Source organism: Nocardioides pini, assembly GCF_026712185.1.
Taxonomy (GTDB): domain Bacteria; phylum Actinomycetota; class Actinomycetes; order Propionibacteriales; family Nocardioidaceae; genus Nocardioides; species Nocardioides pini.
The window spans coordinates 565520-623190 of record NZ_JAPPUX010000004.1; the positions used below are offsets into that span (position 1 = coordinate 565520).

Annotated in this window: 51 protein-coding genes and 1 pseudogene (2 of these 52 running past the window's edge); 18 read left to right on the plus strand and 34 right to left on the minus strand. The window is 71.8% G+C overall.

Translation table 11 applies throughout. The annotated features are described in order from the left end of the window. Nucleotides 1-820: the 5' end (the start) of an NAD-dependent DNA ligase LigA gene (ligA, locus tag NYO98_RS16025; RefSeq protein ID WP_268112734.1), read on the minus strand. It extends 1304 nt beyond the left edge of the window; 820 of the gene's 2124 nt are visible here — the first part of the coding sequence; its start codon is at nt 818-820; the stop codon falls past the left edge of the window. Between the two features lie 161 nt (nt 821-981). Here ligA and NYO98_RS16030 point away from each other — a divergent pair, with 161 nt between their 5' ends. From NYO98_RS16030 to NYO98_RS16040, 3 genes are all read left to right on the plus strand, one after another. Further along, nucleotides 982-1587 carry a TetR/AcrR family transcriptional regulator gene (locus NYO98_RS16030; RefSeq protein WP_268112735.1) on the plus strand — a complete coding sequence of 202 codons (606 nt, stop codon included), beginning with the start codon at nt 982-984 and terminating at the stop codon, nt 1585-1587. A gap of 98 nt (nt 1588-1685) precedes the next feature. After that, entirely contained in the window at nt 1686-3305 is a 1620-nt protein-coding gene (locus NYO98_RS16035; RefSeq protein ID WP_268112736.1) for an MFS transporter, read from the plus strand. A 43-nt stretch (nt 3306-3348) separates the two neighbouring features. Further along, nucleotides 3349-3987 (plus strand): alpha/beta fold hydrolase, encoded by a 639-nt coding sequence (locus tag NYO98_RS16040; RefSeq protein WP_268112737.1) that lies wholly within the window; start codon nt 3349-3351, stop codon nt 3985-3987. 35 nt (nt 3988-4022) lie between these two features. Here NYO98_RS16040 and NYO98_RS16045 read toward each other — a convergent pair whose 3' ends face one another. The 3 genes from NYO98_RS16045 to NYO98_RS16055 are packed head-to-tail and all read right to left on the minus strand — an operon-like array spanning nt 4023 to nt 7311. Further along, on the minus strand, nt 4023-5012 hold the full coding sequence (locus tag NYO98_RS16045) for a uroporphyrinogen decarboxylase/cobalamine-independent methonine synthase family protein (protein WP_268112738.1): 990 nt from the start codon (nt 5010-5012) through the stop codon (nt 4023-4025). Continuing rightward, a complete protein-coding gene (mnmA, locus tag NYO98_RS16050; RefSeq protein ID WP_268112739.1) occupies nt 5009-6112 on the minus strand; it encodes a tRNA 2-thiouridine(34) synthase MnmA in 1104 nt (367 codons plus the stop codon). The genes NYO98_RS16045 and mnmA overlap by 4 nt, the downstream gene beginning before the upstream one ends. Nucleotides 6113-6129: 17 nt before the next feature. Continuing rightward, nucleotides 6130-7311, minus strand: a complete 1182-nt coding sequence (locus NYO98_RS16055; protein WP_268112740.1) for a cysteine desulfurase family protein — start codon at nt 7309-7311, stop codon at nt 6130-6132. A 73-nt stretch (nt 7312-7384) separates the two neighbouring features. On the opposite strand from NYO98_RS16055, the gene NYO98_RS16060 reads away from it, so the two are divergent. Then, complete coding sequence (locus NYO98_RS16060) at nt 7385-8629, plus strand: hypothetical protein (RefSeq protein WP_268112741.1); 1245 nt, start codon at nt 7385-7387, stop codon at nt 8627-8629. A 265-nt stretch (nt 8630-8894) separates the two neighbouring features. Further along, entirely contained in the window at nt 8895-10109 is a 1215-nt protein-coding gene (locus NYO98_RS16065; protein ID WP_268112742.1) for an IS110 family RNA-guided transposase, read from the plus strand. Nucleotides 10110-10119: 10 nt separating this feature from the next. On the opposite strand, the gene NYO98_RS16070 is transcribed toward NYO98_RS16065, so the two are convergent. Continuing rightward, the gene (locus tag NYO98_RS16070; RefSeq protein ID WP_268112743.1) at nt 10120-10764 is read right to left on the minus strand and encodes a nucleotidyltransferase domain-containing protein; all 645 of its coding nucleotides are present in this window, start codon (nt 10762-10764) and stop codon (nt 10120-10122) included. A gap of 23 nt (nt 10765-10787) precedes the next feature. On the opposite strand from NYO98_RS16070, the gene NYO98_RS16075 reads away from it, so the two are divergent. Beyond that, the gene (locus NYO98_RS16075) at nt 10788-11264 is read left to right on the plus strand and encodes an HIT family protein (protein ID WP_268112744.1); all 477 of its coding nucleotides are present in this window, start codon (nt 10788-10790) and stop codon (nt 11262-11264) included. 14 nt (nt 11265-11278) lie between these two features. After that, nucleotides 11279-11596, plus strand: coding sequence for a nucleoside triphosphate pyrophosphohydrolase family protein (locus tag NYO98_RS16080; RefSeq protein ID WP_268112745.1), 318 nt, complete (start codon nt 11279-11281; stop codon nt 11594-11596). 3 nt (nt 11597-11599) lie between these two features. Here the strand turns inward: NYO98_RS16080 and proB are convergent, their stop codons facing one another. The 11 genes and pseudogenes from proB to NYO98_RS16135 form a co-directional block, all read right to left on the minus strand. After that, nucleotides 11600-12721 (minus strand): glutamate 5-kinase, encoded by a 1122-nt coding sequence (proB, locus tag NYO98_RS16085; RefSeq protein WP_268112746.1) that lies wholly within the window; start codon nt 12719-12721, stop codon nt 11600-11602. Beyond that, nucleotides 12711-14276, minus strand: a complete 1566-nt coding sequence (gene obgE, locus NYO98_RS16090; protein WP_268112747.1) for a GTPase ObgE — start codon at nt 14274-14276, stop codon at nt 12711-12713. The genes proB and obgE overlap by 11 nt, the downstream gene beginning before the upstream one ends. Nucleotides 14277-14387: 111 nt before the next feature. Beyond that, nucleotides 14388-14642, minus strand: a complete 255-nt coding sequence (gene rpmA, locus NYO98_RS16095; protein ID WP_268112748.1) for a 50S ribosomal protein L27 — start codon at nt 14640-14642, stop codon at nt 14388-14390. Between the two features lie 43 nt (nt 14643-14685). Further along, complete coding sequence (gene rplU / locus NYO98_RS16100) at nt 14686-14985, minus strand: 50S ribosomal protein L21 (protein WP_236400058.1); 300 nt, start codon at nt 14983-14985, stop codon at nt 14686-14688. 169 nt (nt 14986-15154) lie between these two features. After that, nucleotides 15155-17218, minus strand: coding sequence for a hypothetical protein (locus NYO98_RS16105; protein WP_268112749.1), 2064 nt, complete (start codon nt 17216-17218; stop codon nt 15155-15157). 926 nt (nt 17219-18144) lie between these two features. Then, nucleotides 18145-19977, minus strand: a pseudogene (locus NYO98_RS21925) (Rne/Rng family ribonuclease); the annotation flags it as partial. A gap of 1188 nt (nt 19978-21165) precedes the next feature. After that, nucleotides 21166-21894, minus strand: a complete 729-nt coding sequence (locus NYO98_RS16115; RefSeq protein ID WP_268112751.1) for a TIGR03936 family radical SAM-associated protein — start codon at nt 21892-21894, stop codon at nt 21166-21168. A gap of 28 nt (nt 21895-21922) precedes the next feature. Beyond that, on the minus strand, nt 21923-22360 hold the full coding sequence (locus NYO98_RS16120) for a DUF2304 domain-containing protein (protein ID WP_268112752.1): 438 nt from the start codon (nt 22358-22360) through the stop codon (nt 21923-21925). Then, nucleotides 22357-23103 (minus strand): glycosyltransferase family 2 protein, encoded by a 747-nt coding sequence (locus NYO98_RS16125; RefSeq protein ID WP_268112753.1) that lies wholly within the window; start codon nt 23101-23103, stop codon nt 22357-22359. The genes NYO98_RS16120 and NYO98_RS16125 overlap by 4 nt, the downstream gene beginning before the upstream one ends. A gap of 10 nt (nt 23104-23113) precedes the next feature. After that, complete coding sequence (locus tag NYO98_RS16130; RefSeq protein ID WP_268112754.1) at nt 23114-24370, minus strand: polysaccharide biosynthesis protein; 1257 nt, start codon at nt 24368-24370, stop codon at nt 23114-23116. Beyond that, complete coding sequence (locus tag NYO98_RS16135) at nt 24367-25329, minus strand: glycosyltransferase family 2 protein (RefSeq protein WP_407673932.1); 963 nt, start codon at nt 25327-25329, stop codon at nt 24367-24369. Before NYO98_RS16135 ends, NYO98_RS16130 begins: the two co-directional genes overlap by 4 nt. A 184-nt stretch (nt 25330-25513) precedes the next feature. Here NYO98_RS16135 and NYO98_RS16140 point away from each other — a divergent pair, with 184 nt between their 5' ends. Next, complete coding sequence (locus NYO98_RS16140) at nt 25514-26623, plus strand: UDP-N-acetylglucosamine 2-epimerase (RefSeq protein WP_268112755.1); 1110 nt, start codon at nt 25514-25516, stop codon at nt 26621-26623. Here the strand turns inward: NYO98_RS16140 and NYO98_RS16145 are convergent. The 4 genes from NYO98_RS16145 to NYO98_RS16160 all read right to left on the minus strand — a co-directional run bounded on the left by NYO98_RS16145 (nt 26613) and on the right by NYO98_RS16160 (nt 30913). Continuing rightward, nucleotides 26613-27623, minus strand: a complete 1011-nt coding sequence (locus NYO98_RS16145; protein WP_268112756.1) for a Gfo/Idh/MocA family protein — start codon at nt 27621-27623, stop codon at nt 26613-26615. The two genes, NYO98_RS16140 and NYO98_RS16145, sit on opposite strands and share 11 nt — an antisense overlap. After that, the gene (locus tag NYO98_RS16150; RefSeq protein WP_268112757.1) at nt 27623-28726 is read right to left on the minus strand and encodes a DegT/DnrJ/EryC1/StrS family aminotransferase; all 1104 of its coding nucleotides are present in this window, start codon (nt 28724-28726) and stop codon (nt 27623-27625) included. Before NYO98_RS16150 ends, NYO98_RS16145 begins: the two co-directional genes overlap by 1 nt. Beyond that, nucleotides 28723-29319 carry an acyltransferase gene (locus tag NYO98_RS16155; RefSeq protein WP_326494449.1) on the minus strand — a complete coding sequence of 199 codons (597 nt, stop codon included), beginning with the start codon at nt 29317-29319 and terminating at the stop codon, nt 28723-28725. The genes NYO98_RS16150 and NYO98_RS16155 overlap by 4 nt, the downstream gene beginning before the upstream one ends. Before the next feature lie 82 nt (nt 29320-29401). Beyond that, nucleotides 29402-30913, minus strand: a complete 1512-nt coding sequence (locus tag NYO98_RS16160; protein ID WP_268112758.1) for a DUF2142 domain-containing protein — start codon at nt 30911-30913, stop codon at nt 29402-29404. A 193-nt stretch (nt 30914-31106) separates the two neighbouring features. Between NYO98_RS16160 and NYO98_RS16165 the strand changes: the two genes are divergently transcribed. The 5 genes from NYO98_RS16165 (at nt 31107) to NYO98_RS16185 (ending at nt 35033) form a co-directional block, all read left to right on the plus strand. Then, complete coding sequence (locus tag NYO98_RS16165; protein WP_268112759.1) at nt 31107-32474, plus strand: hypothetical protein; 1368 nt, start codon at nt 31107-31109, stop codon at nt 32472-32474. Beyond that, nucleotides 32468-32968: a hypothetical protein gene (locus NYO98_RS16170; protein WP_268112760.1), complete on the plus strand. Its 501-nt coding sequence runs from the start codon at nt 32468-32470 to the stop codon at nt 32966-32968. The genes NYO98_RS16165 and NYO98_RS16170 overlap by 7 nt, the downstream gene beginning before the upstream one ends. A 79-nt stretch (nt 32969-33047) precedes the next feature. After that, nucleotides 33048-33728, plus strand: a complete 681-nt coding sequence (locus tag NYO98_RS16175) for a glycosyltransferase family 2 protein (protein WP_268112761.1) — start codon at nt 33048-33050, stop codon at nt 33726-33728. Then, nucleotides 33725-34150, plus strand: a complete 426-nt coding sequence (locus NYO98_RS16180; protein WP_268112762.1) for a DUF2304 domain-containing protein — start codon at nt 33725-33727, stop codon at nt 34148-34150. Before NYO98_RS16175 ends, NYO98_RS16180 begins: the two co-directional genes overlap by 4 nt. A gap of 1 nt (nt 34151) precedes the next feature. Next, a complete protein-coding gene (locus NYO98_RS16185; protein WP_268112763.1) occupies nt 34152-35033 on the plus strand; it encodes a glycosyltransferase family 2 protein in 882 nt (293 codons plus the stop codon). Between the two features lie 9 nt (nt 35034-35042). Here NYO98_RS16185 and NYO98_RS16190 read toward each other — a convergent pair whose 3' ends face one another. Beyond that, entirely contained in the window at nt 35043-36143 is a 1101-nt protein-coding gene (locus NYO98_RS16190; RefSeq protein WP_268112764.1) for a glycosyltransferase family 4 protein, read from the minus strand. Then, nucleotides 36140-37396, minus strand: a complete 1257-nt coding sequence (locus NYO98_RS16195) for a hypothetical protein (protein ID WP_268112765.1) — start codon at nt 37394-37396, stop codon at nt 36140-36142. Before NYO98_RS16195 ends, NYO98_RS16190 begins: the two co-directional genes overlap by 4 nt. A gap of 62 nt (nt 37397-37458) precedes the next feature. Here NYO98_RS16195 and NYO98_RS16200 point away from each other — a divergent pair, with 62 nt between their 5' ends. Next, the gene (locus NYO98_RS16200; RefSeq protein WP_268112766.1) at nt 37459-38559 is read left to right on the plus strand and encodes an acyltransferase family protein; all 1101 of its coding nucleotides are present in this window, start codon (nt 37459-37461) and stop codon (nt 38557-38559) included. Here the strand turns inward: NYO98_RS16200 and NYO98_RS16205 are convergent. Next, a complete protein-coding gene (locus NYO98_RS16205) occupies nt 38556-39359 on the minus strand; it encodes a class I SAM-dependent methyltransferase (protein WP_268112767.1) in 804 nt (267 codons plus the stop codon). The genes NYO98_RS16200 and NYO98_RS16205 overlap by 4 nt on opposite strands. A gap of 178 nt (nt 39360-39537) precedes the next feature. Between NYO98_RS16205 and NYO98_RS16210 the strand changes: the two genes are divergently transcribed. The 3 genes from NYO98_RS16210 to NYO98_RS16220 all read left to right on the plus strand — a co-directional run bounded on the left by NYO98_RS16210 (nt 39538) and on the right by NYO98_RS16220 (nt 43901). Then, nucleotides 39538-40851: a hypothetical protein gene (locus tag NYO98_RS16210; RefSeq protein WP_268112768.1), complete on the plus strand. Its 1314-nt coding sequence runs from the start codon at nt 39538-39540 to the stop codon at nt 40849-40851. An 82-nt stretch (nt 40852-40933) separates the two neighbouring features. Then, nucleotides 40934-42721, plus strand: coding sequence for a rhamnosyltransferase WsaF family glycosyltransferase (locus NYO98_RS16215; protein WP_268112769.1), 1788 nt, complete (start codon nt 40934-40936; stop codon nt 42719-42721). Continuing rightward, the gene (locus NYO98_RS16220; protein ID WP_268112770.1) at nt 42711-43901 is read left to right on the plus strand and encodes a glycosyltransferase; all 1191 of its coding nucleotides are present in this window, start codon (nt 42711-42713) and stop codon (nt 43899-43901) included. Before NYO98_RS16215 ends, NYO98_RS16220 begins: the two co-directional genes overlap by 11 nt. Before the next feature lie 7 nt (nt 43902-43908). On the opposite strand, the gene NYO98_RS16225 is transcribed toward NYO98_RS16220, so the two are convergent. Beyond that, complete coding sequence (locus NYO98_RS16225) at nt 43909-45537, minus strand: glycosyltransferase family 2 protein (protein WP_268112771.1); 1629 nt, start codon at nt 45535-45537, stop codon at nt 43909-43911. Continuing rightward, nucleotides 45534-46679, minus strand: a complete 1146-nt coding sequence (locus NYO98_RS16230) for a class I SAM-dependent methyltransferase (RefSeq protein ID WP_268112772.1) — start codon at nt 46677-46679, stop codon at nt 45534-45536. The genes NYO98_RS16225 and NYO98_RS16230 overlap by 4 nt, the downstream gene beginning before the upstream one ends. A gap of 118 nt (nt 46680-46797) precedes the next feature. Between NYO98_RS16230 and NYO98_RS16235 the strand changes: the two genes are divergently transcribed. Further along, complete coding sequence (locus NYO98_RS16235; protein ID WP_268112773.1) at nt 46798-47505, plus strand: class I SAM-dependent methyltransferase; 708 nt, start codon at nt 46798-46800, stop codon at nt 47503-47505. Between the two features lie 8 nt (nt 47506-47513). Here the strand turns inward: NYO98_RS16235 and NYO98_RS16240 are convergent, their stop codons facing one another. From NYO98_RS16240 to ndk, 9 genes are all read right to left on the minus strand, one after another. Then, complete coding sequence (locus NYO98_RS16240; protein ID WP_268112774.1) at nt 47514-48218, minus strand: hypothetical protein; 705 nt, start codon at nt 48216-48218, stop codon at nt 47514-47516. Continuing rightward, nucleotides 48215-48466 carry a hypothetical protein gene (locus NYO98_RS16245; protein WP_268112775.1) on the minus strand — a complete coding sequence of 84 codons (252 nt, stop codon included), beginning with the start codon at nt 48464-48466 and terminating at the stop codon, nt 48215-48217. The genes NYO98_RS16240 and NYO98_RS16245 overlap by 4 nt, the downstream gene beginning before the upstream one ends. 608 nt (nt 48467-49074) lie before the next feature. Continuing rightward, nucleotides 49075-51048, minus strand: a complete 1974-nt coding sequence (locus NYO98_RS16250; protein WP_268112776.1) for a TIGR03960 family B12-binding radical SAM protein — start codon at nt 51046-51048, stop codon at nt 49075-49077. A gap of 130 nt (nt 51049-51178) precedes the next feature. Next, nucleotides 51179-52378, minus strand: a complete 1200-nt coding sequence (gene rodA / locus NYO98_RS16255; RefSeq protein ID WP_268112777.1) for a rod shape-determining protein RodA — start codon at nt 52376-52378, stop codon at nt 51179-51181. A gap of 3 nt (nt 52379-52381) precedes the next feature. Beyond that, nucleotides 52382-54514 carry a penicillin-binding protein 2 gene (mrdA, locus tag NYO98_RS16260; RefSeq protein WP_268112778.1) on the minus strand — a complete coding sequence of 711 codons (2133 nt, stop codon included), beginning with the start codon at nt 54512-54514 and terminating at the stop codon, nt 52382-52384. Beyond that, nucleotides 54511-55023, minus strand: a complete 513-nt coding sequence (mreD, locus tag NYO98_RS16265) for a rod shape-determining protein MreD (RefSeq protein ID WP_268112779.1) — start codon at nt 55021-55023, stop codon at nt 54511-54513. The genes mrdA and mreD overlap by 4 nt, the downstream gene beginning before the upstream one ends. Then, a complete protein-coding gene (mreC, locus tag NYO98_RS16270) occupies nt 55020-55958 on the minus strand; it encodes a rod shape-determining protein MreC (protein ID WP_268112780.1) in 939 nt (312 codons plus the stop codon). The genes mreD and mreC overlap by 4 nt, the downstream gene beginning before the upstream one ends. Beyond that, complete coding sequence (locus NYO98_RS16275) at nt 55958-56986, minus strand: rod shape-determining protein (protein WP_268112781.1); 1029 nt, start codon at nt 56984-56986, stop codon at nt 55958-55960. Before NYO98_RS16275 ends, mreC begins: the two co-directional genes overlap by 1 nt. A 326-nt stretch (nt 56987-57312) precedes the next feature. Beyond that, nucleotides 57313-57671: the 3' portion of a nucleoside-diphosphate kinase gene (gene ndk, locus NYO98_RS16280; RefSeq protein ID WP_268112782.1), read on the minus strand. The gene runs 73 nt beyond the window's last position; the window shows 359 of its 432 coding nt (coding positions 74-432); the start codon falls outside the window, past its right edge; it ends in the stop codon at nt 57313-57315.

Here is a 57671-nt window from a genome sequence, read left to right on the forward strand (position 1 = left end):
CGGACGTCGGCAGGCCCCAGGCCGCGAGCGCCTCGTAGGCGTGCGACTGCGCCACCGGCTCGAAGCCGCGGCGCTCGCCGATGCCGTGGCACACCATGCCGAGGGCCCGGCTCGCCGTCACGCGCGGGTCCTTCTGCCGCAGCGAGCCCGCCGCGGCGTTGCGCGGGTTGGCGAAGGCGGGACGACCCGCCTCGGTCATCGACACGTTGAGCCGCTCGAAGGCCTCGACCGGCAAGAACACCTCGCCGCGCACCTCGAGCAGCCCGGGCACCTCGAACCCGTCCGCGGCCGTCAGCCGGTGGGGCACGGAGCCGATCGTCTTGACGTTGGGCGTGACGTCCTCGCCGGTGCGACCGTCACCGCGGGTGAGGGCGCGCACGAGCCGGCCGTCCTCGTAGAGGAGGTTGATCGCGAGGCCGTCGACCTTGAGCTCGCACAGGAGGTCGGGTGACTCGAGTCCCTCACGCTGCAGCCGGGCGTACCATCCCTCGAGCTCGTCGTAGCTGAATGCGTTGTCGAGGCTCTCCATGCGCTGCAGGTGGTCGACCGCCGTGAACTCCGTCGACACCGCGCCGCCCACCTTCTGGGTCGGCGAGTCGGGCGTGCGGAGCTCGGGGAACCGGTCCTCCAGCGACTGGAGCTCGCGCAGGCGCACGTCGAAGTCGGCGTCCGACAGCGTCGGGTCGTCGAGGACGTAGTAGCGCCAGCGCGCGTCGTCCACCTGCTCGCTGAGCTCACGGTGACGCTCGCGCGCCTCGGGTGGGGCGGACGCCACCGTGGCGTCGGTGGCCGCGAGGCGGGGCTGCTCGGACGTGCTCATGGGCCCAGTCTGCCGGTCGGGTCCGACACCTGCTCGGCACGGCGCGCGACCACCGGTCTGGACCGGATGAAACTCATTTGTTCCATCGGAATGGATCCGCCTATCGTCGTGTTGTAGAACGAAACCGTTCCGTTTCATCACTGGCAGCCCGAGGAGCATCCGTGACCCCGACCGAGACCGGCACCCGTCCCCGCGTGGCGGGCGAGCGGGAGCTGGAGATCCTCGACGCGACGCTCGAGGTGCTCGACGAGGTGGGTTACGACCTGTTGACGATGGACGCCGTGGCGAGCCGCGCCAAGGCGTCCAAGGCCACGCTCTACCGCCGCTGGAAGGGCAAGCCCGAGCTCGTGGTCGCCGCGATCATGGCGCACAAGGGCGAGGCCGTCGTGCCCGACACCGGCACCCTGCGAGGCGACCTGCTCGCGGCCTACTGCGGAGCCGGCGGCCTCAACGACCCGATGGCGCAGACCGTCCTGACGGCCGTCGTCACCGCGATGGGTCGGGACCCGGAGTTCGCGGAGGTCTACCGTCGCGACTTCATCGCGCCCAAGGTCGCCACCTCGCGCGCCATCTACGAGAGGGCCCGGGAGCGGGGTGAGGTCCACCCCGACGTGGACCTCGCGATCCTCGCTCCCTCCCTCGCCGGCATCGTCCTGCACCGGGCGTTCCTGCTCGGCGACGCCGTCACGCCGGAGCTCGTCGGCCGCGTGCTCGACGAGGTGATCCTCCCCGCCGCGCTCCACGGTCCCGCGCCCACCACCGACTGACCACCCGACCGACCACCCCGAACGATCCACCACGTCCGCACCCGTTGTCGGACCCCTCTGCTCGACTCGACCTGCACCACCATCACGAAGGACGTTCCATGACCGACAGCACCCTGGTTGCCGACGAGGTGACCCCGGAGCAGCACAAGCGGCTGCGCTGGGCACTCGTGCTCATCTCGCTCGCGCAGCTGATGGTGGTGCTCGACAGCACCATCGCCAACATCGCCCTCCCCTACATCGGCACCGACCTGTCCATCGACCAGGCCAACCTGCAGTGGATCGTCACCGGCTACGCCCTCACCTTCGGCGGCTTCCTGCTGCTCGGAGGTCGTCTCGCCGACCTCTACGGTCGCCGGCTGATCTTCATGGTCGGCGTGCTGGTCTTCGCGACCGCCTCCCTCATCGGCGGCTTCGCCCAGAACGAGGCCATGCTGCTGTCAGCCCGCGCCTTCCAGGGGCTCGGTGCCGCCATGGCCTCGCCCGCGGCCCTCGCCCTGATCACGACCACGTTCCCCGCCGGCAAGGAGCGCAACCGCGCCTTCGCCGTGTACGCCGCGATGGCCGGTGTGGGCGCGGCCGTGGGCCTGATCCTCGGTGGCTGGCTCACCGGCCTCGACCCGATCCTCGGTCTCGAGGGATGGCGCTACACCTTCCTGATCGTCGTCCCCATCGGCCTCGGCGCCGCAGTGTTCGCGCCGCGCTTCTTCGACGAGTCCGAGCGCCACAGCGGCTGGCTCGACGTCCCCGGCGCCATCACCGGCACGGGCGCACTGCTGGCGATCGTGTTCGGTCTCTCCCGGGCCGGCCAGCAGGAGTACGGCTGGGACGCCACCAGCACCGTGGTCAGCCTGGTCGTCGGCGTGGCGCTGCTCGGCATCTTCCTGCTGGTCGAGTCGAGGGTCGAGCACCCCCTGATGCCCTTCCGGATCTTCAGGAGCAAGAACCGCGCCGCCGCCTTCGCCGTGATGATGATCGTCCCCGCTGCGATGTTCGCGATGTTCTTCTTCCTCTCGCTCTTCATCCAGCTCGTGGTGGGCTACTCCCCGCTCCACACCGGCGTGGCCTTCCTGCCGTTCTCCATCGCGATGATCATCTCCGCGACGGCGGCCTCCAAGCTGATCGCCTTCGTCGACCCGCGCTACCTGTCGGGTGTCGGCACGCTGCTCTCGGCTGCCGCACTCTACGGCTTCAGCCGCATCACCGTCCCCGAGGACCCGACGTCCATCCTCGCCTCGCTCCCGGCCTCCATGGGCGGTCAGGGTGCCGCGCTCGGCGCCGACGTCAGCTACTGGACCCAGGTGCTGCCCTTCGTGGTCCTGATGGCCTTCGGCATGGGACTCAACTTCGTGCCCCTCACCCTCGTCGCGGTGCACCACCTCCGTGCGCAGGACACCGGCATCGGCTCCGGCGTGCTCAACACGATGCAGCAGGTGGGTGGCGCGCTCGGCCTGGCCACGCTCAGCACCGTGTCGCTGCACTTCGCCCAGACCCGGGCCGACGAGATCGCGCCGGCCATCGCGGCCGCCGCACCGCAGCTCGACGAGTCGGCGCTGGGCCAGCTCGCGTCGCTGGGCTCGTTCACCGAGGGCGCCACGATGGCGTTCCTGGTGGGCTCGCTGATGATGCTCGCGGCCTCCGCGATCGTGTGGCTCTTCCTCGACGTCAAGCACGAGGAGCTGGCCACCGAGGCCGCGCCGGAGGGGGTCGGCGTCCACTGATGCATCCGCCCATCCGACGTCGTCGCGGCCCCGAAGCACACACGTGAGCCATCCCCTCCTGACGACCGACAGCGTCCCGGGCGACCCACGGGCGATGGTCCTGGTCCTCCACGGCGGCAAGCCGCGGTCGGACCGGGCCATCGGCTCGACCAGTGCCTCGTGGCGCCGGGCCGCGTGGCTGCGGCGGGCGATCGTGCCGCAGGCCCACGCGGCCGGCCTCGGCATCTGGCTCGCTCGCTACCGCGTGCGCGGGTGGAACGGCGGCTCCGGCCCCGTGGCCGACGCCCGGTGGGCCCTCGACGAGATGCGGGCCGCCCACGGCGACGTGCCCGTGGTGCTCCTCGGCCACTCGATGGGCGCCCGGGTGGCGGTCCACGCCGCCGACGACCCCTCGGTCGTCGGCGTGGTCGGGCTCGCCCCGTGGTGGTCGGCGGACGATCCCGTCGCCACCCTCGCGGGGCGCGCCCTCCGGGCCGCCCACGGACGGCGAGACCGCATCACGTCCTTCCGCGAGACCAGCCGCTACGTCGACCGGGCGCGCACGGTCGCGAGCAGTGCCGAGCTCCTCGACATGGGGCCGCTCGGCCACTACATGCTGGCGGGCTCGGGCCGGTGGCACGACGTGGCGCTCACCTCGGTGCTCGACGTGCTGGCCACGCAGGTGCCGCGCGCGGGTCGCTGACCCGGGTGCAGAGCGGGCCGGCCGCCCGCCGCCGGTCAGAGGTTCCTGGCGACCGTCGCGGAGAGCCGCACGGCCCGGCCGGCCCACGACGCCGACGCCCCGGCGAGGCCGCAGGTCGGCGTGACGACCAGGTGCTCGCCGACGCCGTCGGGGTCCAGGCCGAGCATGTCGAGCCACCGCTGCACGCGCTCGGTGGTGCGCGCCTCCGACGGCTCGGTGGCCGGCTCCGTGGACGGTACGACCCCGAGGGCCGCGGTGCGGCCCGACTCCAGCGCCTCCGCGAAGGTGTCGAGGTCCGCGGGGCCGAGCATGTCGAGGTCGGCGGACAGGCCGTGCGCCCCGGTGCCCGCGACGAGCGACCACGGGGTCCGGGGGGCGCACGAGTGCACCCATGCCTCGCCGCCGGCGTCGGCGATCGCGGCGACGAGCCACTCGAGGTGGGCCGAGGCCTCCGGCAGGTCGACGCTGCGATGCCGGCCGAAGCCGCTGGCGGTCGGCACCTGGCCGGCCACGACCGAGGCCAGCGCGGGTTCGTCGACCTGGACGATCCAGCGGTCGACACCGGGCAGGCGCCGGCCGAGGTCGGCGAGGTGGGTGCGGGTGCCCTCGGCGAGCGCCTGCGCGAGCTCGCGTCGAGCCCCGTGGTCGGCCAGCACCTTGTCGCCGCGCGGCCTCTCGACCGTGGCGGCCAGGGTCCACGGACCGCAGACCTGCGTCTTGAACGCACCCTGGTGGTCCTGCGCCAGCTCCTCCACGGTGTCGAGGTCCTGGGCGAGCAACGAGCGGGCGCGACGGTGGTCGATCCCGCTGGCGTCGGTCAGCCGCCAGCCGGCCGGCTGGAGGTCCGCGCCGAGGCCCTCCACGACCGCGAGCCCGCGGCCGGTCATCGCGGCGGTGACGCCGCGGCCGGGCACCTCGGGCACGTGCGGGAGCTCGGGCAGCTCGCCGAGGACGACACGGGTCGCCTCGGCGTGGTCGGCATCGGTGGTCCCCGGCATCGAGCCCACCCCGGTCGCGCGCGTCACGCGGGGGATCCGACGCGTCGGGTCGACTCGATGGTGGCCGAGCCGACGACCCGGGTGCCGTCGTAGATCACGGCCGCCTGGCCCGGCGCGATCCCCTCGGCCGGGTCGAGGAGGTCGATCTCCACGCGGTCGCCCGAGACCACCACGACCGCCCGGTGCTCGGCGCCGTGGGCGCGCAGCTGCACGGTGCCCTCGACCCGTGCGGGGACCGTGCCGCACCAGCGCGGGCGCACGCCGGCGACGTGGTCGACCGCGAGGCGCTCGCGCGGACCGACCGTGACGGTGCCGCTGACCGGCTCGATGTCGAGCACGAACCGCGGCTTGCCGTCCGCGGCCGGCACGCCGAGCCGGAGGCCGCGCCGCTGACCGATGGTGAAGCCGTAGGTGCCGCTGTGGCTGCCGACGGTCTCCCCCGTCGTCGCGTCGACGATGTCGCCCCCGTGGTTGGGCGCGCGGTCGCCGAGCTTCTCGCGCAGCCAGCCGGCGTTGTCGCCGTCGGCCACGAAGCAGATGTCGTGGGAGTCGGGCTTGTCCGCGACGAGCAGGCCGCGGGCCTCGGCCTCGCGGCGCACGGCGGGCTTGTCGGTGTCGCCGAGCGGGAAGAGCGAGTGCCGCAGCTGGTCCTGGTCGAGCACGCCGAGGACGTAGGACTGGTCCTTGGCGTGGTCGGTGGCCCGGTGCATCTCGATCAGCCCGTCGGACCCGGTGCGCAGCTGCGCGTAGTGCCCGGTCGCTACCGCGTCGAAGCCCAGGGCGAGCGCCCGGTCGAGGACGGCGGCGAACTTGATCTTCTCGTTGCACCGCAGGCACGGGTTGGGCGTGCGCCCGGCGGCGTACTCGTCCATGAAGTCCTCCACGACGTCCTCGTGGAAGCGGTCGGAGAGGTCCCAGACGTAGAACGGGATGCCGATCACGTCGGCCGCGCGGCGCGCGTCGTTGCTGTCCTCGATGGTGCAGCAGCCGCGCGCCCCGGAGCGGTACGACGCCGGGTTGCGGCTCAGGGCGAGGTGCACGCCGGTCACCTCGTGCCCGGCCTCGACGGCGCGGGCGGCGGCGACGGCGGAGTCCACCCCGCCCGACATGGCGGCGACGACCTTCATGCTGACCTCAGCCGCCCTCAGCGTGCCTTGGCGGCCCGGGCGCGCTCGACCACCGGGCCGATCGCCTCCACGAGGGCGTCGATGTCGGCGGGCGTGGTGGTGTGGCCGAGCGAGAAGCGGAGCGAGTGCCGCGCCTGGTCCGCGTCGCAGCCCATCGCGAGCAGCACGTGGGAGGGCTGGGGCACGCCGGCGGAGCACGCGGAGCCGGTGGAGCACTCGATGCCACGTGCGTCGAGGAGCATCAGCAGGGAGTCGCCCTCGCAGCCGGGGAAGCCGAGGTGGGCGTTGCCCGGGAGCCGCTGGGGGCCGGCCGGAGCGCCGTGCAGATGGGCGTCGGGCACGACCTCGATGACCCGGCGCACGAGGTCGTCGCGCAGGGCGGCGACGCGCGCGGCGTGCTCGTGCTGGTGCTTCACCGACTCCTCGACGGCGGCCGCGAGGCTGGCGATGGCGGGCACGTCGAGGGTGCCGCTGCGGATGTCGCGCTCCTGGCCACCACCGTGCACCAGCGCGCTGACGGACAGGTCACGGCGTACGACGAGCGCACCCACGCCGTAGGGGCCACCCACCTTGTGGCCGGTGAAGGTCAGCGCGTCGACGCCGGAGGCGGCGAAGTCGACGGGCACCTGCCCGAGCGCCTGGACCGCGTCGGTGTGGACGGGGATGCCGTGCTCGGCGGCGATCGCGACGACCTCGTCGACGGGCTGCAGCGAGCCGACCTCGTTGTTGGCCCACATCACCGAGATCAGCGCGACCGACCCCGGGTCGCGGGACACCGCGTCCCGCAGGGACCCGACGTCGAGCACCCCCTGGGTCGAGACCGGGAGCAGCTCGACCTCGGCGCCGTCGCTCTCCGCCAGCCAGTGCAGCGGGTCGAGGACGGCGTGGTGCTCGATGGCGGTCGAGAGGATGCGCGTGCGACGGGGGTCCTCGGCGCGGCGGGCCCAGAAGATCCCCTTGAGCGCGAGGTTGTCGGACTCGGTGCCGCCGGAGGTGAAGACGACGTCGCCCGGCCGGGCCCCGATCACCCCGGCGATGGTCTCGCGCGACTCCTCCACGACCCGGCGCGCGCCGCGACCGGAGGCGTGCAGCGAGCTCGCGTTGCCCACGCCGGTCAGCTGGCGCGTCATCGCCTCGACGGCCGCCGGCAGCATCGGCGTGGTCGCGGCGTGGTCGAGGTAGACGAGCGGCTGGGTCATGACCTGCCAAGCCTACGGGGCCGACCTGCGCCAACCTGCCCCGCGTGGCCACGTTCACACCTAGGCTCCCACCGTGCGCGCTTCCCGGGTCTGGCTCGCCTGCCTCCTGCTGGTGCCGACCCTCGCGTGCGAGGCCGGCGGCCAGCCGCCTGCCGACACCCCCGCGCGGGACCGCGCCGCGGGGTCTGCCGCAGCGGCCGGGGGCGACGAGTCGCTCCGCGCGGAGGCCCTCTCACTCCTCGACGAGCGCGAGCGGGCGCTCGTGGAGGGTGACCGCGAGGCGTTCCTCGCCACCGTCGACCCCGACGAGCTCGGCTTCTCCGCGACGCAGGCGCGCTGGTTCGACAACCTCGCGAGGCTCCCCGTGGGGGACGTGTCGTTCGAGCTCGGCGACGAGGAGGCCCTCGCCGACGACTTCGACGACGGCGAGCTGCGGCTCCCCGTCGACTTCACGATGCGGCTGCGCGGCTTCGACAGCCGCCCCGTCACCGACAAGATGGTGTGGACGTTCGTGCACCGCGACGGCGACGTCCTCCTCGTCGGCGACCGCGACGAGGAGGTCGACCTGGTGAACGGGTGGATCCCGGCCCCATGGGACCTCGCCCACATCGAGGTCCGCCGCTCCGGCGGCATCCTCGCGGTCTTCGACGAGGACACCAGCCAGCACGCCACGTACGTCATGTCGGACCTCGCCGACGCCACGGCGGTCGTCCGGCGCCACTTCCCCGAGTGGTCGGGCCGCTACGTCGCCTACGGCACGTCCGACACCACCGGCATCGCCGAGATGAGCGGCATGACGGTCGACCAGACCGCCGGCGTGGCGTTCCCGGTGCTCGCGCGCCCGGACGGCCCGGTGGCCGCCTACCGGTTCGCGGTCAACCCGACCGTCGTCGGTGACGTCCTCGCCCGAGGCCTGGTGTTCCGCCACGAGCTGGCGCACGTCGCCCTCGGACCCACCGACGACCGCTCCCCCGTCTGGCTGGTGGAGGGCGCCGCGGAGTACGTCGCCCGCTCGACGATGCCCGTCGACGAGCGCCGTCGGATCGCCGCCTACCAGCTCGGTGGCGCCTCCGCGCGCACGCTCGAGCCGACCAGGAGCTTCTACCGGGACCCGACCCTCAGCTACAACCTGGCGGCGGTGGTGTGCGACTACGTCGCCACCACGAGGGGCGTGGCGGCGCTGTGGGACCTCGTCCGCTCGTTCCGCACGGCCCGGGTCTTCTCGGCGGCCCAGACCGAGGGCGTCGTGCGCCGCGAGCTCGGGCTCTCGACCAGGGAGCTGAGCGCGCAGGCGCTCGCCTGGGCGCGGTCCGCCTGAGGCCTCACTGGTGGACGTTAGGTGCAGACAGGAGTAGGCCTCTTGTCTGCACCCCGGGTCCACTGGGTCACTGCCAGGCTGAGCGAGTCGCCCTTCGGGGACGACCTGGCTGAGAGTTGCAGGGCTTGGTGGCCCGGGACGTGCAGATCGGCCATAGGGCTATGCGCCAAGGACCCTGCCAGGTCCCGGAGCGCCTCAGTGAGCGACCGACCGTCACGTCCCGGACCGGAGTGCTTGTCCGTGGGCTGACGGAAAGAGCACTCTCATGCAGGCTACGCCCACTTTCGCTGGGATCGACTGGTCCTGGCAGCACCACGCGTTGTGCATCGTCGACGACGAGGGACAGCGCGTCGAGGAAGCCACCGTGACGCACTCGCGGCGCGGGTTGGCAAGGATGACCATCTTGCTGCGCCGACACGGCGTGAGCCGGGTCGGGATCGAACGCGGCGACGGACCCGTCGTCGAGCAGCTGCTCCGCGACGGGTTTGAGGTTGTGGTCATCTCCGCCCGGCAGGTGAAGTCGCTGCGCGCCCGATACGGCTCGGCGGGCAACAAGGATGACCGGTTCGACGCCTTCGTCCTCGCCGAGGCCCTACGGACCGACGCCGGCCGCTGGACAGTGGTGCAGCCCGACAGCGACGAGACGGTCGCGTTGCGGATGCTGGTCCGTACCCGGCACGACCTGATCGATCACCGCATCGCGGTCCACAATCAGCTGCTGGCGACGCTGCAGCACAACTTCCCCGGTGCGATCGGCTTGTTCAGCCAGCTCGACATCCCGATCAGTCTGGCGTTCCTGCGCAGGTTCCCCACCGAAGCCAAGGCCGCATGGCTCAGCGAGCTCCGGATGGCGCACTGGCTCAAGGCCAACCACTACGGCGGGCGCCACACCCCGACCCGCCTGGTCGCCCATCTACGCGAAGCCGCCGCCGGCCGGGTCAACGGAGCAGCAGCCGACGCCAGCGAGGTCATCGTGCTGACCCTCGTCGACCTGCTCACCACCCTGCGACACCAACAAGCGCAGCTCGAGACCCGGATGAAGGAAGCACTGCTGGCCCACCCCGACGGGCCGATCTTCCAGTCCCCGCCTCGCGCCGGCGTCGTACGCGCCGCCACCCTCCTGGCAGAGATCGGCGACTGTCGTGCCCGGTTCCCCGACCCGGAGTCACTGGCCGCGGCTGCCGGCGTCGCGCCATCAACCAGGCAGTCCGGGAAGCACCTCAACGTCGCCTACCGTCGCGGCTGCAACAAGCAACTCAGAGCGGCGCTCGTCGACTGGGCCCAAGACACCCCACGCGCCAACGCCTGCGCCCGCGACACCTACGACCGCGCCCGCGCACGCGGCTGCCGCCACCCCCACGCAGCAAGGATCCTGGCCCAGAGCTGGACCAGGATCCTGTGGCGCTGCTGGCACGACCACCAGCCCTACAACCCCGACCTACACGGCCGGCTCAACACCCTCCAACGAGAGGCTGCTTGACATAGGGCTCTCAGCCCATCCGTTCGAGCCACGGGTGGTCGGCGCGCTCCCTGCGGACGGCCTCCCGCAGCCAGTCCTGCTCCGCCGCGCCGAGCCGCGGCCACGCGATCGCGAGGTCGGCCCGGTCCTTCGGCCGGTCGAGCCGCGCCTTGTGGTGCAGCACCACCTCGGGGCGCATGTAGCGGATCCCGTCCTCGGCCACCCACGTCACGTCCGCCAGCGGCGCCACGTGGTCGGGGTCGCGGCGCGAGACCCACAGCCCGTCGCGGTCCTCGGCGAGCAGGCAGTCCAGGAACCACGGCGCCTGCGCGTGGTCGCGCAGCCAGACCTGCCCCGAGCCCTCGTGGGGTGCGGGGAAGTCGTCGTTCACCGGACGGAGTGCACCCGCCCCCGCGCTCCAGACGTGGTGCCGGTCGCCCACCATCGCCCGCAGGAGCGGCAGGTCCCTCAGCCAGATCACCGCGTCGATGTCCTCGTGCCGCCGCGCCTGCCCGGTGAAGGCGTCGATCGCCCACCCGCCGACGACCCACCACTCGGCGTCGTAGGTCGCCATGAAGGCGGTCAGGCCGGCCGGGTCGAGCGCCTGCCAGTCGCCGTAGAGCCGGCGGAACGCGTCCTCCTCGGCGAGGTCCTCCGCCGACGGGCTCCAGTGCATCCCCGCAGGCTAGCGTCGCGCCCGTGCACACCCACGAGCCCGAGGCCTACGACTGCCCGTTCTGCCGCCTGCAGCGGCTCGTCCACGACGAGCGCAACCGCCCGGAGGACGTCGTCGCGGTCACCGGTCTCGCGTTCGCCCGGATCTCGCCGAAGTGGTGGTCGGCCAACGACGGCGCCGTCCTGGTGGTCCCGCGCTCGCACCACGAGAACCTCTACGACCTGCCCGCCGACGTCGGCCACGCCGTCTGGGACCTGACCCAGCGCGTCGCGGTCGCGATGCGGACGGCGTACGACTGCGACGGGATCTCGACGCGCCAGCACAACGAGCCCGCCGGCGGCCAGGACGTCTGGCACCTCCACGTCCACGTCTTCCCGCGGTGGGACGGCGACCGGCTCTACGAGCAGCACCTGACCACCCGGTGGCCCTCGCCCGAGGAGCGCCGGCCGTACGCCGACCGGCTCGCCGCCGCGCTGGACCTCCCGCGCACCTTCGGCTGAGGCAGGATCGCGCCATGGACTTCCAGCAGATGCAGGAGCGCGCCCGAACGGTGCGGAGCAGGTATGCCGAGGTGGAGGCCTCGACCTACGGCCGGTCGTGGACGACGGAGGAGGTCATGCTCGGCTTCCTCGGCGACGTCGGCGACCTCGCCAAGCTGGTGCAGGGCAAGGCCGGCGTGCGTCCGCGCGAGGACCTCGACGAGGCACTCGCCCACGAGCTCGCCGACTGCCTCTGGAGCATCCTCACCCTCGCCGACGCCTATGACGTCGACCTCGCCGGCGCCTTCACGAGCACCATGGACGAGCTGGACGAGGTGCTCGCCGGGGACTGATCCCTAGAGCAGGACGAGGTCGTCGCGGTGGATGACCTCGCGCTCGTACGCCGACCCGAGGGCCTCCTTGAGCTCGCTCGTCGAGCGGCCGAGGAGCGCCGGCAGCTCGTCGGCGTCGAAGTTGACGAGCCCGCGGCCCACCACGGCACCGTCCGGGTCGAGCAGGTCGACGGCGTCGCCGGCGACGAAGCTGCCGTCCACGGCGGTCACGCCGGCCGCGAGCAGCGAGGCACGACGCTCGACCACCGCACGCACGGCACCGGGGTCCAGGGACAGGGTGCCCTGCCCGGACGTGGCGTGGGCCAGCCACAGCAACCGGGTGGGGCGGCGCCTGCCGGTCGCCTCGAAGTGGGTCCCGACGTCGGCGCCGGCGAGCGCGGCCGCGGCCTGCTCCGCCGAGGTCAGCAGGACGGCGATGCCGGCACCCGTCGCGATCCGGGCGGCGTCGACCTTGGTGGTCATGCCGCCCGTGCCGACGCCGGCCGACCCAGCCGACCCGACGGTCACCGCGGCGAGGTCCTCCTCGGACCGCACCACGGGGACCAGCCGTGCCCCGGGGCGCGACGGCGGCCCGTCGTAGAGGCCGTCGACGTCGGAGAGCAGGACCAGCAGGTCGGCGTGCACGAGGTGGGCCACCAGCGCGGCCAGCCGGTCGTTGTCGCCGAAGCGGATCTCGGAGGTGGCGACCGTGTCGTTCTCGTTGACGATCGGGACGACGCCGAGCTCGAGCAGCTTGGCGAAGGTCTGGTGGGCGTTGCGGTAGTGGGCGCGTCGGGTGACGTCGTCGACGGTGAGGAGCACCTGGCCCGTCACGATCCCGTGGCGGGCGAACTCCTCCTGGTAGCGGTGCGCCAGCAGCCCCTGACCCACGGACGCGGCCGCCTGCTGGGCCGCGAGGCCGCGCGGGCGCCTCGTCAGGCCGAGCGGTGCCAGACCCGCAGCGATGGCCCCCGACGAGACGAGCACCACCTCGGCGCCTCCCCCGCGCACCGCGGCGAGCACCTCGACCAGCTGCCGGACGCGCGCGGGGTCGATACCACCGGCGGCCGTGGTGAGCGACGACGACCCGACCTTGACGACGATGCGCCGGGCACCGGCGAGGAGGGCCGTGCGGTCAGTCGTCACTGCCGTCCCAGTCGGGGTCGTCCTTGCTGCCGATCTCGTAGGCCATCGGTCCCACACCGGAGCTGCCGGAGCTGCGGTCGGGTCCCTTCTTCCTCCGGCTCTCGTCGAGGCGGCGGGCCACGTCGGCGCGGGCCTCCTCCTCCGCCTTCGACTCCATCGCCTCGTCGATGTCGCGGCGACGGGCGCGCGCCGGGCGGTCCTCCCGGAGCCGCTCGTCCTCGCCACGGCGACCGAGCATCTCCGCGCCCGCCTCGATGCTGGGCTTGAAGTCGAAGACGACCGAGTTCGCGTCGCTGCCGATGAGGACCGCGTCGCCCTCCTGGGCGCCCATCTGCGCGAGCTTGAGCTCGACGCCGAGCCGGTTGAGGCGGTCGGCGAGGAAGCCCACGGCCTCCTCGTTGCTGAAGTCGGTCTGCCGCACCCAGCGCTCCGGCTTGGTGCCGCGCACCCGCCAGCCCTCGTCGGTGGCGACGACGTCGAAGTCGTCGCCGCCGTCGACCGCTCGGGGCCGGAGCACGATCCGCTGGGCCTCGGCCTCCGTCGCTGTCTCGCGGGACGCCTCGACGATCTCGGCCATGGCGAAGGTGAGCTCGCGCAGGCCGGCACCGGAGGCGGCGCTGACCTCGAAGACCCGGAGCCCGCGGCCGCGGAGCTCCTCGACGACCATGTCAGCGATGTCCTGGCCGTCCGGGACGTCGACCTTGTTGAGGGCGACCAGCCGCGGCCGGTCCTCCAGGCCGCCGTAGCGCGCGAGCTCGCCCTCGATCACGTCGAGGTCGTCGAGCGGGTTGCGGCCGGGCTCGATCGAGGCCGTGTCGACCACGTGGACCAGCGCGGCGCAGCGCTCGATGTGGCGCAGGAAGTCGTGGCCGAGTCCCCGACCCTCCGCGGCACCCTCGATCAGGCCGGGGACGTCGGCGACCACGAAGGTGGTCTCGCCGGCGGTGACCACGCCGAGGTTGGGGATGAGCGTGGTGAACGGGTAGTCGGCGATCTTCGGGCGGGCACGCGAGATCGCGGCGATCAGCGACGACTTGCCGGCGCTCGGGAAGCCGACCAGGCCGATGTCGGCCACGACCTTAAGCTCGAGGCGTACGACGAGCTCGTCCCCGGGCTCGCCCAGCAGCGCGAACCCGGGCGCCTTGCGCTTGGAGGAGGCGAGGGCGGCGTTGCCGAGGCCCCCGCGGCCGCCCTGGGCGACGACGAGCGTCGTCCCGTGGCCGACGAGGTCGGCCAGCACCTGGCCGTCGGCGTCCTTGACCAGGGTGCCGTCCGGGACGGGCAGGACGAGGTCCTTGCCGTTGCCGCCGTTCTTGTGGTCACCGGCGCCCTGGCCGCCGTTGTCGGCGCGGCGCTTGGGGCTGTGGTGGTAGTCGACGAGCGTCGTGACGCTCGTGTCGACCTGCAGGATGATCGACCCGCCCTGGCCGCCGTTGCCGCCGTCGGGGCCGCCGAGCGGCTTGAACTTCTCCCGCTTCACCGAGGCCACGCCGTTGCCGCCCCGTCCGGCCGCGAGGTGCAGCGTGGCCTGGTCGACGAACGTGGGGATGGCCATGGTGTTCCTTCTCAGGTGTTCTCGATGGTCGAGGCACGGAGCCTCGAAACCACGAAGGGCGCCCCCGACTCGGGGACGCCCTTCGCAGAAGTGATCAGTGTCGCGGTGACGTCACTCGCCGGGGACGACGTTGACGACCTTGCGACCGCGGCGGGTGCCGAACTCGACGGCGCCGGCCTGCAGGGCGAAGAGGGTGTCGTCGCCGCCGCGACCCACGCCGGTGCCCGGGTGGAAGTGCGTGCCACGCTGGCGGACGATGATCTCGCCGGCGCCGACGACCTGGCCGCCGAAGCGCTTCACGCCGAGGCGCTGGGCGTTGGAGTCACGACCGTTCTTGGTGCTCGCGGCACCCTTCTTGTGAGCCATTGTTCAGTCCTTCTGGAGAGACGTGTCGACCTCGAGCGAGCGCTCAGAGGGAGATGTCGGTGACCTTGACCTGGGTGTACTTCTGGCGGTGACCCTGGCGCTTCTTGTAGCCGGTCTTGTTCTTGTACTTCTGGATGATGATCTTCGGGCCCTTGGTGCGGCCGGTGACCTCGACGGTCACGGACGCCTTGTCGAGGCCGGTCGCGGTCACCTTGTCGCCGTCGACGACCATCACCACGGGAAGGGTGAGGGTGTCACCGGCAGCGCCCATCGCGTCGATCTCGATGACGTCGCCCACGGCAACCTTCTGCTGCTTGCTGCCACTGCGCACGACTGCGTACACGGCGAGTCACTCTCCTCGATACGAACTACTGGTCTCAGAACTGGGGGTCTGCGCACGACACCGCCTGGAACTTCGGGCGAGTACGCCGCGTGGCGGGCGCGCAGGGATGGTGTGTCGAACACCGAGGGTCAAGACTACGGGATCGGGTGCCGACCGGGCAAAACGAGGCTCAAGCAGGTGCCGGCGGGAGCGATCCGGAGGGACCGCGGTCGACCCACGTCTGGCCCGCGTAATCGTCGCGGCGGACCGCGAGCCTCCACAGGGCCCACGTGGCGACGGCTGCATCGCGCCGACGGCGTCCACCGTCGCGTGCGGAGGGCGCGTCGCGCGGGGGCGCCGGCACCTCCCGCACCTCGATGCCCTGCCGCTGGGCGGCCACTAGCATCTCGGTGGTCCAGAGAGGACCGTCCTCACGTGACACTGCCGCGAACGAACGCACCCAGCCGCCCTCGACCCAGTAGGTGCCCTGGCTGTCGTCCACGTCCGTGTGCAGCAGGGCCTCTCGCCACCACGCGAGCGCGCGGGACCGTCCCGGGCGGCGCTGCGAGCCGACCGCGAGGACCACCGAGGCATCGAGGGTCGCGAACGAATCGATGTCCCCGCCGTCCGGGGAAGCCTCGTCGACGCCCATCAGGACGCGAGCACCGCTGCTCGCGAGGACTCCCGTCCGCAAGGCGTTGCCGAGCCCGGGCTCACTGACCACTACGACGACCCGGGCCGGGAGGTCCCAGCCGGCCACCATCAGCTCGAGGTCACGCGACGTGGCGTGGCTCGCCCCGTGCTGGACCAGGACGATCTCGTCATGGGTCGTCATCCGATTGGCCAGCGCTTCGAGCCGCTGCCGGAGGTCCCCGCCACCGTCGCGTGTCGGCACCACCACCGCCAGCCCGATCCCTGGCATGGAGTCGTCGAGCCGCAGTCGCTGCGGCGTCCGGGCACGTTCGTCCACCCGCACCACGGACGGCAGCGTCGAGATCGCCCACACGAGTCCACCGAGCGCGAGGGCGGTGAGGAAGGCGAGGGCGGCGACCAGCTCGGTGTAGTAGTAGAGCATCGGCATGACGAGCACCGGCGGGACCAGACCCAGGAGCAGGATCGGCACGGCAGCCGCCGACACCTGCCGCAGCCGCTCGCGGTGCGGGCCGGCACGCCGCCAGACCACCACGATGGCAGCCAGGATCACCACGATCATGCCCGCGAAGTGCTTGGCCGTGTAGAGCGTCTTCGCCAGGTAGAGGTTCAGCGTGGCGATCGGGGCCGACCTGACCTCGTCGAGGAAGAGGTCCTTGATGATGGCGTCGTACTCGGCACTGGAGACCACGACGTCCGGGTCCACCTCACGTGCCTTCATCCAACCGAACTCGTCGGACCACTCGATGCCGAAGGTGGACGGCTCCCCCGTGAGCGGCTGGGGGTAGGACAGCCCGAGGTAGAGGGGGTGCCAGGTCCCGTGCGCGTCCAGGAGCTTGGACGTCTCCGTGAGCACGACGGGGTCCCGCTGGGCGTCGATACGGTCCATCACGACGCCGGGGAGCCAGAATGCGGCCACGACGCTGACTCCCGCGGCGGCGCACGCGACGGCCCACCTCAGCCGACCGCGCCAGGCAACCCACCACACCACACCGGCCGCCATGGCGATGCCGGCGCCGGACAACGATCGTAGGAGGTTGCCGAAGGTGGCGAGGAGGACCAGGACGATCGTCCAAGCGATGGCCGCCCGGACGCCCGGACGCCGCGTGACGGCATAGGCGACGAGCACCAGGGACAGGAAGATCAAGGAGGCCGGAAGGCCGTACAGCGCGTACACGGCCGTGACCGCGACCTTGTCTGACAAGCCGTACTCGGTGCCCACCAGCAACGTGCCGTTGGTCAGCCAGGTGAGCACCGGGAGCGCCAGCATCGCCATGCCGGCGCGAGTCCGTCCGTAGATGCGAGCCACGGTGAGGGGCAGGATGAGCATCGGCAGCGCGCACAGCAACGCCATCACCCAGCGGAGCCCGGTATACGGCGAGTCGGACCCAGTCAGGTGGCTCATCCAGGAGGCCACCAGGTAGCTGCCCGGGTCGTCGTCGCCCGCAGCCTTGGTCAGCCCCTCACCGGGCAGCTCGCCGTACCACGAGCCGGTGCCGTTCTGCTTGACCAACGGCACCCCGGTCTGGACGTAGGTGTCGTATGTCGCGCGCAGCTCGAGGTCCCGCGCGGGGTGATAGGGCAGATCCGGCATCGTGAGCACCGCCCACACCGTGCCCAGGGCCAACAGTGCTCCGGTCGCCAGCAGGAGCCGTTGAGTCGCAGGCGGCCACGGCCGGTCCCCGTCACGCACGCTCCAGGGCGCGCGACGCCGCGGCGCCGCCCCCTCTGTGTCGTCGAGCACCTCACCGGTCCCAATTCCGGCTGACGACCGACCGCTCATCGCTTGCGCGAGCCCTTCTTCTTGATCGGGACGTGCTCGACGACCGGCGTCTCGCCCGACCCGCCGGAGGCGGTGTCCGCACGCGCGTCCGCACGAGCCTCGACGCCGTCCACGGAGACGGGAGCGGCCGGCCCACCGAACGGCGCAGCCGAGCCGGGCTCGATGCCTGCGGTGCCGGGTTCGACGGCGCCCGTCTGCAGGACGGTGCCCACGCCCGATGGCGGACCGGCGGGGCGGCTGGCGGAGCGTCGACGCGTGCGCGTGACCACCTTCGGCTTCTCCGGCTCCGCCGGCAGGGCCTCGTGGGCCTGCTCGCGGCTGGTGTCCACCGGGGCGACGGCCTCGACCTGCGGAGCGTCGTCCTGCGGAGCCTCGTCCGGGGCGACCTCGCCCTGCGGAGCTTCGGCCTGCGGAGTTTCGGCCTGCGGAGCTTCGTCCTGCGGAGCTTCGTCCTGGGCAGCCTCGCCCTGCGGAACGTCGTCCCGCGGAACGTCGTCCTGCGTGGCCACGGCCTGGGCATCCTCGACGGCCGGAGCGTCGGCAGAGGTGTCGGAGGCGCTCGCCTCGTCGGCCCGCGACTCCTCGACCTGACGCTCGTGGCGCGCCATGGCGGCGACGTCCTTGGGCGACGGCGCGTGGTGCGCCTCGGTGGCCTTCGCGTCGGCGTTGCCGCCGCCGTTGCCGGCGCCGTTGCCGGCGTCGTCGTTGCCGCCGCGACGGCCGCGGCGCCGGCTGCTGCGGCGACCCTCGCCCTCGTCAGGGCGGGCGTCCGGGTCGACCGGCTGGTCCTTGATGACCACTCCGCGGCCGTGGCAGTGCTCGCAGTTCTCGCTGAACGCCTCGAGCAGGCCGGTGCCGATCCGCTTGCGGGTCATCTGCACCAGGCCGAGGGAGGTCACCTCGGCGACCTGGTGGCGGGTGCGGTCGCGGCCGAGGCACTCGACGAGGCGTCGCACCACGAGGTCACGGTTGGACTCGAGCACCATGTCGATGAAGTCGACGACGATGATGCCGCCGATGTCGCGCAGCCGGAGCTGGCGGACGATCTCCTCGGCGGCCTCGAGGTTGTTCTTGGTGACCGTCTCCTCGAGGTTGCCGCCGGACCCGGTGAACTTGCCGGTGTTGACGTCGACGACGGTCATCGCCTCGGTGCGGTCGATGATCAGCGAGCCGCCCGACGGCAGCCAGACCTTGCGGTCCAGCCCCTTGTGGATCTGCTCGTCGATCCGGTAGGTCGAGAACACGTCACCACCGGTCGCGCCACGCTCGAACCTCTCGAGGCGCTCGGCGAGGTCCGGGGCAACCGACTCCACGTAGCCGTGGACGGTGTCCCAGGCCTCGTCGCCCTCGATGACGAGCTTGGCGAAGTCCTCGGTGAACAGGTCGCGCACGACCTTGAGGGTCAGGTCGGGCTCGCCGTAGAGCAGCTGCGGGCCGGACCCCTTGTGGGTCGCCTTCTTCTCGATGTCCTCCCAGCGGGCCTTGAGGCGCTCGACGTCGCGCGTCAGCTCCTCCTCGCTGGCCCCCTCGGCCGCGGTGCGCACGATGACGCCCGCGGTGTCGGGGACGATCTCCTTCAGGAGGGTCTTGAGGCGGCTGCGCTCGGTGTCGGGCAGCTTGCGCGAGATCCCGGACGTGGTCCCGTCGGGGACGTAGACGAGGAAGCGACCGGCGAGGCTGACCTGGCTGGTCAGGCGCGCGCCCTTGTGGCCGACCGGGTCCTTGGTGACCTGGACCAGGACCATCTGGCCGCTGGACAGCACGGACTCGATCTTGCGGGGCTGGCCCTCCTTGTGGCCGAGCGACTGCCAGTTGACCTCGCCGGCGTAGAGGACGGCGTTGCGGCCCTTGCCGATGTCGATGAAGGCGGCCTCCATCGACGGGAGCACGTTCTGGACCCGCCCGAGGTAGACGTTGCCGATGAGCGAGGTCTGGGACTCGCGGGCGACGTAGTGCTCGACGAGGACCTTGTCCTCGAGCACGGCGATCTGGGTGAGGTCGCGACGCTGGCGGATCACCATGACGCGCTCGACCGACTCGCGGCGGGCCAGGAACTCGGCCTCGCTCACGATCGGCGCCCGGCGCCGGCCGGCCTCGCGGCCCTCGCGGCGGCGCTGCTTCTTGGCCTCGAGGCGGGTCGAGCCCTGGACCGAGGTGATCTGGTCCTCGGCCGAGCGACCCTTGCGGACCCGGGTCACGGTGTTCGCGTCGCCGTCGTCGGAGGAGCCCTCCTCGCCGGCGCGGCGACGGCGGCGGCGGCGGCGCGAGGAGCCCTCGCCGTTGCCGTCGGTCGCGTCGGAGTCGCCCTCCGCCGAGGTGGCGGCGGCGCTGTCGGTGGAGTCGTCGGCCGCGTCGGTGGAGCCGGCGTCGGGCGCGTCGCCCTCACCGCTGCCCTCGCCGTTGCCCTCGCCGGACTTGCGGCGGCGGCGGCCGCCGCGGCGGCGGCGCCGGCGGCCAGAACCGCCGTCGCCGTCGGTGTCGTCGGCGGACTCGCCGGACTCGGTGAAGTCGCCGGAGTCAGCGGACCCGCCGGTGTCGGCACCCTCGGCCACGTCGGCGGAGGTGTCGTCCGCCTGGGCCCCCGCGAGGGCCGCCGCGGCGTCCTCGTCGTCCTCGTCGAGGTCGGGCGCGGGCTCGGCAGCGGCTGTCTTCTTGGCGGCCTTCTTCCTGGCCGGCCGGTCCGCGGACTTCTTCGCGGCCGACTTCCTCGCGGTGGCCTTCTTCGCCGGCGCGGGAGCCTCGTCGACAGCCTCGACAGCCTCGGCGGCCTCGTCGTCGACCGGGGCCGTCTCGACCGGGGCGGGCGCCGCCTTCGTGCGCGTGCGTCGGGTCGTCGTGGTGACGACGGGCGCCTGGAACAGCACCGCGGGGCCGGTGGGCGCGTCGGCGGCCGGTGCCTCCGCTGCGGTCTCGGCCGCGGGAGCGTCGGCATCGGCCTCGGGGGCCGTCGCCTCGGGGGTGGCCGCGGTCTTCTTGGCCGCGCGCTTGGCCGCGGTCTTCTTGGCGGGCGCCTTGGCGGCGGACTTCCTGGCGGACGTCTTCCGGGCCGGGGCGGGGGCCTCGTCGACCGGCTCGGCCGCCGGCGCGGCGTCGGTCTCGACAGCGGTGTCGGGCTCGGGGGTGGTGGCGGCCTTCTTCGCGGCGCTCTTGCGCGCCGGCGCCTTCTTGGCGGGCGCCCTGCGCGAGGCGGTCTTCCGCACGACGGGGGCGTCGGCCTCCCCTGCTGCTGAGGCAGCGTCCGGCGACGCGTCGGTGGTCGCCTCGGCCGGAGCGTCCCCGGCGGGCGGCACGGCGGCCGCCTTCTTGGCGGGTGCCTTGCGCGTGCGCCGCGTCACCACGGGCGCGGCAGGCGCGGCACCCTCGGTGGGCGGGCTCGCGGCCTCCGGCGTCGGCGTGCCCGACTCGGTGCGCTCGGGCTGGTCGTTCTGGTCATCACTGAGCATGTGGTGCTCCTCGGGCACCGTGACGGTGCCGATTCGGCGTCCGCCCCCTCTCGCACGGCGAGTGGCGGGAACGCAAAGCTTCTGTGGCGGCGACCCCCTCCGCGGGTGCGTCTCCGGACGGCCGGTGCGCCACCCGCCGCGGTCGCCGGGCCACGTCGAGTCGCTGTCACCGACTCCTGTGGCCGCGTCGCGGTCCGGTGGCGTCCACCCACCCGGGGTGCCGACCGCTGGTGCGGCCGGCGAGAACGTCGTCGGCTCGACGGATCCCGACGGTGGTCAGGGCGTCGAACGTGGCGAGTATCGCACACCGGGCCCCGAGTGGCCCTATGCCCGATCCGCCAGCGGGTCGCCGACCTGGTCCGACCCGATCAGCGGCCCCTGCGCCAGCCGCGTCATCAGCGGCGCCTCACCCACCGACACGCCGGTCACGGCCTCGAGGCCGCGCAGGACGTCGTCGGGACGCACGGCGGGGGTGCCGTGCCGCAGCACCACGTCGATCGACGTACGCCCGGCCGCGGCGTCGTCGGCCTCGTCGACCACCAGCGAGAGGACCGCGCCGCGCGCGTCGAACTCGCGCATGCCCTTCTTGGTCATCCGCTCCACGAGCACCTCGTCGGCCGCGAGGAAGCGCGCCACCGCGTCGATGACCGTCGCGTGGTCGGCGCCCAGCCCGATCCGCCACCGGCTGGCCTCGAGCAGGTCGGCCAGCGACCCGCCGGGCGACTCGACGACCTCGAGGACGTCCAGGCCGGGTGGGAGCGCCTCGTCGAGCATCGCGTGGACGTCGGCCGCCACGACGACCTGGGCGAGGGCCAGCTCGAGGTACTCCGCCTCGCTCGCCGACCCGGTCGGGGCAGCGCCGGCGTACGAGATCCGCGGGTGCGGGTTGAACCCAGAGGAGTACGCCATCGGCACCCGTGCCCGGAAGACGGCGCGCTCGAAGGCGCGGCTGAAGTCGCGGTGGCTGGTGAAGCGCATGCGCCCGCGCTTGGCATAGCGCACGCGCAGTCGCTGGACGGGCGGAGCCTGCTGCTCGGGCTGCTGCTTGGCCATCAGGTCCGTCCTGCTTCCACTCGTCGGGTCATCCGCGCGAGCCGTCCCGCAGGCCCTCGCCCGCCTCGTCATCACCGCCGAGATCGTCGTCCGCGGTGGCTTCGACCGGTCCCATGTCGACGGAGGCGGTGAGCTGGTCGAGCCGGAGGTTGAGCAGCGCGACCTCCTCGGCGAGGGTGCGAGTGCGGTCCTCGAGGCGACCGATCTCATAGCTGAACTGGATGCTCAGCAGCAGCAAGAGCATGCTGGCGGCGAAGAAGAGCAGGTTCGAGGGGACCTGGACGCCCAGGAGGTCGGACGCCCGGTCGAGCAGGCTCGGGAACACCACCAGCAGCACCGTGCTCATCGCCACCACGACCCAGATCACGGCGTACTTCTCGCGCAGGCGCTGGCGTCGCAGCATCTCGAAGAGAACCACGAGGGTGGCGACCGCGCCGACGACGCCCAGGGTGAGGACCGGACTCATGACTTCTCCTGCCCCAACGTCTCGGTCGCCGCGGGCCAACGCCGCACAAGGGCGAGCGCGAGTGCGACGACGGCGCGCACCAGGTAGGTCGCCGCTCGCAGCGGCGACTGGCTGGCCGTGCCGATCGTGCGCGGACGCATGTGGACGGGCTGCTGCGTCACGGTGCACCCCACACGCAGCGCGATCACCAGCGACTCGACCGTGTCGCCGAGGTACTCGGCGGGGTAGTGGTCGGCGAACACCCGGACCGCGCGCCGGTTCGCGACCCGGAAGCCGCTGGTGACGTCGGTGAGGCGCGTGCCCGCGAGCCAGGACAGCACCGCGGCCAGCAGGCGCATCGCCCAGCGGCGCGGGCCACGAGCGGCGTAGGTGCCTTCGCCGGCGAACCGGGCGCCGATGACCACGTCGGAGTGCTCGAGCCCGGCGAGGAGCTGCGGGAGGTAGGTGGGGTCGTGCTGACCGTCCGCGTCGATCTGCACGACGACGTCGTAGCCCTCCCGCATGGCGTAGCGGTAGCCGGTGCGCATGGCCCCGCCGACGCCGAGGTTGAAGGGGAGCCGCACCACCTCAGCTCCCGCGTCGCGCGCGACTGCGGCCGTCCCGTCGCCCGAGCCGTCGTCCACGACGAGGATGTCGAGGTCGAGCTCGGAGCCCCGCACCTCACGGATCGTGCCGGCGATCGCGCCCGCCTCGTTCCAGGCGGGGATGACCACGAGGACGCGATCGTCTGGGCGTGCAGGCATGGGGGGAACCCTAATGGGCAGCCGTCCCGCCACTGCTGGCGGATGCCGCCACGCTCGACTGGACCGCGACGGCCGTCGCGACGAACGCCGCGAGGGAGGCGAGCGCGAAGCCGCCGAGCGCCCGGTCCTCGGCACTCCACGGAGCGGCCAGCATCAGCAGCGCGGCGGAGGCGATGGCCGCGGCCCAGCAGGCCGTGACGAGCCAGTATCGCTGGAGCGCCACCAGGGCCGCTGCCTGCAGGAGGGCTCCGGCCATCACGCAGGTCGCCGCGGCCACCAGCGCGGCCGTCACCGGCGTTGGGCGGTAGTCGGCGCCGAGCACGACCGCCACGGCCCATGGTCCGACGACGTAGCCGACCGCCGCTCCGATGAGGGCCGCGACGGCACTGCCTCCCGCGATGAGCTCGAGTGCCCGGGTGAGCCGGCGGGTATCACCGCTGCGGCTCCACCGGACCACGGTGGGCACGGTCAACGCCTGCACCGGGGCCATCAGCGCGAGCGGCGCGCGCGAGAGCGTGATCACCGCGATCAGCACGGCGAGGTCCGAGGACTTGCCCAGGATCGCGACGACCACGGCCGGGAAGCCGGTGAGCACCAGCGCGGACAGTCCGTTGGCGATGCCGAGCGCGGTCACCGTCTCCGCCACGGTCGACCACGGGGTGAGACGGCCGGACCAGTCGACGCCGCGCGCGATCCGGCCGAGGGCACCCACCCAGACCAGCGAACCCGCGACGGTCGCGAGGACCGCCCACCCGACGGCCGCCTCGACGCCGGTCGCGACGATGACCGCGATGATCACCACGCGGGCGGCCGCCTCCCCCACGAGGAGCGCCGAGTAGCCCCGCAGCGCGTGGGCGCCCAGCAGGACGCCGCGCGCCAGGATGAGCATCGTGAAGTTGACCACGGACAGCAGGCAGAGGAGCAGGACCGGCAGCGACCCGTGAACGACCTCGCGGCCCGACGGAGTCGCCAGGAAGGCCGCCATCACCACCAGGCAGGCCGTCGCGGCGAGCCCGACCGCCTGGACGGCACCGACCGGCGTACGACGTCGCTCCAGCGTGGCATTGGTCGACTGACGCGCGACCTCCTGCTCCAGCGACCCGAGCACGCTCCCGAACGTGAAGACCACCGCCCAGATTGCCTGGAACTGGAGGTTCTCGGTCGGTGTCAGCCACCGGGCCACCACGACGAGGAGCAGCAGGCCCAGGCCGCTGGCGGTGAAGAACGAGACCGAGAGCAGGCCGAGCTGGCGCCGGGCCCGGCTCACGGGGAGCTCGCGGCGAGGCGCAGCCCACGGACCACGCCCGCGCCGAAGAGCACGCCAAAGGCCGGGCTGAGCGCTCCCACCGCAACCGACTCGCGCGGCGTCGCACCGCACCAGCGCGCACCGACGCCGGCCGTCAGGCAGCCGAGGGCGGCCGCGGCCGCGCTGGCGCGCGGGAGCGTGGCGGCCGCCACTCCCCCCGCCGCGGTGACGGCGAGCACCCCGGCGAGCAGGCCGCGCGCTCGCGACGGGTCGGTGAGGTAGCCGTCGACGAAGGTGGTGCCGCGGTAGAAGCACTGGCGCGACCACGACCCACGGCCGCTCTTGGCGTGGTGGGTGCACAGCACGTCGGGCGAGAGGTGGATGTCCTCGGCCGCAGCGACCGTGCGCAGCAGGCGGGTGTCGTCGGAGGCGAGGCTGGCGTCGGCGAAGTGCGACGCGAACTCGCCGGCAGCCTCGAGCAGTAGGCTGCGAGGCGCCAGGAAGGCGCCGGTGCCCTTGGGGTAGCGGTCGAAGTCGTCGAGGTCGAAGGCGACCGGCCGGCGGGTGCGGAAGTAGTCGCGCCACCACACCTTGGTGATGCCGGTCCAGAAGAGGGCGCGGAGGTCGCGGGAGCCGGGCACGACGTCGTAGTTCCACACCGTCTCGCCGCGACTGACGGCGGACCGGAGCCGCTCGAGGGACTCGGGGGCCACCTCGACGCGCGCGTCGAGGAGCAGCACCAGGTCGGCCTTGACGGCCTCGAGGCCAACCCGGCGCGCCGCGAACCGGCCGGCGTTGGCCTGGTGCACGACCCGGACGTGGGGTCGACCGCTGACCTCGGCCAGGACGGCCACGCTCTCGGCGTCGGTGGCGCCGTCGTCGACCACCACCACCTCGAGGGGCCAGTCGGCCCGAGCGGCGGCGACCTCGAGTGCGTCGAGCGCGCGCCGGACCCAGCGTCCCTCGTTGTAGGCTGGCATGACCACGCCGAGCCGCGCGTGCGACGGTGCGGATGATGCTGCACGGGCCTCTGCGGTGGGCAGTGGCGGGGTGTCCTGCACGGTGGTGGACCACCCTTTCGTCGGCTCGCCTGATCCGCGTGCAGACGATACTGCAACGCCGAGACCATCCCCGGACACGCACGGGACCAGCACAGGAGAGCCAGTGACGATCGCCTTCATCGCCGGGACCACGGCCGAAATCATCAAGCTGGCCCCGGTGATCCGCGCCCTCGAGGCGCGCGGTGACGAGGTCGAACTGTGGAACACTGCGTTCCACGTCGGCGGCCTGCCGGCCACGCTGGCCGACCTCGGCCTCCCCCAGCCGGCCGTCGACCTCGTGCCGTCGCGCAGTCAGCGCGACGTGGTGCGCGTGGCGCAGGTGCCGGGGTGGGCGCTTCGCATCCTCGTGTCCGTCGTACGCCGTCGCGGCGAGCTGCGCCGGAGGTTGCGCCGGGGCACGCCTCGACCGCTCATCGTCGTGCACGGCGACACCTTCAGCACCGTCCTCGGGGCCCTGATCGGGCGCTTCCTCGGGGCGCAGGTGGCGCACGTCGAGGCCGGCATGCGCACCGGCAACATCTGGCACCCCATGCCCGAGGAGTTCAACCGCCGCATCGTGGCGAAGATCGCCACCGTGCACTTCGCGCCCACCCAGCACGAGGTCGACCACCTGCTCCGCGAGCGGGCGCGGGGATCGATCGTCGACACCGGCGCCAACACGGTCATCGACGCGCTCCGCCTCGCCATCGACGGCGACGCCCCGGCCATCGACCTGCCCGAGGAGTTCGGGCTCGTGACCCTGCACCGGTTCGAGATGCTGCGCAACGGCCCGGTCTTCACCCGGACCCTCGAGGTGCTGCACGAGGCCAGCGCCTCCATGCCGCTCGTCATGCCGGCCGGCAACACCGAGCGCAACCGGATCGAGGAGCTCGGCCTGGGCCACCTGTTCGGTGACCGCTTCCGTCTCGTGGACAAGCAGCCCTACGCCCGCTTCATGCCGCTCCTGGCGCGCGCGAGCTTCGTCGTCACCGACTCCGGCGGTCTCCAGCAGGAGTGCGGGATCCTCGGCAAGCCCGCCGCCATCCACCGCGAGGCGGTCGAGTCGCAGCAGGGCATCGGTGACAACCTGGTGCTGACCGGGCTCGACATGCAGGTGCTGCGGGACTTCCTGCGCGCGTGGCGTGACCGGGCGCGCCCCTCGCTCCTCGACGAGTTCCACCCCACCGAGGCGATCGTCGCGGAGCTGGGACGCGCCGGTCACCTCAAAGCGTGATCTCGCGCCCCTCGGCGGCCGAGCGCAGGCACGCGTCGACGACGCGGAGCGTCTGCACGCCCTCGCTCATCGGCACGATGCCCGCGGAGTCCTCGCCCAGGACGGCCGCGCGGAAGTGTGCCTGCTCGACGGCGAGCGGCTCCCGCTTCTGGATCGCGAAGCGCGTCACGTCGCCCTCGTTGACCCCGCGGAAGGTCGCCACCGCGTCCCAGTCGTTCTCGAACGTGCCGTTGGCGTAGAACGTCAGGTCGCCGGTGAGCGTGTCGGCGACGAGCGCACCACGCTCACCGGTGGCGATGCACTGGCGCTCCTTGCGCGGCGACAGCCAGTTGACCAGGTGGTTGACGATGACGCCGTTGGCGAGGCGGCCGGTGGCGACCACCATGTCCTCCTTGTCACGGCCGGACCGGTGCTGGGTGTGGGCGGTCAGGCGGACGTAGGGCGCGCCAGCGATCCACGGGGTCAGGTCGAAGTCGTGGGTGGCGAGGTCCTGCACCACACCGACGTCGGTGATGCGCGGCGGGAACGGACCCTGCCGCGAGGTGGTGATCTGGAAGATCTCCCCCAGCAACCCCTGCTGGATCCGCTCGCGCATCGCGATCACGGCCGGGTTGCAGCGCTCGACGTAGCCCACGCACCCGACGACGCCGGCCTCCTCGAAGGCGGCGCCGACCCGCTCCCCCGCCTCCACGGAGTGGGCGATCGGCTTCTCGACCATCGTCGCGACACCGGCCGCGGCCAGGGCGAGCGCGACGTCCTCGTGGTTCACGGTCGGCACGGCCACCACGGCCGCGTCGAGACCGGCGCCGATGAGGGCGTCGACGTCGGGCAGGACGGGGAGGTCCCCCGCCACGCCGAACTTGTCACCGACGGGATCCGCGACGGCGACGAGCTCCATGCCGGGCGTCGCCCGGATCACGCGGGCGTGGTGACGTCCCATCGAGCCGAGCCCGATCACACCCGTGCGCAGCGTCCTGGTCGGTGCGGTCGTCTCCGTCATCACGCACCCGCCTTCACGACGGTGTTGACGGCCTCGACGATGCGGTCGAGGTGCGACTGGTCGAGCGAGGGGTGCACCGGCAGCGAGATCACCTCGGCGGCGGCCCGCTCGGTCTCAGGCAGGTCCAGCCCCGGGGCGTACTGCTGCAGCGACTCCAGCCGGTGGTTCGGGATCGGGTAGTAGACGCCCGAGCCGACCTGGAACTCCTCGCGGAGACGGCGGACGACCTCGTCGCGGTCCTGTGCGACGCGGATCGTGTACTGGTGGTAGACGTGGGTGGCCGTCTCTGCGACCGGGGGGACCACGACGTTCTCGAGGTGGGCGTCGAGGAAGGCGGCGTTGTGCTGGCGGGTCGCGGTCCAGGCGCCGATCTTGGTCAGCTGCACCCGACCGATGGCCGCGTGGATGTCGGTCATGCGGTTGTTGAGGCCGACGAGCTCGTTGGCGTACTGACGCTCCATGCCCTGGTTGCGCAGCAGCTTGACGCGTCGGACGATCTCGTCGTCGACGCACGAGACCATGCCGCCCTCGCCGGAGGTCATGTTCTTGGTCGGGTAGAGCGAGAACATCGCGAAGGTGCCGAAGGTGCCGACCGAGGCGCCGTTCCAGGTCGCGCCGTGGGCCTGGGCCGCGTCCTCGAAGAGCATCACGCCGCGCCGCTCCGCGATCTCGCCGAGCGCGGTCATGTCGGCGGGGTGGCCGAAGAGGTGGACGGGCATGATCGCCCGGGTGCGCTCGGTGATCGCGGCCTCCACCGCGCGCGGGTCGAGGCAGAAGTACGTCGGCTCGATGTCGACGAACACCGGGGTAGCGCCCGTGAGCGCGACGGAGTTGGCGGTCGCGGCGAACGTGAACGACGGGACGATGACCTCGTCCCCCGGACCGATGCCGGCGGCGAGCAGGCCCAGGTGCAGGCCGGACGTGCCGGAGTTGACGGCCACGCAGGTGCGACCGTCGACCAGCTGGTCGCCGAACTCCTGCTCGAAGGCAGCCACCTCCGGCCCCTGCGCCACCATGCCGGAGGCCAGCACGGAGTCGACCGCATTGCGCTCCTCCTCGCCGATGATCGGCTTGGCCGGGGGGATGAACTCTGGCTGCGTCACTCTTCTCTCTCCTTGAGTTGTCCGTCGATGACGTCGTGGACGGCGCCGGTGCCGGTGTCGACCAGCGAGCCGTCGGGCTGCTCCTCGAGCCGGGTCCCCGTGCGGGACACCCAGCCGATCTGACGGGCGGGGACGCCGGCCACGAGGGCGTGCGCCGGCACGTCGCGGGTCACGACCGAACCGGCGGCCACCAGCGCCCAGGCGCCGATGCGCACGGGCGCGACGCAGACCGAACGGGCCCCGATGGCGGCACCGTCGCCGATGGTCACACCGACCGCCTCCCAGTCCGAGGCGGACTTAAGCGAGCCGTCGGGGTTGACCGCGCGAGGGTAGGTGTCGTTGGTCAGCACCACGGCGGGGCCGATGAAGACGCCGTCCCCGAGCACAGCGGGCTCGTAGACCAGGGCGTGGTTCTGCACCTTGCAGTTGTCGCCCATCTGCACGCCCGACCCGATGTAGGCGCCGCGGCCGATGACGCAGTTCTGGCCGAGCACCGCGTCCTCGCGCACCTGGCACAGGTGCCACAGGCTGGAGCCGTCGCCGATCGTCGCCTCGGGAGAGATCTCTGCCGACTCCACCGCTCGGTAGGACATGCAGCGCCTTTCGTCGTGGGTGTTTATGGCCGGGACCCTCGTCCCGCGCGGGCGCGCGGGCCCGCGTGCGGCCCCCGAGAGCCTAGTTGTCGCGACCGCCGACACCACGATCGGCGTCCGGTCGACGCCAAGAGACCGCGACCATCGCCGCCGCGAAGCAGACGAAGCCCACCGATCCGATCACCCATGACGTGATTGGGCCCGGCCAGCCGGACCACCACCACCATTCCACGCCCGCCCACAGCGTCGGGTCGTCAACGGCTGTGACGTAGCGCCACAGGTTGGTGTAGAGGGCGGCCGCGTTGGCCAACGACAACAGAATCCAGATGGTGAGCGCCTGCCAGCGGCCGATGCGGATCCCCCGACCCACCCGTTGGCCGGTGAGGAGTAGGAGCAGGAGCATCGGGGCCAGCGGCAAGACGTAGCGGGGCTGCACGGACTCGCCGGCGAAGAGTCGCGCCCGGTAGAGCGTCACGAACGGGATGAGCAGGACCGCCGCGGCGACCAGCGCGACCGCGAGGGTCTTTCCGACGTTGAAGCGTCTCGCGCCCGTGAGACCCAGGAAGCCAATCACGGTCATCACTGAGCACACCGTTGCCGCGGGCATGCCCGTGTCGAGCCAGCCGAGGGCCGAGCTGTAGCCGAAGAGACCGCTGACGAGTAGTGGGAAGTTGACCGTCAGCTGGACCAACACCTCCGCAGCCGAGCGGGCCGTCTCCGGCTCCGCGGCTGCAGCCCCCACCACTTGGCCCGCGGACAGCGCGACGGCCGTGCAGCCCGCGGCTACCGCGAGGGGGACGACGAGGAGCCTCGGGCGGTGGCGCAGCGTGCGCCAGTGGAGCAGGCAGACGGCCACAGCGACGAGGACGATGTAGGCGGCGGCGTCACCGCGCGCGCCGGCGGCGAGGACCGCACCGGTTCCGGCAAGGAGCAGGTTGGCGGCGAGCCGTGTGCGGCCGCGCACGAGGAAGGCCGAGTGCAGGCCGAAGCCGAACGCCGTGACGCCCGTGACGGCCCACCCGCTCGGGTTGGTCGAGGCGACGAAGAACCATCCCAGCGGGACCATGACCGCCGTCAACGTGTAGAGCTGGATGCGTCGGGTCGCCCTGGTGCCGCTGACGGCCAGGGAGGCGAAGACACCGACCGCGATCAGCACGTTGACCACCCGCATCCTCAGGACAGAGGTCTGAATGTCCTCGCCCGCGAACACGTGCATCACGCGGTAGAAGCCACCGGGGTAGTCGCCCGTGTTGACCCGGGCGGTGTCGATCGTGCCCCGTGCGACGACCTCGTCCTGGCAGTCGCCGGACACTCCGGCGTCTCCTGCGAAGCACGCGGCTGCGGCGAGCAGGGCCGGGACCCGCACGACCGGGTCACCCGCCTGTGTGACACCCACCTGCGTGCACTGCGGGCTGTCGTAGGAGCTCGGGCACCAGATGCTGGGCAAGTGGTAGTCGTCGTCCGGGGAGGACCCCACCGGGGACGAGAGCGCCCATCCCACACCCGCCAGGACCGCCCCGAGCGTGCAGAGCACAAGGAACAGCGCGCGTAGCAGGGGTGTGTGCTGCCGGTGCGGACGTCCGACGCGACGCATCCTGACGGCGTCCAAACCTCTCCACCTCTCACTGCAGGGTTCCCCCTCCGGCGACGAGGGCGGCCCAGACTAACGCCCACCGCGGGTAGGTAGGACCGACCGCTCCGATAGAGTCCCCTCGAACCCCGTGGTGGCCGCGAGCGCCCACTTCGCACCGCCGTGGGATGACTGACCGAACGTCGAAGGGCAGGGCTTGAGCATCGCTGTCAACGCGGACAAGGCCCCGGAAGCCGCCATCCGCGCACCCGGTCTCCTTCCCTCCGTCCGCACTGCTCGGATCGATGCGTGGTTCGACGAGCGCCGGGTGTTGGCCTGGACGGCACTCAGCGTCCTCTTCGCTGCCGTCGCCATGGTCGTGGTCGTGCCCGCCGCCTCCGGTGACGGAGGATTGTCGCCCGTCGATGAGCTCTGGTACGTCGACGCAGTCGACAAGGCAAGCCGAGGCGAGCTTGTCAACACCGGCGACAAGATCGACTCCTACGCCCGCCAGGTCCAGGCCTGTCGAGGAGTCATCGGCTATCAGGCGCCGCTCCCGACCTGCGGCGAGCCGCAGCCGGACGACTCCATCGCCCTGACCGCCGTCTCGGCGGCCGACATCCACCCGCCGACCTACTTCTTCCTCGCCGCGGTCGCGGGCAAGGTGATCCGCCTGACGGGCGTCACCGACGACCTGCTCATCGGCGCACGGCTGGCTGGCGTCCTCTGGCTCACCCTCGGCCTGCTTGCGATGGTGATGCTGGGACGAGCGTGGGGCGCCGGTTGGGTCGTACCTGCCCTCGCGGCCGTGTGCGCAGGCACCAGCCCTCTCCTGGTCTCGACGTCGGGCTATCTGAGCCCAGACGCGCTCGGGCTCCTGGTCGGTGCCAGCGTCCTGCTCGCCGTGAGCTGGTGGCAGAAGGGCCGGTTGCCGACGTGGCTGCTCCTGGTGGCAGCGGTAGCACCGGCGTACTTCAAGGTGACATTCGTGCTCGCTCCACTGATCGGAGCGTTCCTTGTGCTCGTCGCGGGCGTGTGCGGACAGCTCCCATGGCGGCGGGTGATGACCGGTGCCGCGATCCTCGTCGGCGGGGCCGGCGCGGGTGCCTTGTCGTGGCAGCTGGTGCGCGGTGCCCTCGCGGTCGCGGACCCGGTGCTGCACGCGGACGCCCAGGACCCGGTCGCCTTCGCGAGCTTCGCGAAGTACTTCGGCTACTACCTCGAGACCATTCCTGCGACCAGCGACGCCCCGATCCCCCTGCCGGGCCTTCTCTACGTAGCGATCCTGCCGTTTTCCTGGCTGCTCCTGACCGCCGCTCTTGGTGGGACCTTGGTACGTGGCACGAAGGACCCGCTGCTGCCCGTGTGCTGGAGCGCGGTGACCGGGATGGCACTGGGCAGCATCGTCATGAGCCTGATCGTCCTGGTGGCGACCGGTGGATTCCTCATCGGCACACCGCGCTATGGGATCGCTCTACTGCCTCTGTTCGCTGTACCACTCATGTGCCTCAGGCACCGCGTCGTCGTGCTGGGCCTGGTGCTGTCAGCCTGCGGGGCCCTCCTGTCCCATCTGGTGGCGTGGTGATCCGCTTCGTCGTCGCGGCCGTCGCCGCCCTGCTCCTGTCGGCGTGCTCGGAGCCGGTCCTGGTGCCAGAGGCCGGTCCGAACGCGCCGGGCTTCTCCTACCGTCCCGCGCCGAGATCGCCGGCTCCTCCCCGCGTCGAGCTGCTGTCCGACCGACCACGTACGAGCGCCGCCGCGGCAGGCGCGATCGACTCCGTGGTGCGGCAGAAGGACGTGTTCGAGATCTCCGGCTGGGCACTGCTCGCCAGGAAGAAGCCGCGTGGCGTCCTGCGGGTCGTCCTGCCACCCGACGTGGAGGCGAGCGTCGTGGACGTGCGAAGCGTGGAGCGGCCGGACGTTGCAGCGGCGACGTCCGACGACGCGAACCAGTGGGCCGGATTCACTGTGACCATCGAGGGAGACCTCCCCCGCGAGGCCGGCGTGTGCGTGCTCTCGCGGAGCAGCCAGGGCACCTTCAGGCTCGGCGGCTCGGACGAAGGGCTCTGCCCGGCCTGACCGCACGGGGGGCCGCGTGTGCGGCGACGGGCCGAGGCGTGGCGACCTGCGGGCAGGGCGACGGGTAAGGTCTGGCCCCGTGAAGGACGTGGCGTTCGTCGTCCCCGTGTACAACGAGGCGCAGGTGATCGGCACCGTCATCAAGGCGATCCAGGCCGTGACCCCGCACGTCGTGTGCGTCAACGACGGGAGCACCGACGCGTCGGCCGCCGAGATCCTCAAGGCGGGCGCCTACCTCGTGGACCACCCGATCAACATGGGTCAGGGTGCCGCTCTCCAGACCGGGATCGAGTTCGCCCGCCTGCTGCCCGGGGTCGAGCGCTTCGTGACCTTCGACGCCGACGGCCAGCACGTCATCGACGACGCCATTCGGATGCTGACCACGCTGGAGGTCGGCGACCTCGACATCGTGCTCGGCTCGCGGTTCCTCGGGGCCTCGGTCGGCGCCCCTCGTCTCCGCAAGGCCCTGCTTCGGCTGGCCGTCCGCTTCAGCAACGTGACCTCGGGGATCCGGCTCACCGACGCCCACAACGGGCTGCGGGCCTTCAACCGGCACGTCGCTGACACGATCGAGATCACTGCGCCCGACATGACCCACGCCAGCGAGATCATCGAGCTGATCGCCCGCAACGGCTACCGCTACCGCGAGGTCCCGGTCACCATCCACTACACCGCCTACTCGGTGTCGAAGGGACAGGCCGGCATGAACGCCGTCAACATCGCGGTCGACACCCTCCTGCGCAAGGTCGGCCGCTCGTGATCGCCGTCCAGCTGCTCCTCGTAGGGGCTTTCCTCGGGCTGTTCTTCCTCGCGCTGCGCAGCCGCACCGCTCACGGAGTCTCTGCCTCGAAGAAGCTCGGCTTCCTCCTCTTCATGCTCCTCGTCGTGGTCGCCGTGCTCTCCCCGGCCCTGGTCAGCGACGTCGCCAACCTCGTCGGCGTGGGCCGCGGCACCGATCTCGTGCTCTACCTCCTGGCCGTGGTGGTCTGCTTCTACGTCGTCAACGACTACCTCCGTGCCCAGGACTCGCGCGCCCAGCTGCACAAGCTCGCGCGGCGCATAGCCGTCCTAGAGGCGCTCGAGCGCTACGGCATCGCCGCCAGTCACGAACGTGACAGCGAGGTCGTCGACGAGGTGCCGGACCCGCACGGGACCACCGACGGGGACCGGGACGATGCTTGAGGTGTTCATCCCCTTCTGGGGAGACCCCGGGTACCTGCGCGAGGCGGTGCGCAGCGTCCAGGCGCAGACCGACCCCGACTGGCGGTTGGTGGTCGTGGACGACTGCTACCCCGATCCGACGGTGCCGCAGTTCTTCGCCGGGCTCGACGACCCGAGGGTCACCTACGTCCGCAACGAGACCAACCTCGGCATCACCGACAACTACCGGCGCTGCCTCGAGCTGGCCACGCAACCTTGGGTGGTCCTGCTCGGGTGCGACGACCTGATGCTCCCCGGCTACGTGGCCACCCTGACGGCCGCCATCGCCTCGGCGCCCTCGCCGGTCGACGTGATCCAGCCGGGTGTGCGCGTGGTCGACGAGCACGGCGGTGCGGTCGACCCCCTCGTCGACCGGGTCAAGCGCCGACTCTTCGCGCCCCGGATCACCGGGCCGACCGTGCTGTCAGGGGAGCCTCTCGCGGTCTCGCTGCTTCGCGGCAACTGGACCTACTGGCCCTCGCTGGCCCTGCGGACCGAGGCCGTCCGGGCGCACCGCTTCCTCGACGGCTTCCCCCTGGTGCAGGACCTCGCCCTCCTCGTCGACATGGCGCTCGCGGGCTCGCAGATGCTGGTCCTGCCCGACGAGGTCTTCGCCTACCGGCGCCACTCCGCCAGCGCGTCGTCGCTCACCGTCGTCGACGGCGGCCGGTTCGCCGGCGAGCGCGCCTACTTCGAGCTGGCCGCAGCGGCCTGCGAGGCGCACGGGTGGCACGCGGCCGCCCGGGCCGCCCGGACCCACCCGGCCTCCCGGCTGTACGCCGTCAGCCAGCTGCCGGTCGCGGTCCGGCAGCGGTCGTGGGACAGCATCCGGACCCTCGCGGCCCACGCCGTGCGCACCGGCTGAGCGGATCCGTCAGCGGCGGTCCAGGGCCGACCGGAAGACCGTGAGGGTCTCCTCGGCCACCCGACGCCAGCTGAATCCCTCCGCCTGCGCGAGCCCCGCCCGTGATGCCCGCAGCATCGCTTCCGGGTCCGTGGCGACGGTCCGCAGCGCGGCGGCCATCGAGGCAGTGTTCAGCGGGTCGAACCACATTCCTGCGTCGCCACCCACCTCGCGCAGGACAGGCAGGTCCGAGGCGATCACGGGCAACCCGATCGACATCGCCTCCAGCACGGGGAGTCCGAAGCCCTCGGCCAGGGTCGGGAAGGCCAATGCCCGAGCCCGGGCGCGCAGGTCGGCGAGCTCGTCGGCGTCGACCCAGCCGCGGAGATCCACCCAGTCCCCCAGGCCACACTCGTCGACGACCGGTTGCAGCGGGTCCTCGCCCGGCCCGGCCCCGGTGATCACCAGCCGAGGGCGGATCGGCTCCTCGACCAGGGCGAGGGCGCGGATGAGCCCGTCCCAGTTCTTGTACGGCCTCCGCTGCCCGCCCGCGATCACCAGGTTCTCCTCGCCGCGGTAAGGCGCGACGACCTCCGGCTGACGGCCCGCGAGCGGCACGACGTGGAGTCGCTCGGCCGAGACGTCCAGGTATTTGCGGATCTCGCCAGCCGAGACCTCGCTGACGGTGATCACCCGGGCGGCGTTGGCGACGGCCCGACGCTCCATCCACATCACGGGGCGGGTGAAGAACGGGGTGACCATGACTTCGGGGTGGCTCCAGTAGAGCATGTCGTGGAGCGTGATTACCGTGGGCATCGACGTGTGTGCCGGCCCCAGGGTGGCGGGGCAGTGCACCAGGTCGGCCCGCCGGCGTCGGGCGTGCAGGCTCGAGGCGACCAGCTCGCCGAAGGCCCACACGAATCGGTTCTCACCGCTGATCCGCGAGCGGATCACCTCGCCGGGGAACCAGTCGAGGTCCATCCGCGAGCCTTCGCGGCTCGCCAGCGCCACGAAGTCGAGGCCGGTGTCCATCCGCCCCAGCTCCCGGTAGAGCTCGCGCGTGTAGGTCTCCATGCCGCCCTTGGTGCCTGTGTAGGAGAGCATGTCGACGAAGACCAGTGGACGGGTCATGGGGAGCCTTCCCTGATGCGTGGTTGCGAGGCGGCCGGCACCCGGTGGGCGCCGAAGGCGAGATGGATGCCGATCCCGGCCAGCGGGCCGAGGAGCAAGGCGACGACCACTCGGGTCTCCAGCGCGAGGGGCAGGAGCAGGAGCAGCGTCGCGACCGAGGTGGCGACGACGTAGCCGACCACGTAGACCGCGTGGTGGTCGAGGGCGATGCTTGCTGCGCCGGTGAGGGTCAGCAGGCCGACGAGGCCGGCCGCCAGCACCAGCCACCCGAAGACGGGCCCGGCGACGACGTACTCGGCGTTGATGACGCGGAGCAACGGGGGGCCGAGGACGACCGCCGCGGCCGCACCCAGCACGGTCGCGCCGGCGAGCAGGGCCGTCGGAGTCCGCATCGCCCCGACCCCGTGCGAGGCGACCCGGGTCACGAGGACGTTCTGGTAGGCGTTGAGGGGGATGAGCAGAGGCGCCCGGGACAGTGACACGGCCAGGATCACCGGCGCCGCCCCCGCGAAGACGTCGTCCGGGGTCGTCAGCCGGAGCAGGACGGGGAACCCCACGAGGAGCAGCGCGGACGCGCCGGAGGCCGCGCAGGCGGCGACCAGGCGGCGCCTCAGCCCGGCGCCAGGCACGTCACCCCTGACCGCCGCGGTCCCCCGGAGTCGGGTGGCCGGCAGGAGGGAGACCAGGAGCCACGAGCCGCAGGCCAGCGACACCGCCCACGTGAGCCCGCCGACGAGCGCGCCCGCGAGCGTGGCAGCCACCACGAGCGCGAGTCGGCTGACGGACTCCGTCCCGACGAGCAGCGCGTACGTCGACCAGTCCCCGCGGCCGGCGGCCGTCCCGGCGACGAAGCAGTGACTGACGAAGAGCATCGCCCCCACGAGCAGGGCGGCGAGCAGCTGCGGCCATTGCGGCCCCAGGACCTCGGGCGCCCAGGCCAGCCCGCTCACCCCCAGCACCACGCCGGCGCAGGCGGCGAGCAGGACGACCTGGGGCAGCACGCGGGCGCCCGTGCCGGAGGTGTGTGGTGCCGCGTGCACGGAGCGCGTGGTCTCAGTGGCGATGCCGATCAGGACGCCGAACACCCCGAACAGGGCGCCCCAGAACACCAGGAACTCGGCGTTCGCCGCGGGCGTGAGGTAGCGCGCCACCAGCACCAGGACGACGTAGCCGGCGATCCCGCTGACCGCGGCCGCGGCGAGGACGACGTGGGCGACGCCCGCCCGCCTGCCGGATGCCTCGTCAGTCGCCACGACTCGTGATCCTAGGTGTGCGCGATGCCCGTTCGGCGCCCGGCCGTTGCTAACGTGCGGCCATGCCTGCTTCCCGCGCCGGAGCTGTGGAGGCACCGAGGGTCCACCGGTGGCTCGGGGTCCGTCTGGGAGACCGGCTCGGCAGCAGGGACAACAACTTCGACCTGCTCCGGCTGCTGGCGGCCTGGGCCGTCCTCGTCTCGCACTCCTACGCGCTCGTCGGGTGCGAGCAGCCCCTGCACCAGTTCGGCACCTCGCTCGGCAACCTGGGGGTGCTCGTCTTCTTCGCGGTCAGCGGGCTCCTCATCAGGCGCAGCTGGGACCACGACCCACGGGCCCGCGACTTCTGGGCCAAGCGGGCACTGCGCCTGCTCCCCGCGCTCGCGGTGACCGCGATGCTGACCGCGTTCGTGCTGGGGCCGGCCGTGACCAGCGCCCGCCTCGGGACGTACTTCACCTCCTGGGAGACGTGGCTCTACCCGGTGCGGCTCGTGCTGATGGTGCCGTTCGGCGCCAAGCTGCCCGGGGTCTTCGACGACAACGTCTACGCGGGGGCCGTCAACGGATCACTCTGGAGCCTCCCCCTGGAGGTGCTCGCCTACGCGATGGTGGCCGGGCTCGGGGCGCTCGGGCTGCTCGCCCGACGGTGGGTCGTCACGTCGCTCGCGCTCGCGAGCCTCGTCTGGGCCGCCTGGTGGGAGCCGGCCATGTCGGACGCGGTGGGGTCGGCCTACGTCGTGTCGGCCTTCGCCGTGGGCGCCGCGGCCTTCACCTGGCGCGACCGGATCGTCCTCAGCACCCCGGTGGCCATGGTAATCGTCGCCGTCTGCGCGGCCACCGCGCTGGGTCCGGAGTCCCTGCGTGTGGTCACCTGGACCGTCTCGGCGCTCTACCTCTCCTACTGGTTCGCCTACTGCCTGCCGCGCGTCGGACGTGTCCTGACCCGGTTCGGGGACACGTCCTACGGCCTCTACATCTGGGCCTTCCCCGTGCAGCAGGTCGTGGTCCAGGTCGCGGGCAACGACTCCGACCCGTGGCTGGTGACCGGCGTCGCGACCCCGCTCGTGTGGCTGCTCGCGCTCGCCTCGTGGCGGCTCGTCGAGCGCCCGGCTCTGCGGCACAAGCCGCGGCCCACACCCGGAGGGCCACAGGACCGCGCCTAGCGCCCCTGCGCCAGGCGGTCGCGCACGGCGTCGTGGTCGCGCATCATCAACGAGTGCCGTCGGTCCGCGATGGCCGCGAGGTGGCCGAGGCCGTACCCGAGCGCGGGCCTGCGCACGAGCATCCGGGCGGCGCGGGAGACCGGCCCACGGTGAAGGAGGTGCACGAGCGAGCTGGTGACGACGCCGTCGTATCCCAGCCGCTGGGCCAGCACCTCGAGCGAGCGGTGGGTGTAGAAGGTGATGTGCTGCCCCGACTCGGGCGCGTAGTAGTCCCATCCCCCTGGCCGCGGGGCCGGCGTCGGGAGGACCTGCGTGGTGACGAGGAGGCGGTCGGTCGCCGACGCGACCGAGGCGAGCTCGCCGACCGGGTCGGTGAGGTGCTCGAGCACCTCGAACGCCGTGACGAGGTCAAACCTCTGTCCGGCGGGGTCGCCGGTGAAGCCGGCCGCGAAGATGTTGGCTGCGTAGGCGTCGACGTGGGCGAAGTCGTACCCACGGTCGCGCATGAGCCGCGTGAGGACGCCGTAGCCACCGGCCCAGTCGAGAAAGCGTCCCCCGCGCAGATGTTCGGCGCGCAGCACGCTCGACGTCACGTTGGCGAGGATCTGGCACCGGTCGAGCAGGCCCACGTCGAGGTCGGCGATGGCCTCGGCATACGCCCGGTCCAGCCAGGTGGGATCGTCCGCCATCACCAGCCCGCACGACCCGCACTGCAGGTAGGTGACATCGGTGTCGCCCAGCACGCGGCCCTCGGCGAACCGCCGTACCGGCCGGTCGCACACACGGCACGTCTTCGACACGCTTCCTCCTGGGTCCTGCCGTCGTGGCCACCCGCAGCCTAGGTGACCGCCTGCGAGCCGAGGCAGGGGACAACGACGCTCACTGCCTATATTGATCCCCCGCCGGCCCATACGTGACGGCAATGAGCACGGGAGAGGCGCTGGGGGAATGGTCCGACAACTGCGAGCGGCACGGGCCGTGGACGTCCTGCTGCCGGCCGTCCTGGCGTTCGTCGCCATCGTGTTCGTCGCTTTACAGGTGCACGCGTACACGCGGCTGAGCCCCATCGACGAGCTCCAGCACATCGATTCCCTCTACCGCGCGCCGGCGGCGCCGGCGCCGGCTGACCGGGTGGGACAGGAGGCGATGCGCCAGCAGGACTGCCGCGGCGTGGACGCCCCCGGTTTCGAACCAGGACCCTGCAGGCCACTCGGCAGCTTCGATCCCGCCACCTACCAGGAGAAGGGCTACAACACCGCCGCCGCCAACACACCCATCTACTACACGGCGACGCGCGGCGTGGCCGAGCTCGTCCGGGTTACGACGCCGGCCGACGACCTGGTCACCGCCGGACGACTCGCCGGCGGGCTGTGGTTGGGACTGGGCATCGCCCTCACCTACGTCGCAGGCCGGCGCCGCGGTGTGGCACGTGCACCACTCGCGGTCCTCGGACTGATGCTGGCCGCGGCTCCGGGCCTGCAGTTCCCCGGCGGCACCATCACCCCCGATGCCTGGGGCCTGATGGTGGGAGCCGCGCTCGTGCTTGCAGTCACGTGGTGGGAGGAACGGCCCTCGGCGGCACGAGCCGCTGGGCTCGTCCTGGTCGCGGTCCTCGTGTCGCTCGTGAAGCTGACCAACCTGGTCGGTGTGGCGGCCATCGCGTTCTACCTGCTGCAGCGCGGGTGCGACGGCGCGCAGGCGGCCGAGGAGCCCGATGGAGGCGAGGCTCCTCCACCCGCACGGTGGATCCTCACAGGTCTCGCCACCGGAGGGACGGCGGTGCTGGCCGCGGGCGCCTGGATGGCCCTGGTGACCTCGCGTCCGCAGATGGATCCCGACGACCTCCCCGACATGGTCACCCGCTTCCAGGCCCCAGCGTTCCCCTGGATGGGCCTCCTGGACAACGCACTGGTCCTCGTGCAACCCCTCGCCGGTCCGGTGCCCGTGGGCACTCTCACCTACTCGACCGTGGCCACCTCACTGGTGTCGCTCGTGCTCGTCTCGGGCACCGTCGCCGCCGCTGTCTTCCTCCCCGGCCCGACGCGCTCGACGGCACTGGCGCGGGGCGTGCTGCTGGCGGCGGTCGCGGGCGCTCTCGCGCTCGTGGTGATGGGATACGTGACCTCGCACTCCTACTTCCCGCTGCCGCCCCGCTACGGACTCGCCCTCGTTGCCCCGATGGCAGTCGTCACCGCCTCCTGCCTGCGGACCCGGACGTCGATCGGCCTAGCCGCGACGGTCGCCGCCGTCGCCTTCGCGATGTCGTCGGTGCGGCTGCTAGAGCTGCTCTGACTCCTCCCCGGGCGCGGCGGCAAGGCGACACTGCGGTTATGCTCGCGCTCGTTGTGAGGTGGTCGGCGACGAGGGGAACACGGTGACGGACAAGGCCAAGACCGACGCAGAGCTGCTGCGCGAGTCCGAGCTCTTCGACACGGAGTTCTACCTGCGGAAGAACCCTGACGTGCGCAGCTCCGGAGTCGACCCGGTCCTCCACTACCTGCGGCAGGGCGCTCGCGACGGCCGCAACCCCTCCAAGGAGTTCTCGACCAACGCCTACCTGCGTCGCAACGGCGACGTGGCAGCGTCTGGCATGAATCCTCTGGTGCACTACCTGCGCACGGGCAAGGCGGAGGGCCGCGTGCTCAACCCCGCGGAGGACGACGCGCGACTCGTGCGCGAGTCCGGCTTCTTCGACGAGGAGTACTACCGACACTTCCGCCCGGACCTCCCCGCGGACCGCGACGTGGTGAAGCACTTCCTCCGCTTCGGTGCCCGTGACGGGCTCGACCCGAGCGAGAAGTTCTCCACCTCGGGCTACCTGCGGCAGAACGCCGACGTCGCCAAGACGCACTGGAACCCGCTCGTCCACTACCTCAGGCACGGCCGCGCCGAAGGCCGCATCGCCCCGCGCGGCGCCCTTCGAGAGCCCTACGTCGACGCGCTGTACGCCGAGCGTTGGCAGTCGATCCAGCCGATGCCGGTGACGAGGCTGCCCGGCGGCGAGCACCGCATCAGCATCGTCACCGACAGTGTCGCACCCCACAGCCTCTTCGGCGGGGTCGGCACGGCGATCATCCTCGGGGTCCAGCTCGCAAACCGCCTCGGCAACGGCACCCTGCGCCTGGTCACCCGGACCGACGCCCCGGACGGGCAGGTGATCGGCCTGCTCGAGGACGCGACCGGGATCCACCTCGACGGGATCCTCGAGCTCGAACAGGTCTCCACCGACGGCAGCCAACGGCTGCAGTTCACCGATCGGGACGTCGTGATGACCACCTCTTGGTGGACCACTCGGGCCGTCCTGGACAGCGACATCCCGCGCGAGCAGGTGCTCTACCTCCTCCAGGAGGACGAGCGCATGTTCTACGCCTACGGCGACGAGCGCCTGCTGTGCGCCGAGACGCTGGCCGAGCCCGACCTCGCCGTCGTGGTGAACACGTCCCGACTGCTGGAGCACCTGTCCGGCCCGGGCGGGCTCCCACACCTGGCCACCAGCGCGATCGCACTCGAGCCGGCCTTCCCGACTCGCGACGCCTCGGTCGTGCCGGCCGGGTCGGGCGCGGCGAAGCGCAACCTCTTCTACTATTCGCGACCCCTCAACGCCCGAAACCTCTTCTGGCGGGGCGCGCAGGTCATCGCCCGAGCCGTCGAGAGCCGGGTCCTCGACCCCGATGAGTGGGAGTTCCACTTCGTGGGTCGTGGCACGCCTGAGCTCACGCTCCCCCGCGATGTCAAGGTCAACATCATCGAGGGCCTGGGCTGGACCGACTACCAGGACCTTGTGGCATCGATGGACGCCGCGCTGGTGCTGATGGACACCCCTCACCCGTCCTACCCGCCCTACGACCTCGCGTCGGTCGGTGCGGCCGTGCTCACCAACTCGCATGGCATCAAGACCGACCTGTCCGACATCTCCGACAACATCATCGTGGCGCCCTCGAGCGTCGACGGGCTGCTCGACGGGTTCCGCGAGCTGGTCGACCTGGCCCGCGACCCCGAGCGGCGCGCAGCCAACGTCGCGGCCGACCACATCAACCGCGACTGGGAGACCACCCTCGTTCCGGTCGTCGACTGGGTGATGGACCGCTTCCGCTCCACCTTGGCTCCCGATGAGTCGGGCGCCGGGTCCACCGAAGAGAGCATCGTCCCGGATGTTCACTGACCTCCCCGACGCTCCCGTCGAGGTCGCCGACCTCTGGGACAGCTCGATGGCCGAACGGGTCGGGACGATGCTCGACGGCACACACCGCGTGGCCTTCGTCTACCGCTCGCCCGACACCAGCACGTTCCGCTACCGCGTCTCCAACACCGTCGACGCCCTCAACCACGCACCCGGGTCCACGCTCCGCGCTGGATGGTTCTGCGACGACGAGCTGCGAGCACTGACCCGGCTCGTGCCGCAGCTCGACGCCATCGTCGTGGCGCGCTATCCCTACAACGCCGCCCTGCGCGAGCTGATCCAGAAGGCCGAGGCGCACGACGTGCCGCTGCTCTTCGACTGCGACGACCTCGTCTTCGATGTCGGCTTCGCCGAGCTGGTGATGAGCTCGCTCGGCAAGGACCCGGAGGTCAACGCCGAGTGGGACGTCTGGTTCGCCTACATGGGCCGCCTCAACGCCGCGCTCGCCGCATGCCGTGGTGCGCTGACCACCAACTCGCTGCTCGCCAAGCGCCTCGCGGCGTACGTCGAGGACGGCGCGGCGGTCGTACCCAACGTGTTGAACCGGACGCAGCAGGCCTACTCACGTGACCTGCTCGACGCCAAGGTCGCGTCCGGCTTCCGCTGCGAAGGACCGGTGACCATCGGATACTTCAGTGGTACGCCATCGCACGTGCGCGACTTCGCGGTCGCCAGCACCGCGCTCGCCCGACTGCTCGACGAGGACGACGACGTGTCGATCCGCATCGTCGGCTACCTCGACGACCTCGGTGCCCTGGAGCCGCACCGCGAGCGCGTGGAGTTCCAGAGCTTCATGCACTACGTCGCGCTGCAGCGCTCGATCGCCGAGGTCGAGGTCAACATCGCTCCGCTGTCGCACACGGCCTTCAACATCTGCAAGTCCGACCTGAAGTTCTTCGAGGCCGCTGCCGTCGGCACGTGGACCGTCGCGTCGCACACGCCCTCCCTCGACGACGCCATCGACGACGGCGTCACCGGGCGGCTGGCCAAGGCCCACGAGTGGGACGGAGCGCTGCGGGAGGCCGTCGAGCTCGCCCGGGACGCTCAGGCGTACGCCGCCCGGGCGACGCCGGCGGCCGAGAAGGCCCACGCTCGTTGGGCGTGGGACTCGGTGGCCGAGCCGCTGACGCGGGCTCTCGAGCCCTACCTGCGGGCGCGCTGACGACCGGTCAGGCGCCGCCGCGCAGGTCGGCTGGGATCTCCTTGACGCGGCGCAGGTTGGGCATCGCGAGCTCGCTGCGCAGGTAGGCGTCCTCGGTCGGCGTGCCCCAGCGGGACACCACCGCGAGGCGCTCGCGCTCGGCCACCTCGGGCACGCGGGTCTGCGACTCGTAGTGGTAGAGCTCGCTGTTGGCGACGAAGAGCGTGCGGAGCCCTGCCCGGGCGACCTTGTAGCAGAGGTCCACGTCGTTGAAGTTCGCCGGAAGCGACTCGGTGAACCCCCCGACCTGGAAGTAGGTCTCGGTGCGCATCGCGGCACATGCGGCGGTCACGCCCGTGACCTCCCGGTTGACGAACAGCTCGCCGAACGGCCCGGCCTCGTCGCGGGTGCGGAACCGGAAGGGGTGGTGGTAGCCGGCGTTGAAGTAGGCGTGGCCGGCGTGCTGGACGGTCTGGTCGGCGTAGTAGAGCTTCGCTCCTGTCAGGCCCACGTCGGGCTCGTCGAGCGGAGCGACGAGCTGCTCGAGCCACCCGTGCGAGATCACCTCGATGTCGTCGTTCAGGAACACGACGCGGTCGCCCGAGGCGTGGCTGACGCCGAGGTTCATCTTCGTGCTGAAGTTGAACGGGGCGTCGAACGGCACGAGGACCAGCCGGTCCTCCGCCACCTCGCGCAATGCGTCGAGGACCACCGCAGGGGTCGGGGTGTCGTGCACAACCACGACCTCCACGTCCTCGTGGTCGGTGCCGGCCAACGCCGAACGAACTGCGTCGACGACGAGGAACCGCGAGGCCCCGTGGACCACGGCGGACTGGCCCATCGTGGGGATGACGAGCGAGACCCTGCGCGCCGGGTCGAGCACGCGCTCGACGGTGTAGCGACCCGGCTCGGCGCTGGTGACGGCCCGCGCACGGATGCCGACGCGGTCGAGGTGCTCCTGGACGGCCCGCAGGCCCGCCTCGGTGGCGTACGGCTTGGCCTCGATGTCCACCGCCGTCGAGCCCTCCACCGCGCGCCAGTGGTAGAGCACCTCGGGCACGTGGACCACGCGGCGTGCCTGCTCCGTCACGCGGAGGACGAGGTCGTGGTCCTGCGATCCCTCGAAGCCCTCCCGGAACCCGCCCACGTCACGCACCAGCTCGGTGCGCAGGACGGACAGGTGGGAGGTGTACATCTGCCCGCGAAGCCGCTCGGGCGACCAGTCGGGCTTGTGGAACGCGCCGTAGAACCGGCCGTCCGACCCGACCTTGTCCTCGTCGGTGTAGAGGTAGTCGACGTCCTCGTGCTCGAGGAGCGCCTCGGCCACGCGCGAGAGCGCGGTGGGCGCGAGGAGGTCGTCATGGTCCAGCAGCACGATGAACTCTCCCAGGGCGAGCTCCAGCCCGTCGTTGGACGCGGCCACGATGTGGCCGTTGGTGTCACGCTCGACGAGCCGTATCCGGCCGTCCTGCTGGGCGTACTGCGCGATCACGATCGGCACGGCGGCAGTGGGCGAGAAGTCGTCGACCACGATGAGCTCCCAGGCGCTGAAGTCCTGGGCGAGCACCGACTCGAGGCACTCCTTCAGCACGTCGATCGGCGGGTCGTAGACGGGCGTGACGATGCTGAACAACGGCGCCTCGCGACGAGGGCTCATGCCAATGTCCTCCGGACGCGGCGGGCAGCACGTCGGGGCAACGAAGCCGGGGGGGCGGACGCTGCCTCGAGCTGCGCCACCCGCTTGCGGTTGCGATCGAGCCGCCGTCGGGTTTCCTGCAGCTTTGCGGTGAGCTCCGCGCGCCGCTTGGTGAGTCCCTTGACCCGACGCTGCAGCTTCCTGAGCTCGAGCATCACCAGGCTGAGGTCACGCTCGAGGCGACCGTTCTCGGCCTCGAGCCCGATGACGTGGTCGCGGCTGACCAGCGCCGTGTGGCGGTGTTGGGCCACCTCGGCACGGAGCCGGTCCACCTCGTCGGTGTCCACGGGGCGGTGGTCCAGCTGCGCGCGCATGCTGTTCACCGCTCGATCCGCATCGAGCAGCGCCCGGCGCTTCTCCAGCAGTTCCGTGCGGACGCGGGCGTACTGCTGCTCGTAGCGCTTGACGATCTCGTGGGGGGTGAGCGCTCCACGTTCGAACACGACGGCCCACGGGGCGATCATGCTGACGTCGACATCGGTGCGACGGAAGAAGCCGCGCTCGGCGAACCACGCGGCCCACGCCTCGCCGGGATTGGTGTTGATGTGGGTCGGCTCGTCGTGGTCCTCCGGGCTGGAGGAGAACAACACCCGGTCCGAGACCTCGGTGAGGTGGTCGATGGCGAGCTGGGCGTCCGCCTCTGACATGTGCTCGAGCACCTCGATACAGGTGACGAGGTCGTAGCGGCCCTCGATCGGCTCGGTCGCGGAAGCCACTGACAGCCGGTCGCGGACATCCGGGTGGGCGCTGGCGACGGCGTGCTCGGAGATGTCCAGTCCCCGCGCGTCGACGCCCTGAAGCGCGAAAGCCTGGACCAAGAGCCCCCGGGCGCAACCGACGTCGAGCACCGTGGCGGGAGCGAAAGCACCGATGAGCCGGTCGGCCACGGACATGAAGAAGTCGCGCCAGTGCTGGTTGTCCCACGAGTAGTCGCCGTGTCCGCCCAAGTGCGTCTCGTTGTAATAGTCATGGCCGTAGTCGACCGACGTCGTGCCGTCCTGGCTCACCCTGCGACCTCCCGCTGCTCCGATTGCGCGCGTCAGGCTATCCCACTGGGCTTCCGGGGCTTGCGGGGAGCGCGGGTGTGCTCCGACGGCGCCCACGTCGTCACGACTGCCTTCTCAGACGCGAGTAGGCGAGCCCGATAAGGTGCCGCACGCCCGCGCGCATTGGGGTTCCGTCATCTGAGTCCACGCCCTCTACACCAGGAGACGTTGCAAAGTGGCACCATCGAACGAGTGGGACGACTACGCCACCATCTATCCCCAGATCGACAATGAGCTCGAGGTGCCTGTGCTCCTACGCACGGCACTCTCCCTCGTGCCGGGCCGTCGGTTGGTCGACGTCGGCTGCGGCGAGGGCGGCCTGCTGGACGCCGTGCGAGACGAGCTCGGTGACGCGTGGGACCTCACGGGGTTCGAGATCTCGGCGCAGCGAGGCCACCGAGCTCGCGAGCGTGGTCACAATGTGTTCGTGTCCGAAGACGGTGTCGTACCGCTGCCCGATTGCTCCATGGACGTCGTGACGTCGACACACGTAGTGGAGCACGTGCCGGATGACGCCGGCTACGTGCGTGAGATGGCGCGCCTGACCCGCCCCGGCGGGGTCGTCTACATCGAGACTCCGTTGAAGCTGAAGGGAGCCTGGTACTTCCGACACAACCACGAGGGCGGATGGGTGCTCGACCCCACTCACCTGCGCGAGTACCGATCGTCCGATGAGGTGCATCGGCTACTCGACCGGGCGGGCCTCAAGCTGCTCGCCGAGGACGTCACGCGCATCTCCTACCCGCTCGTAGCGGCAGAGGACGTGCTGCTGCGCCTGCTGAAGCGCCCACAGCGCACCGGGCGTCCGAACGGACTCCGTGCAGCGAGGATCAACATCCCGAGATACCGGCAGCTCGCCGTGCTGGCGCAGAAGCCCGCCTGAAGCTTCTCTCACCTGTGACCGGTCGGGACGATGCCGCTCCGGCCCTGCGACGCGCCGTGCTCGGAGACCGCCCGGAACCGGAACGTCGCGAACTCGTGGTGGAAGTCGCGCCGCTCGCGCTCAGCCATCGCCGAGGCGTGCCGCGAGGGGTCCGGCACGGCGGAGCGCCCGTGCACCATGTCCTCCATCTCCTGCACGGTGCGCCAGACCGAGAAGGTGGAGACGGTGTGTGGGGGGCGCAGGGCGGCGGCCGCGAGCGTCACGCCAGGGTGGTCGCGCACGAGCCGCTCGACCGGCTTGCCGCTGCGCAGGAACCGGGGCACCTCCCCCAGGCGCATCCGGGCCAGCGTGACCGCCACGACCGGCTCGTCCTGCCGCCACGTGCCCGCGCGAGCGGGCAGTCCGGGGAGCGCCGCGATGGAGGACCATCGGCGCAGGAGCTGGAGCCGGACGTGCCAGCCGCCGGCCAGCCGCTGCCCCAGCGGGTCGTGGGCAAGGAAGCCGTCCAGCGCTGCCTCGTCGCGCCACTGCGCGAAGACGGCGAGTCGGCCGACCTGGAGCCGGTCGGGTGACACCGTGGGTGCCCCGAGCCGCATGAGCGAGAGGCACTCGGCGTGGTCGAGGCCCGGAGTCATGGCGGCCGGGGGGCGGAGGAGTGCCCGCGCGCCGACCCGGCGCGGCACCTCGGCGAGGTGGAAGGAGTGCAGCGTCACCGGGCCCGCTCGAGCTTGTAGTGCAGTCGGACGGCCGACGCCCTCCAGAGCCGCAGCTCGTGGTCGGTGCGCAGCACGCCGTCCGCGTCGACGTGCACGTGGAAGGTCTCGTGCAGGGGGACGCGCGCGGCGTGGGCGCGACGGTCGCTCACGACGACGTACGCCCCGTCCTGGCCGAACCCGCCGCGGGGCGACTCCAGGAGGAGGCCGCCGCCGTCGGTCACGGTCGGCCGGAGGAACACCTGCACGTTGCCCGACTCGAGCGGGAACGCGACGTGGACGCTCGGCCGGTCGGCGCCGGGGAGCGTGCGTGCCGAGTAGGCGCCGCTGAAACACCGGCCGGCCGCTGCCGCGCAGGGTGCGGGTCCACGCGGCCGCCACCTGGTCGCCGTGCCGGTCGCGGATCGGGGTGACCCGGCTGTCCATGCCGCGGGCGACGTCGAGCGGACGCATCGGCAGGGCGAGCTGCTCGACGCGCCTCCCCCAGAGCCGCGAGACCAGCTCCCCCGCGGGCCAGAACACGGGCGACCAGCCGGGCCACACCTCCACCTGCCACTGCGCCGTGCGCTCGTAGAAGTCACGGACGTCCGGGTGCAGGCGCCGGGAGTCGAAGCCCGGGCCGTCGAGCACGGCCATCGACGACAGGAGCCCCGCCCCGGGCTCGTCGCCGCCGAGCCCGCCTCCGTGGCGGGCGGCCTCGGCTGCGAGCCACTCGTCGCCCACGGGGGGCGACCGGCTCACGGGCGAGTGCAGCCACCGCTCGCGGCCCGCGAGGTCGACCCGACGACCCGTGACCTGCCAGAACTTCCGGGAACCGAGGTCCAGCACGTGGGGCACGAGCCGGATCGTGCCAGTGTCAGACGACGCTGAGCGGCAACAGCTTCTGGCCTGTCGGGCCGACCTGGATCTCGGTGCCCATCTCCGGGCAGACGCCGCAGTCGTAGCACGGCGTCCATCGGCAGTCCTCGATCTCGATGTCGGCGCCGTCGGCGGCCGCGAGCGCGTCCTCCCAGTCACCCCACAGCCAGTCCTTGTCGAGGCCGGAGTCGAGGTGCTCCCACGGGAGGACCTCGTCGTAGTCGCGCTCGCGGGTGGTGTACCAGTCGACGTCGACGCCGGTGCCGGCGAGCGCCTTCTCGGCCGACGCCATCCAGCGGTCGTAGGAGAAGTGCTCGCTCCAGCCGTCGAAGCGGCCGCCGTCGCGCCAGACCTCCTCGATGACCCGCCCGACGCGGCGGTCGCCGCGGGACAGCAGGCCCTCGACGATGCCGGGCTTGCCGTCGTGGTAGCGGAAGCCGATCGCGCGGGCGTACTTCTTGTCCTCGCGGACCACCTCGCGCAGCAGCCGGAGCCGCTCGTCGGTGGCCTCGTGGTCGAGCTGGGGGGCCCACTGGAACGGGGTGTGCGGCTTGGGCACGAAGCCGCCGATGGAGACGGTGCAGCGGATGTCGTTGCGGCCGGAGACCTCGCGGCCGGTCTTGATGACCCGCTTGGCGAGGTCGGCGATGGCCAGCACGTCCTCGTCGGTCTCCTGCGGGAGGCCGCACATGAAGTAGAGCTTCACCTGCCGCCAGCCGTGGGAGTACGCCGCCGCGACGGTGCGGATGAGGTCGTCCTCGCTCACCATCTTGTTGATCACCTTGCGCATCCGCTCCGAGCCGCCCTCCGGGGCGAAGGTGAGCCCCGAGCGACGGCCGTTGCGGGAGAACTCGTTGGCCAGGGTGATGTTGAAGGCGTCGACGCGCGTGCTGGGCAGCGACAGCGACACGTTGGAGCCCTCGTAGCGGTCGGCCAGGCCCTTGGCGAGGTCACCGATCTCGGTGTGGTCGGCGCTCGAGAGCGACAGCAGGCCGACCTCCTCGAAGCCGGACTTGCGGATGCCGTTCTCGACCATGGCGCCGATGGTCTCGATGGACCGCTCGCGCACGGGTCGGGTGATCATGCCGGCCTGGCAGAAGCGACAGCCGCGCGTGCACCCGCGGAAGATCTCGACCGAGAAGCGCTCGTGCACGGTCTCGGCCAGCGGGACCAGCGGGTTGGCCGGGTAGGGCCACTGGTCGAGGTCCATCAGCGTGTGCTTGCGCACCCGGAACGGGATGCCCGGGCGGTTGGGCACGACGGCCTCGATCGAGCCGTCGGCGGCGTAGGCGACGTCGTAGAACCGCGGGACGTAGATGTTGCCGGTGACCGCGAGGCGGCGCAGCAGCTCGTCGCGACCGCCCGGTCGGCCCTCGGCCTTCCACTCGCGCACCACCTCGGAGATCGCCAGCACGACCTCCTCGCCGTCACCGAGGACCGCGGCGTCGACGAAGTCGGCGATCGGCTCGGGGTTGAACGCGGCATGGCCGCCGGCGATCACGACGGGGTCGTCCTCGCCGCGGTCGACCGCGTGGAGCGGGATCCCGGCGAGGTCGAGGGCGTTGAGCATGTTGGTGTAGCCGAGCTCGGTGGAGAAGCTCAGGCCGAAGAGGTCGAACGCACCGACCGGGCGGTGGCTGTCGACGGTGAACTGCGGGATGGGGCCGTGCTCGTCGCCGTCGCGCATCACCTGCTCCATGTCGGGCCACACCGAGTAGGTGCGCTCGGCGAGGATCCAGTCGCGCTCGTTGAGCACCTCGTAGAGGATCTGGACGCCCTGGTTGGGCAGGCCCACCTCGTAGGCGTCGGGGTACATCAGCGCCCAGCGGACCGTCGGCCCACCGGTGTCGGACGCCTCGGCGCAGTCCCAGTCCTTGACGACCGAGTTGAGCTCGCCGCCGACGTACTGGATGGGCTTCTGCACCGACGGAAGCCTTGCCTCCAGGCGCGGGAACACCGACGCGACGGACATGACAGCAACCACCTCGAACGGGGATCGGGAGCAGGGAAGGGCGGGCGCAGCGACAGCGCCGACCCTCAAGGTTACGCGCCGGTCGGTGGTGCGTCCTACTCAGCGAGGAGCCGGACGAGGCCGGCCGACCTCAGCGCCGGACCGGGCCCGCCGACCGGAGGTGGATGTTCTGGAGCAGGCCGAGCGCCAGCATGCCGGCGAACAGCGAGCTGCCGCCGTAGGACACGAACGGCAGCGGCACGCCGGTGACCGGCATGATCCCGAGGCACATGCCGATGTTCTGGAAGGCCTGAAAGCCCCACCAGCAGGCGATGCCGGCGGCCGCCACGCGGCCGAACAGGTCGCCGGCCTGGGCGGAGATCGCCAGCGCGCGCCAGATCAGGAGGGCGACCAGGAGGATGAGCACGCCCGCTCCCACGAGGCCGAGCTCCTCGCCTGCGACGGTGAAGATGAAGTCGGTGTGCTGCTCGGGCACGAAGCCGGAACGGGTCTGCGAGCCGTCGAAGAGGCCCTGGCCGAAGAGACCGCCGTTGCCGACGGCGATGCGCGCCTGCTCGGTGTTGTAGCCCGCGCCCCGCGGGTCGAGCCCGGGGTTCGTGAACGCGAGGAAGCGGTCGACCTGGTAGGGCTTGAGCACCCCCATCGACACGGCCGCGACCGCGCCGCCGACCGCCCCGAACGTCAGGCCCGCCAGCCACAGGCGGCCGGCGCCCGCCACGGCGAGGACACCGAAGACCGTCGCGGAGAGCACGAGCATCGTGCCCAGGTCGGGCTGGAGGAGGATGAGCGCGGCCGGGATCCCGGCGATCGCGAGCATGGCGACGACCTCGACGCTGCGGACCCCGCGGCCCCACCGTCGCTCGGTGCGCTCGGCCACGACGAGGGCCATGCCGATCACCACGGCGAGCTTGGCGAACTCGGCGGGCTGGATGGACATGCCACCGAGCTGGATCCACGAGCGGGACCCGTTGATCGTGCTGCCGGCCACGAGCACCATGACGAGGCCGCCGACGCTGGCGAGGTAGGCCAGCGGGGCGAGGATGCGGACCCACCGGTGGTCGGTGGCGAGGACCGCGACCATCAGCACCAGGCCGATGGCGACGTTGACGAGCTGCTTGCGGAGGTAGGCGTTGGGGTCACCGCCGGTGAGATCGGCACGGGTGGAGGTGGCCGACCAGACCAGCAGGGTGCCGAGGGTGACGAGCGCGAGGGCGGCCAGCATCAGCAGCCAGTCGAGACCCGGGGCGCGCAGGCTCGTGCCCGCGCGCAGGGGCCGGGACGAGGGCCGGCTGGACGGTCGACTGGACGGTCGGGTGGACAGGACGGTCATCGCTCACTCCCCTGCCTTGTCGGGGACGGGCGGCATGATCGACCCGTCCTCGAGGAACTGCGGCAACCGGGCGGGCGGCACGGTGCCCGGGATCGCTGCTCGCGCGGGTCGCACGGTCTCGCCGTCGATGCCGTAGAGCGCCTCCCAGATCGCCCGGATGCCCTCACCGGTCGACCCCGAGCCGGTGCCGCCTTGGCTGATCATCATCACCACGACGTAGTCCTTGGAGTACGACGCGACCCAGCCGGTCGACTGCTTGCCGTAGACCTCGGCGGAACCCGTCTTGGCACGGATGGTGACGTCGTCGATCGGGAACCCGACCAGCTTCCAGGCCATGGTGCCGACGCGGGAGACGTTCTGGAGGGCGTCGTCGATGTAGTCGAGGTACTTCTTCGGCACGTCGACCTGCCCGACCTTCCGCGGGGCGATGCGGCGCAGCACCGTGCCCTCGGGGCTGACGATCGCCTTGGCGACGGTCGGCGCCCAGAGCGTGCCGCCGTTGCTCAGCGCGGCGTAGCCGCGGGCGAGCTGGAGCGGCGTGACGATGGTGTCGCCCTGGCCGATGGAGAAGTTCACGGCGTCACCGGCGCGGTAGAGATTGCCCTCGAGGCAGAACTCCCGGGCGAACTTGTAGACGAAGTCGCTCGTGTCCGGGGTCTGCGGCTTGCGGCTGAGCTCGCAGTAGTAGTCCTTCTGCGACTCGTAGTAGGCCTGCTTCCAGTGACGATCGGCGATCCGGCCGGGCGCCTCGCCGGGCAGGTCGATCCCGGTGCGGGAGCCGAAGCCGAACTCCTTGGCCTCCTCGACCAGCGGGTCCTTGGCGTCGATGTCGGCCGGGTCGCTCCCGAAGCGCTGCCAGAAGTCGTAGCCGACGCGGTAGAAGAACGTGTTGCAGGAGACCTCGAGCGCCTTGGCGAAGCCGATGTTGCCGTAGGCGCCGGACTCGTAGTTCTTGAAGACGCGGTTGCCGACCTGGAACCCCGACGAGCACGGCAGCGTGGTGTCCATCGAGTAGCCGTTGGTCAGGGCGCCGGCGGTCATGAAGGGCTTCCACGTCGACCCGGGAGCGAACTGGCCCTGGGTGGCGCGCGAGAGGAGCGGCGTGCCGGCCTTCTCGGAGTAGAGCCGCGTCAGCTGCTGCTCGCTGATGCCGCCGGTCCACACGTCGGGGTCGTACGTCGGCTGGCTGGCCATCGCGATCACCCGGCCGGTCTTCGCGTCGAGGACGACGGCGGCGCCGGAGTCGGCGGCGAACCTGCGGCCGGTCACCGGGTCGACCTGCGTGCGCTGGAAGGCGATCCGCTGGGCGAGCTGGCGCTCGACGACCGACTGGACCTTCGCGTCGATCGAGGTGACGAGGGTGTCGCCGGGCGTGCTCTCGACGAGGGAGTCGTCGCCCAGCACCCGGCCCATCGAGTCGACCGCCACGCGCCGGTAGCCGGGCAGGCCGCGCAGCCACTCGTCGTACTGCTTCTCCACGCCGGCGCGGCCGACGACCGACGCACCGTTGAGGGAGCGGTCGTCGCGCTCGGCCGCGAGGTCGTACTCGTCCTCGGTGACGGGGCTGAGGTAGCCCAGCACGTGGGCGAGGTTGATGCCGAAGGGCCGCGGGTAGGAGCGGACGTTCTGCTGCTCGGCGAGCACGCCCGGGTAGTCCTCGGGCTGCTCGAGCACCTGGAGGGCGACGCTCTTGGGCACGTCGGTGGCGACCGGCACGGGCTGGTAGGGCGAGCCGTTCCAGCAGACGTCGCGCACGCTGCCGGGGTCACCGCAGGTCACGAGGCGAGCCTCCACGTCCTTCGGCTTCGCGTCGACGACGACCGCGACGCGGCGGACCAGCTCGGTGCGCTGCCCCTCCTCGAGCTTGCCGAGGAGGGTGCGGTCCATCGAGATGACCCACGACGTGCGGTTGGCCACGAGCGGGCGGCCCTGGCTGTCGACGATCAGGCCCCGCTGGGGCTGGACCACGATGTCGCGCACGGACTGGTCGGCGGCCTGCGCCTGGTAGGACTCGCCGCCGATGACCTGGAGGTAGTAGAGCCGGACGAACAGCGTCGCGAACAGCGAGAAGACCAGCGCCTGCACGACCACCAGGCGCAGACGGCTCTTGTCGCTCCGGGCGGTGGCACCCCTCACGACGCGGCCCACTGCGGGCTGAGCCGCGCGAACAGCTTCATCAGCGGAGGAAGCACGAACGGCGTCAGGAGCACGTCCCACACCACGGCGACCAGGACGACCTCGAGGAGGCCCGCCACGGACATGTCGGGGTCCTGGAGCAGCACGCCCGAGAGGGCGAAGACGGAGGTGGCCACGAACGACGCGGCCGCGACGGTGCCGACCACCGCGAGGGCGGTGGGCTTCTGGTCCTGGCGCACCCGAGCGGCGAGGAACGCCGCGATCGTCATGGCCAGCGCCCAGCGGCCGGCGACGTGGTCGGCCGGCGGCGCGAGGTCGAGCGTGAGGCCGGCGGCGAAGCCGAGCACGAGGGCGAACGGCGCCTCCACGGTCAGCGCGGCCGCGACCACCACCAGCAGGCAGAGGTTGGGCACGATGCCGTGCCACGCGACGTGCGGGAAGAGCGTCACCTGCACGACGAGCGCGACGACGACGGCGGTGACGGCCAGCAGCAGCCTCAGCCCCTTCACCGGAGGCTCCCGTCCGCCTCGATGACGGCGCGGTCGCTGCGTGAGCCGCTGGGGACCATCACCCCCACGACGTCGAGGGCCGAGAAGTCGACGAAGGGCTTCACGACCGCGCGCTGCGAGGCCTCCCGCAGCGAGCTGTAGACCTCGGTGATCGTGCCGATCGGCACGCCCGGGGCGTACGGCCCCGTCGAGCTGCCCCAGGTCACGACCGTGTCGTCGCGGGCCGGGACCGAGGCGTCGTCGACCAGGCGGAGGTCCAGACCCGACTTCTGGTCGAGGGACCCGCTGCCGGTGACGAACCCGATCTCCATGCTCGACCCCACGCGGCCGCCGACGGTCGAGTCGGGGTCGATGACCAGCAGCACGGTCGCGGTGCTGCGGGTGACGCGGAGGACGCGGCCGACCAGGCCGTCGTTGTTGACGACCGTCATGTCGGGGCCGACCCCCGACTCGGAGCCGGCGTCGATGGTGACGGTGAAGCTCTGAGACTGCCGCGAGCCCATCGCGACCACGCGGGCGGGCACGAGGGCCGAACCGAGGTCCTCCGCGGCCGTGGTGAGGCCGTCGTACTGCTCGAGGCGGTTGCGGTCGAAGCCGGCCAGCTCGACCTGGCCCTTCAGCTCGGCGTTGCTGGCCTCGAGGTCGCGGACCTGGTCGGCCAGGTCACCCTTGCTGCGGAACCAGGCGGGCACGGCGGTGAACGGGCGGACGGCTGCGGCGACCCCGGCCTCGGCCGGACCGAAGGCCTCGCCGACCGCGCGCCGCGCCGGCTCGAGCGGCGAGCTGCCACCGCCCGAGACGTCGAGCGTGATGAGCGTGACGCTGGCGAGGACGAGCGCCACCAGCAGCGACCGCGGCGGGCGGTTGCGCGACTCGAGCTTGTCGAGACCGGTCCAGCGTCGTTCCCGGCCGTCGTGCCCCCCGAAGGCCCCCATCAGAAGCGCCTCGGGTCGGAGACGAGGACCTGCTGGAGCGCCTCGAACTCCTCGACGCACTTGCCGGCGCCGTAGGCCACCGACGACAGCGGGTCCTCGGCGACGTGGACGGGCATGCCCGTCTCGTGGCGCAGCCGCTCGTCGAGGCCGCGCAGCATCGCGCCGCCGCCGGTGAGGACGATGCCGCGGTCCATGATGTCGCCGGCGAGCTCGGGCGGCGTCTGGTCGAGCGTGGTGCGGACGGCGTCGATGATGTTGTGCAGCGGCTCCTCGAGCGCCTGGCGCAGCTCGGAGCTGGAGACGACGACGGTGCGGGGCAGGCCGGAGACCATGTCGCGGCCGCGGATCTCCGCGTCGGGCTCGCTGGGCAGGGGGAAGGCCGAGCCGAGGGTCATCTTCATCTCCTCGGCGGTGCGCTCCCCCAGCATCAGGGAGTACTCCTTCTTCATCCACGCGATGATCGCCTGGTCGAGGTCGTCGCCCGCGGTGCGCACCGACAGGCTGGTGACGATGCCGCCGAGGCTGATGACCGCCACCTCGGTGGTGCCACCGCCGACGTCGACGACCATGTTGCCGGTGGCCTCGTGGACCGGCAGCCCGGCACCGATCGCGGCCGCCATCGGCTCCTCGACGATGTAGACCCGGCGGGCCCCGGCCTGGTAGCCGGCCTCCTTGACCGCGCGCTGCTCGACGGCGGTGATGCCGCTCGGGACGCAGATGACCATCCGGGGCTTGGCGAAGTAGCGCCGGCGGTGCACCTGGTGGATGAAGTAGCGCAGCATCTGCTCGGTCGCCTCGAAGTCGGCGATCACGCCGTCCTTGAGCGGCCGGATGGCGGCGATGCTGTCGGGCGTGCGCCCGATCATGCGCTTGGCCTCGTGGCCGACCGCGAGCACCTCGCCGGTCGTGGTGTTCATCGCGACGACCGACGGCTCGTCGAGGACGACGCCCCGGCCGCGGACATAGACCAGCGTGTTGGCGGTGCCGAGGTCGACGGCCATGTCTCGGCCGATGAAGCTGTTTGCCATGCCGCTGCTGCCCTCGCAGGTCGGGTCGTTCGGGGAAGGAGGGTCAGCGAGGCTGCCGACCCACGCTCAGGTTAAGGAGCCGGAGCAGGTCTTCCCGGGAGGACACGCGCGGGGTGTGTGGGGCATGTGGGGCACACTCATCCGGCTGGCGGCCTTCCGAAGGTGGCGGCGGACGACATCTCCCGGCGCGCTCCCGGTGTCGTACGCCGCCAGGGTGGCGGCACATCGCACGGGATTGGCGGGCTGGCACGCAATCTGCCGCCACCCCCGACGCGGGCTGAGGCAAGAGATGCCTCGCTCGCGGACTGACCGCGAGCAAGCTCGCGTCAGTCCGCGAGGTCGGGGAACCAGATGCCGATCTCGCGCGCGGCGGACTCCTCGGAGTCGGAGCCGTGGACGAGGTTCTGCTGGACGGCGAGGCCCCAGTCGCGGCCGAGGTCGCCGCGGATCGTGCCCGGCGCGGCGACGGTCGGGTCGGTGGCGCCGGCGAGGGAGCGGAAGCCCTCGATGCAGCGCTCGCCCTCGACCACGACCGCGAGCACGGGGCCCGACAGCATGAACTCGACGAGGGGACCGTAGAACGGCTTGCCCTCGTGCTCGGCGTAGTGCTCGGCGAGGATCTCGGGGGTCGCGGTGCGCAGCTCGACGGCCGCGAGCGTGTAGCCCTTGCCCTCGATCCGGCGGA

Excerpts from the sequence above, each read along its gene's own strand:
- NYO98_RS16070 (WP_268112743.1), bottom strand. The coding sequence starts at position 10,764 with ATGCACTGGAGCCCGTCGGCGGAGGACCTCGCCGAGGAGGACGCGTTC.
- NYO98_RS16160 (WP_268112758.1), bottom strand. The coding sequence starts at position 30,913 with ATGCGTCGCGTCGGACGTCCGCACCGGCAGCACACACCCCTGCTACGC.
- NYO98_RS16080 (WP_268112745.1), top strand. The coding sequence starts at position 11,279 with ATGGACTTCCAGCAGATGCAGGAGCGCGCCCGAACGGTGCGGAGCAGG.
- NYO98_RS16200 (WP_268112766.1), top strand. The coding sequence starts at position 37,459 with ATGCCTGCTTCCCGCGCCGGAGCTGTGGAGGCACCGAGGGTCCACCGG.
- mreC (WP_268112780.1), bottom strand. The coding sequence starts at position 55,958 with ATGGGGGCCTTCGGGGGGCACGACGGCCGGGAACGACGCTGGACCGGT.
- obgE (WP_268112747.1), bottom strand. The coding sequence starts at position 14,276 with ATGGCCATCCCCACGTTCGTCGACCAGGCCACGCTGCACCTCGCGGCC.
- NYO98_RS16120 (WP_268112752.1), bottom strand. The coding sequence starts at position 22,360 with ATGAGTCCGGTCCTCACCCTGGGCGTCGTCGGCGCGGTCGCCACCCTC.
- NYO98_RS16145 (WP_268112756.1), bottom strand. The coding sequence starts at position 27,623 with ATGACGGAGACGACCGCACCGACCAGGACGCTGCGCACGGGTGTGATC.
- NYO98_RS16035 (WP_268112736.1), top strand. The coding sequence starts at position 1,686 with ATGACCGACAGCACCCTGGTTGCCGACGAGGTGACCCCGGAGCAGCAC.
- NYO98_RS16125 (WP_268112753.1), bottom strand. The coding sequence starts at position 23,103 with ATGCCTGCACGCCCAGACGATCGCGTCCTCGTGGTCATCCCCGCCTGG.
- NYO98_RS16055 (WP_268112740.1), bottom strand. The coding sequence starts at position 7,311 with ATGACCCAGCCGCTCGTCTACCTCGACCACGCCGCGACCACGCCGATG.
- NYO98_RS16225 (WP_268112771.1), bottom strand. The coding sequence starts at position 45,537 with ATGAGCCCTCGTCGCGAGGCGCCGTTGTTCAGCATCGTCACGCCCGTC.
- mnmA (WP_268112739.1), bottom strand. The coding sequence starts at position 6,112 with ATGAAGGTCGTCGCCGCCATGTCGGGCGGGGTGGACTCCGCCGTCGCC.
- NYO98_RS16275 (WP_268112781.1), bottom strand. The coding sequence starts at position 56,986 with ATGGCAAACAGCTTCATCGGCCGAGACATGGCCGTCGACCTCGGCACC.
- NYO98_RS16190 (WP_268112764.1), bottom strand. The coding sequence starts at position 36,143 with ATGACCCGTCCACTGGTCTTCGTCGACATGCTCTCCTACACAGGCACC.
- NYO98_RS16155 (WP_326494449.1), bottom strand. The coding sequence starts at position 29,319 with ATGTCCTACCGAGCGGTGGAGTCGGCAGAGATCTCTCCCGAGGCGACG.
- rodA (WP_268112777.1), bottom strand. The coding sequence starts at position 52,378 with ATGACCGTCCTGTCCACCCGACCGTCCAGTCGACCGTCCAGCCGGCCC.
- NYO98_RS16065 (WP_268112742.1), top strand. The coding sequence starts at position 8,895 with ATGCAGGCTACGCCCACTTTCGCTGGGATCGACTGGTCCTGGCAGCAC.
- NYO98_RS16250 (WP_268112776.1), bottom strand. The coding sequence starts at position 51,048 with ATGTCCGTCGCGTCGGTGTTCCCGCGCCTGGAGGCAAGGCTTCCGTCG.
- NYO98_RS16135 (WP_407673932.1), bottom strand. The coding sequence starts at position 25,329 with ATGCCAGCCTACAACGAGGGACGCTGGGTCCGGCGCGCGCTCGACGCA.
- NYO98_RS16115 (WP_268112751.1), bottom strand. The coding sequence starts at position 21,894 with ATGGCCAAGCAGCAGCCCGAGCAGCAGGCTCCGCCCGTCCAGCGACTG.
- rpmA (WP_268112748.1), bottom strand. The coding sequence starts at position 14,642 with ATGGCTCACAAGAAGGGTGCCGCGAGCACCAAGAACGGTCGTGACTCC.
- NYO98_RS16220 (WP_268112770.1), top strand. The coding sequence starts at position 42,711 with ATGTTCACTGACCTCCCCGACGCTCCCGTCGAGGTCGCCGACCTCTGG.